The 57,671-nt window shown below is 43.3% G+C and carries 48 protein-coding genes and 1 other RNA gene (2 of these 49 running past the window's edge); 34 read left to right on the forward strand and 15 right to left on the reverse strand.

Going from position 1 to position 57,671, the window contains the following annotated elements; all coding sequences use genetic code 11:
* From AB4114_RS08500 to serS, 3 genes are all read left to right on the forward strand, one after another.
* On the forward strand, positions 1–97 hold the final stretch of the coding sequence (locus AB4114_RS08500; protein WP_441988151.1) for a tetraprenyl-beta-curcumene synthase family protein. It extends 929 nt beyond the left edge of the window; the window shows 97 of its 1,026 coding nt (coding positions 930–1,026); its start codon lies off the left edge, out of view; the stop codon is at positions 95–97.
* A 37-nt stretch (positions 98–134) separates the two neighbouring features.
* Positions 135–1,103, forward strand: coding sequence for a 6-phosphofructokinase (gene pfkA / locus AB4114_RS08505; protein ID WP_441988063.1), 969 nt, complete (start codon positions 135–137; stop codon positions 1,101–1,103).
* A 303-nt stretch (positions 1,104–1,406) separates the two neighbouring features.
* On the forward strand, positions 1,407–2,687 hold the full coding sequence (gene serS, locus AB4114_RS08510) for a serine--tRNA ligase (protein WP_441988064.1): 1,281 nt from the start codon (positions 1,407–1,409) through the stop codon (positions 2,685–2,687).
* A gap of 532 nt (positions 2,688–3,219) precedes the next feature.
* Here the strand turns inward: serS and AB4114_RS08515 are convergent.
* The 7 genes from AB4114_RS08515 to AB4114_RS08545 all read right to left on the reverse strand — a co-directional run bounded on the left by AB4114_RS08515 (position 3,220) and on the right by AB4114_RS08545 (position 8,623).
* Positions 3,220–4,176: a D-2-hydroxyacid dehydrogenase gene (locus tag AB4114_RS08515; protein ID WP_441988065.1), complete on the reverse strand. Its 957-nt coding sequence runs from the start codon at positions 4,174–4,176 to the stop codon at positions 3,220–3,222.
* A 135-nt stretch (positions 4,177–4,311) separates the two neighbouring features.
* Positions 4,312–5,505, reverse strand: coding sequence for a putative glycoside hydrolase (locus tag AB4114_RS08520; RefSeq protein WP_441988066.1), 1,194 nt, complete (start codon positions 5,503–5,505; stop codon positions 4,312–4,314).
* 186 nt (positions 5,506–5,691) lie between these two features.
* A complete protein-coding gene (locus AB4114_RS08525; protein WP_441988067.1) occupies positions 5,692–5,916 on the reverse strand; it encodes a Sec-independent protein translocase subunit TatA/TatB in 225 nt (74 codons plus the stop codon).
* A gap of 124 nt (positions 5,917–6,040) precedes the next feature.
* Complete coding sequence (locus AB4114_RS08530; protein ID WP_056616326.1) at positions 6,041–6,235, reverse strand: hypothetical protein; 195 nt, start codon at positions 6,233–6,235, stop codon at positions 6,041–6,043.
* A gap of 130 nt (positions 6,236–6,365) precedes the next feature.
* Complete coding sequence (locus AB4114_RS08535) at positions 6,366–7,187, reverse strand: YitT family protein (RefSeq protein WP_441988068.1); 822 nt, start codon at positions 7,185–7,187, stop codon at positions 6,366–6,368.
* A 149-nt stretch (positions 7,188–7,336) separates the two neighbouring features.
* A complete protein-coding gene (locus AB4114_RS08540) occupies positions 7,337–8,029 on the reverse strand; it encodes a DUF4247 domain-containing protein (protein ID WP_441988069.1) in 693 nt (230 codons plus the stop codon).
* 57 nt (positions 8,030–8,086) lie between these two features.
* On the reverse strand, positions 8,087–8,623 hold the full coding sequence (locus AB4114_RS08545) for a DUF4178 domain-containing protein (protein WP_441988070.1): 537 nt from the start codon (positions 8,621–8,623) through the stop codon (positions 8,087–8,089).
* A gap of 286 nt (positions 8,624–8,909) precedes the next feature.
* Here AB4114_RS08545 and AB4114_RS08550 point away from each other — a divergent pair, with 286 nt between their 5' ends.
* The 3 genes from AB4114_RS08550 to ssrS all read left to right on the forward strand — a co-directional run bounded on the left by AB4114_RS08550 (position 8,910) and on the right by ssrS (position 11,959).
* The gene (locus tag AB4114_RS08550; protein WP_173116464.1) at positions 8,910–10,535 is read left to right on the forward strand and encodes a DEAD/DEAH box helicase; all 1,626 of its coding nucleotides are present in this window, start codon (positions 8,910–8,912) and stop codon (positions 10,533–10,535) included.
* Between the two features lie 356 nt (positions 10,536–10,891).
* Positions 10,892–11,728 (forward strand): YesL family protein, encoded by an 837-nt coding sequence (locus AB4114_RS08555; protein ID WP_441988071.1) that lies wholly within the window; start codon positions 10,892–10,894, stop codon positions 11,726–11,728.
* 49 nt (positions 11,729–11,777) lie between these two features.
* A non-coding RNA gene (gene ssrS, locus AB4114_RS08560) (6S RNA) lies at positions 11,778–11,959 on the forward strand.
* 65 nt (positions 11,960–12,024) lie between these two features.
* On the opposite strand, the gene xylB is transcribed toward ssrS, so the two are convergent.
* Positions 12,025–13,557, reverse strand: a complete 1,533-nt coding sequence (xylB, locus tag AB4114_RS08565; RefSeq protein WP_441988072.1) for a xylulokinase — start codon at positions 13,555–13,557, stop codon at positions 12,025–12,027.
* Positions 13,558–13,902: 345 nt separating this feature from the next.
* Between xylB and AB4114_RS08570 the strand changes: the two genes are divergently transcribed.
* Positions 13,903–15,249 carry an Nramp family divalent metal transporter gene (locus AB4114_RS08570; RefSeq protein WP_441988073.1) on the forward strand — a complete coding sequence of 449 codons (1,347 nt, stop codon included), beginning with the start codon at positions 13,903–13,905 and terminating at the stop codon, positions 15,247–15,249.
* Positions 15,250–15,396: 147 nt separating this feature from the next.
* Positions 15,397–15,786, forward strand: coding sequence for a DUF1499 domain-containing protein (locus AB4114_RS08575; protein ID WP_056616306.1), 390 nt, complete (start codon positions 15,397–15,399; stop codon positions 15,784–15,786).
* Between the two features lie 69 nt (positions 15,787–15,855).
* Here the strand turns inward: AB4114_RS08575 and tpx are convergent, their stop codons facing one another.
* A complete protein-coding gene (gene tpx / locus AB4114_RS08580) occupies positions 15,856–16,374 on the reverse strand; it encodes a thiol peroxidase (RefSeq protein ID WP_056616303.1) in 519 nt (172 codons plus the stop codon).
* A 158-nt stretch (positions 16,375–16,532) separates the two neighbouring features.
* Between tpx and AB4114_RS08585 the strand changes: the two genes are divergently transcribed.
* On the forward strand, positions 16,533–17,417 hold the full coding sequence (locus tag AB4114_RS08585; RefSeq protein ID WP_171634030.1) for a LysR family transcriptional regulator: 885 nt from the start codon (positions 16,533–16,535) through the stop codon (positions 17,415–17,417).
* A 51-nt stretch (positions 17,418–17,468) separates the two neighbouring features.
* On the opposite strand, the gene AB4114_RS08590 is transcribed toward AB4114_RS08585, so the two are convergent.
* Positions 17,469–18,158 carry a zinc metallopeptidase gene (locus AB4114_RS08590; protein ID WP_441988074.1) on the reverse strand — a complete coding sequence of 230 codons (690 nt, stop codon included), beginning with the start codon at positions 18,156–18,158 and terminating at the stop codon, positions 17,469–17,471.
* Between the two features lie 22 nt (positions 18,159–18,180).
* Positions 18,181–18,621 (reverse strand): MerR family transcriptional regulator, encoded by a 441-nt coding sequence (locus AB4114_RS08595; RefSeq protein WP_171634032.1) that lies wholly within the window; start codon positions 18,619–18,621, stop codon positions 18,181–18,183.
* Between the two features lie 305 nt (positions 18,622–18,926).
* On the opposite strand from AB4114_RS08595, the gene AB4114_RS08600 reads away from it, so the two are divergent.
* Genes AB4114_RS08600 through AB4114_RS08610 form a run of 3 tightly spaced genes read left to right on the forward strand, consistent with a single transcriptional unit; the run spans position 18,927 to position 22,220 of the window.
* Entirely contained in the window at positions 18,927–20,312 is a 1,386-nt protein-coding gene (locus tag AB4114_RS08600; protein WP_441988075.1) for an ammonium transporter, read from the forward strand.
* A 39-nt stretch (positions 20,313–20,351) separates the two neighbouring features.
* Positions 20,352–21,434, forward strand: a complete 1,083-nt coding sequence (locus tag AB4114_RS08605; RefSeq protein WP_441988076.1) for a DUF294 nucleotidyltransferase-like domain-containing protein — start codon at positions 20,352–20,354, stop codon at positions 21,432–21,434.
* Positions 21,435–21,485: 51 nt separating this feature from the next.
* A complete protein-coding gene (locus AB4114_RS08610) occupies positions 21,486–22,220 on the forward strand; it encodes an exonuclease domain-containing protein (protein ID WP_441988077.1) in 735 nt (244 codons plus the stop codon).
* Here AB4114_RS08610 and AB4114_RS08615 read toward each other — a convergent pair.
* Positions 22,214–22,642, reverse strand: a complete 429-nt coding sequence (locus tag AB4114_RS08615) for a Mov34/MPN/PAD-1 family protein (protein WP_441988078.1) — start codon at positions 22,640–22,642, stop codon at positions 22,214–22,216. The genes AB4114_RS08610 and AB4114_RS08615 overlap by 7 nt on opposite strands.
* Before the next feature lie 42 nt (positions 22,643–22,684).
* Complete coding sequence (locus AB4114_RS08620) at positions 22,685–23,995, reverse strand: MFS transporter (RefSeq protein ID WP_441988079.1); 1,311 nt, start codon at positions 23,993–23,995, stop codon at positions 22,685–22,687.
* 129 nt (positions 23,996–24,124) lie between these two features.
* Here AB4114_RS08620 and AB4114_RS08625 point away from each other — a divergent pair, with 129 nt between their 5' ends.
* A complete protein-coding gene (locus AB4114_RS08625) occupies positions 24,125–24,661 on the forward strand; it encodes a TlpA family protein disulfide reductase (RefSeq protein ID WP_441988080.1) in 537 nt (178 codons plus the stop codon).
* Positions 24,662–24,715: 54 nt separating this feature from the next.
* On the opposite strand, the gene cimA is transcribed toward AB4114_RS08625, so the two are convergent.
* Positions 24,716–26,335 (reverse strand): citramalate synthase, encoded by a 1,620-nt coding sequence (gene cimA / locus AB4114_RS08630; RefSeq protein ID WP_171634037.1) that lies wholly within the window; start codon positions 26,333–26,335, stop codon positions 24,716–24,718.
* Between the two features lie 235 nt (positions 26,336–26,570).
* On the opposite strand from cimA, the gene AB4114_RS08635 reads away from it, so the two are divergent.
* The 15 genes from AB4114_RS08635 to AB4114_RS08705 all read left to right on the forward strand — a co-directional run bounded on the left by AB4114_RS08635 (position 26,571) and on the right by AB4114_RS08705 (position 44,857).
* Positions 26,571–27,872, forward strand: a complete 1,302-nt coding sequence (locus AB4114_RS08635) for a DNA polymerase IV (RefSeq protein WP_441988081.1) — start codon at positions 26,571–26,573, stop codon at positions 27,870–27,872.
* Positions 27,873–27,877: 5 nt separating this feature from the next.
* Positions 27,878–28,381, forward strand: a complete 504-nt coding sequence (gene mobB / locus AB4114_RS08640; RefSeq protein WP_441988082.1) for a molybdopterin-guanine dinucleotide biosynthesis protein B — start codon at positions 27,878–27,880, stop codon at positions 28,379–28,381.
* Positions 28,382–28,448: 67 nt separating this feature from the next.
* Positions 28,449–28,682, forward strand: coding sequence for a ferredoxin (locus tag AB4114_RS08645; protein WP_068662116.1), 234 nt, complete (start codon positions 28,449–28,451; stop codon positions 28,680–28,682).
* A 169-nt stretch (positions 28,683–28,851) separates the two neighbouring features.
* The gene (locus AB4114_RS08650; protein ID WP_441988083.1) at positions 28,852–30,702 is read left to right on the forward strand and encodes a CHASE2 domain-containing protein; all 1,851 of its coding nucleotides are present in this window, start codon (positions 28,852–28,854) and stop codon (positions 30,700–30,702) included.
* Between the two features lie 27 nt (positions 30,703–30,729).
* Positions 30,730–32,619, forward strand: coding sequence for a FecR family protein (locus AB4114_RS08655; RefSeq protein WP_441988152.1), 1,890 nt, complete (start codon positions 30,730–30,732; stop codon positions 32,617–32,619).
* A 114-nt stretch (positions 32,620–32,733) separates the two neighbouring features.
* On the forward strand, positions 32,734–34,287 hold the full coding sequence (locus tag AB4114_RS08660) for an NHL domain-containing protein (protein ID WP_441988084.1): 1,554 nt from the start codon (positions 32,734–32,736) through the stop codon (positions 34,285–34,287).
* Between the two features lie 238 nt (positions 34,288–34,525).
* Positions 34,526–35,959 carry a L,D-transpeptidase gene (locus AB4114_RS08665; RefSeq protein WP_441988153.1) on the forward strand — a complete coding sequence of 478 codons (1,434 nt, stop codon included), beginning with the start codon at positions 34,526–34,528 and terminating at the stop codon, positions 35,957–35,959.
* Positions 35,960–36,615: 656 nt separating this feature from the next.
* Positions 36,616–37,971, forward strand: a complete 1,356-nt coding sequence (locus tag AB4114_RS08670; protein WP_171634044.1) for an ABC transporter substrate-binding protein — start codon at positions 36,616–36,618, stop codon at positions 37,969–37,971.
* Between the two features lie 88 nt (positions 37,972–38,059).
* Entirely contained in the window at positions 38,060–38,965 is a 906-nt protein-coding gene (locus AB4114_RS08675) for a carbohydrate ABC transporter permease (protein WP_056616242.1), read from the forward strand.
* Positions 38,966–39,006: 41 nt separating this feature from the next.
* Complete coding sequence (locus AB4114_RS08680; protein WP_057310672.1) at positions 39,007–39,846, forward strand: carbohydrate ABC transporter permease; 840 nt, start codon at positions 39,007–39,009, stop codon at positions 39,844–39,846.
* Between the two features lie 146 nt (positions 39,847–39,992).
* A complete protein-coding gene (locus AB4114_RS08685) occupies positions 39,993–41,411 on the forward strand; it encodes a PTS transporter subunit EIIC (protein WP_441988154.1) in 1,419 nt (472 codons plus the stop codon).
* A 108-nt stretch (positions 41,412–41,519) separates the two neighbouring features.
* Positions 41,520–42,353 carry a PRD domain-containing protein gene (locus tag AB4114_RS08690; protein ID WP_171634046.1) on the forward strand — a complete coding sequence of 278 codons (834 nt, stop codon included), beginning with the start codon at positions 41,520–41,522 and terminating at the stop codon, positions 42,351–42,353.
* A 159-nt stretch (positions 42,354–42,512) separates the two neighbouring features.
* Positions 42,513–43,610 carry a quinone-dependent dihydroorotate dehydrogenase gene (locus tag AB4114_RS08695; RefSeq protein WP_441988085.1) on the forward strand — a complete coding sequence of 366 codons (1,098 nt, stop codon included), beginning with the start codon at positions 42,513–42,515 and terminating at the stop codon, positions 43,608–43,610.
* A 26-nt stretch (positions 43,611–43,636) separates the two neighbouring features.
* On the forward strand, positions 43,637–44,434 hold the full coding sequence (locus tag AB4114_RS08700; protein WP_171634048.1) for a GTP pyrophosphokinase: 798 nt from the start codon (positions 43,637–43,639) through the stop codon (positions 44,432–44,434).
* 3 nt (positions 44,435–44,437) lie between these two features.
* Positions 44,438–44,857: a DUF309 domain-containing protein gene (locus AB4114_RS08705; RefSeq protein ID WP_441988086.1), complete on the forward strand. Its 420-nt coding sequence runs from the start codon at positions 44,438–44,440 to the stop codon at positions 44,855–44,857.
* A gap of 63 nt (positions 44,858–44,920) precedes the next feature.
* On the opposite strand, the gene AB4114_RS08710 is transcribed toward AB4114_RS08705, so the two are convergent.
* On the reverse strand, positions 44,921–45,430 hold the full coding sequence (locus AB4114_RS08710) for a thioredoxin family protein (protein WP_056616221.1): 510 nt from the start codon (positions 45,428–45,430) through the stop codon (positions 44,921–44,923).
* A 183-nt stretch (positions 45,431–45,613) separates the two neighbouring features.
* Here AB4114_RS08710 and AB4114_RS08715 point away from each other — a divergent pair, with 183 nt between their 5' ends.
* From AB4114_RS08715 to AB4114_RS08740, 6 genes are all read left to right on the forward strand, one after another.
* Entirely contained in the window at positions 45,614–47,176 is a 1,563-nt protein-coding gene (locus tag AB4114_RS08715) for an RsmB/NOP family class I SAM-dependent RNA methyltransferase (RefSeq protein ID WP_441988087.1), read from the forward strand.
* Positions 47,177–47,182: 6 nt separating this feature from the next.
* Positions 47,183–47,935, forward strand: a complete 753-nt coding sequence (locus tag AB4114_RS08720) for a pseudouridine synthase (protein ID WP_441988088.1) — start codon at positions 47,183–47,185, stop codon at positions 47,933–47,935.
* A 203-nt stretch (positions 47,936–48,138) separates the two neighbouring features.
* Positions 48,139–49,350 (forward strand): S-layer homology domain-containing protein, encoded by a 1,212-nt coding sequence (locus AB4114_RS08725; RefSeq protein WP_441988089.1) that lies wholly within the window; start codon positions 48,139–48,141, stop codon positions 49,348–49,350.
* A 30-nt stretch (positions 49,351–49,380) separates the two neighbouring features.
* Positions 49,381–56,004, forward strand: a complete 6,624-nt coding sequence (locus tag AB4114_RS08730; protein WP_441988090.1) for a PKD domain-containing protein — start codon at positions 49,381–49,383, stop codon at positions 56,002–56,004.
* 106 nt (positions 56,005–56,110) lie between these two features.
* Positions 56,111–56,911, forward strand: a complete 801-nt coding sequence (locus tag AB4114_RS08735; RefSeq protein ID WP_441988091.1) for a Cof-type HAD-IIB family hydrolase — start codon at positions 56,111–56,113, stop codon at positions 56,909–56,911.
* Positions 56,912–57,030: 119 nt separating this feature from the next.
* On the forward strand, positions 57,031–57,671 hold the 5' end (the start) of the coding sequence (locus AB4114_RS08740; RefSeq protein ID WP_441988092.1) for a hypothetical protein. The gene runs 1,213 nt beyond the window's last position; the window shows 641 of its 1,854 coding nt (coding positions 1–641); it begins with the start codon at positions 57,031–57,033; its stop codon lies beyond the right edge, outside the window.

The raw sequence follows: 57,671 nt of genomic DNA on the forward strand, positions 1-57,671 counted from the left end.
TCAAGTGAAGAAAATCTCAAAGCGTCTGATGAAAAACAGTCCTTTAACCAGGCTATTTTTCTGGATAAATAGTATGTACATCCGTACGACATCATGAATGTCATTCACAAGAATTATGAAGGAGGAAATTTAATATGTCAGCAGTAAAATCAATTGCCGTTTTAACCAGTGGAGGAGATTCTCAAGGTATGAATGCAGCGGTTCGAGCGGTTGTTCGAAGTGCATTATACCATGGGCTCGAAGTGTATGCCGTTCAACGCGGATATCAAGGTCTTATTAATGATGATATTCGTAAAATGGACTTGCGTAGCGTAGGTGACATTATTCAGCGTGGGGGAACGATTCTCCAAACGGCTCGTTGTAAAGAATTTATGACACCTGAAGGACAGCAAATGGGTGCAGACAACTTGCGTAGACGCGGAATTGACGGCCTAGTTGTTATTGGTGGAGATGGTTCCTATCAAGGTGCGAACAAGCTTAGCAAATTGGGTATCAAAACGATGGGCCTTCCGGGGACAATCGACAACGATATCCCATTCACTGATTTTACAATTGGGTTCGATACAGCTGTAAGTATCGTTGTGGATGCCATTAATAAGCTGCGGGATACGATGACATCTCATGAACGTTCATCGGTTGTCGAAGTTATGGGACGTCATTGTGGTGAAATTGCCCTGTATGCGGGACTTGCCAGCGGTGCTGAAACCATTATTGTGCCAGAGGTGAACGTGGATGTTACCGAGGTTGCTAATCGGATGAAGGATAACTTCAACCATGGCAAACGTCACAGTATTATCCTTGTAGCTGAAGGAGCAGGAACTGGTGAAGGCATTGCGAAACAGATCACGGAAACGAATGGCATTGAGCCTCGTGTAACCGTTCTTGGTCATATTCAACGCGGTGGTGCGCCTACGCATAATGACCGTATCTTGGCAAGCCGTCTAGGTGATTTTGCTGTTCGCAAACTGATGGAGGGTGATTCTTCCAAAGCTTGCGGTATTATCAAAGGTGAGCTTGTGGCAACGGATATCGATCTTGTTGTCAACACGAAACGTAGCTTTAACATGGAACTTTATGAATTGGCTAGCCGTTTGTCTCAATAAGCCTAATTTTGTGAATAGGTGTTGATCTTCATTTGCATTTCGGCTATAATAGCGAACAACATATAAATTGACATCATGTCTATGAAGAGCATCCAACTCGGAGACGTTCATGATCGGAAGGATCGCCCCAAAGCCTTCTCTAAATAAACCGGCACCGCCCGTTATCGCGGAACCAAGCGGATGATGACTATTCATGTCATCATCAAGTTGGGTGGCACCGCGAGCAGAACGCTCCTCGTCCCAATCGGACTGAGGGCGTTTTTTGTCTTTTTCACCAATAAGAAAAGGAAGCGGTGACGGAACATGCTGGATATCAAATGGATTCGAAACAACCAAGATCAAGTGAAAGAAGCAGCGATTCGAAAAGGTGTAGAATGCCACGTTGAGGAACTGCTCGTAGTCGATGAGAAGAAAAGAGAATTGCTGGGCCAAGTTGATCTGCTGCGCGCAGATCGCAATCGTGCTTCGGAGCAAATCGCATCGTTAATGATGCATAGGAAAACCGCCGAGGCAGAAGGCTTGAAGGAGAAAGTCCGTGGCTGGAATCAGGGCTTAACCCTACTTGAAGCGGAATTGAACGAGTATGAACAGAGATTCAAGGAACTCATGCTGAAAATACCGAATCTAGCTTCGCCGGATACACCAATAGGTGAGAGCGATCAAGAGAATGTAGAGCTGAAGGTCATTGGAGATAAGCCAACTTTTAACTTTGAGATGAAAGATCACCTTCAGCTTGGTGAAGCGCTGAACATGATTGATGTTGCTCGGGGTGTGAAGATCGCAGGCAGCCGCAACTATTATCTCAAAGGGATGGGGCTTTATTTGCACAGGGCTGTCCAGCAGCTGGCCATAGACTTGCTAACGGATCGTGGATTCACCGTCATGGATGTACCGCTCATGGTACGGGAGGAAATACTGCTGAATGCGGCTTTCTTTCCAGCAGGCAAAGATCAAACGTATGAGCTTCCTGCGGACAACACATGGTTAGTCGGTACTTCGGAAGGTCCGTTGATTTCGTACTATGGAGGGGAGATCGTCGATCTATCGGAGGGGCCGATTCAGCTAGCTGCCGTATCGAACTGCTTCCGGAAGGAAGCGGGCTCAGCGGGAAGAGATGTACGAGGCTTATATCGAGTTCATCAATTCGCCAAAGTTGAGCAAGTGATTCTCTGCGAAAATAATACGGATGAGGCAGATCGCATGCTGCAGTTGATTACACAAAATGCCGAGGATTTACTTGCTTGTCTAGAACTGCCATACCGCATTGTAGCGGTGTGCTCGGGGGACATGGGGGCCAAAAACTACAAGCAATTCGATATTGAAACATGGATGCCTAGCCGAGGGGCATACGGTGAAACGCATTCATCGTCGAGCCTGCTGGATTTCCAAGCTAGGCGCAGTAATTTACGCTATCGGGATCCAGAAGGTGAGTTGCGTTATTGTTACACGTTGAATAATACCGCCGTTGCATCGCCGCGGATCCTTATTCCATTGCTTGAAAATCACCAACAGGCAGATGGCTCGATTTATATCCCACCTGCGTTGCGACCGTATATGCGAGGGCTGGAAGCCATTAGCGTTTAAAGAGAAAGCCCCTTATCCTAAGTGTTTCAGTAGGATAAGGGGCTTTTTGTTGAGAGCGGCGGATTTACTTTGGCTAGGATTTTCGGTGCTTACTGGCTTCCGAGCTTCTGAGCTCCCGACTACCAGAACCCCAGAACCCCAGAACCCCAGAACCCCAGAACCCCAGAACCCCAGAACCCCAGAACCCCAGAACCCCAGAACCCCAGAACCCCAGAACCCTTGAACACCAGAACACTTGAATACCTGAATACTTGAATACCTGAATACCTGAACTCCGTAAACTCCCAAATTCTTCTGCTCCAGCTCACCAACTTATCCGCTTACGGACATAGAGGACGCTATTTGGCTTAAATATGAACCTTAAAAACTCTAACGGTCACAGTGGATGCTATTCAGCAGAATTAGTTCTTTATTCGAGTTGAAATGGCACAATAACGACAATCATGTCCGTTAGATTAACAAACATCCTTTTTGTGTAGAAATAACGATCATCATGTCCGTTAGAGTTTGCAGGGGGAGCCTGACAACCAAATTAATAACCTTCTGCCAAGTCCACGACATTGATCATCTCTCCGCCATCCAGCATCGCACGTAAATTGTGATAGAAAATGGTGGAAACGCGATCCGTGTAATGCTCAGATGACCCAGCAATATGAGGGGTTAGGATGACATTCTTCATGCCCCACAGGGGGGAAGACGCAGGTAACGGCTCTTGCTCAAAAACATCTAACGCTGCGCCAGCAAGTTTGCCTTCCTGCATGGCTTGAATCAAAGCATGTTCGTCCAGCACATCACCGCGAGCTAAGTTAATGAAAAAGGCGCTCGGCTTCATAAGCGCTAGATGCTCTTTTTGCAAGAAGCCCCGTGTTTTCACTGTGCTTGGAAGCAGAACGACAATGAAATCGCTTTGTGATAGCAGCAGCTGAAGACCCTCTTCACCGTGAACGGTTGTATCGAGGGCAGCTTGTGGTGTCCCCGAACGATTCAGGCCGATGACCGACATATCGAACGCTTTGGCTTTGCGAGCAACAGCCTCACCGATGGCCCCAGCCCCGATTATCCCAATCGTTTTACCGTGCAATTCACCAAAGCGAACTTGATTGTCCCACACGTGCTGCTGCTGATTATCATGAAGTAAATTAGCTTTCCGAACCCATTGCAGCATGAGACTCAGCGCGAATTCACTCATTTGAATGGTGTGGACACCTCTAGCATTCGTGACAATCACTTGACGTTGATCTAGCTCCGCAAGAGGCAGTTTATCAACGCCTGCAGATAAGGTTTGCACCCACTTCAACTTCTGAGCTCGTCTGACGATGTCAGGGTGTAATCGACCTGCTGAGATGATCACATCAGCATCAGGGAGCAGATCGCCAGCATCCTTGGAAGAGGAAAACCAATGAAACTGGATGCGTTCTTTCAAGTCTTGAGGGACTTGCTCTTGCATTGAAGTTAGATTCATACCTGTTACAGCAACTATTTTCAGCATATCATCACATCCTTTTTAATTTTTGAAATGAATACTACCATGATAAATGAAATGGAAACCCAATGTAAACACGGACCGCAAGCAGAAATACCCCGAGAGCCTACATAGCTCTCGAGGTACTAACATAGTTGGCTATTAATAATTTACGTTAGCCGTGTAATTATTGTTGGCATTCCATAGTAAATACTCATTAACACCGTTTTCCTTCAAGGCTCGAATCTGCTCATCTAATTCATGCTTGCCGTATTTAATATAGCCTGGCACCCAAGAAGCAGTGAAGTCTTGTATCCAAGGGCGGATAACAGGTTTCCAGCCTTTCTTATCAATAGCTTCAAGCTTCTTATTGGTATCCTTTGAAGCACCATTAATTGTGGCATATGGTGCAGCATCAGGTACTTTGGAGCCAAACCAACCTGTGCTGTAATGACTTGGATAAATCATTGGAGCAATGACATCGACATTTTGTGAGATTTTCTCGAAATCTTGACCGATGCCTTCTGCTGCCGGAACAGACGCTGCATATCCGAAAATGTCAACAGAGACACGAACACCAAGTGGAGATAATTGCTCCCTCGCATATTTCACGAAGGAAGAGACCGCATCAATTCGTGAACGCTCATCTTTGGTATATTTGAGAATGTCTGCTCGTTTCTCGAAGCCTTCTGGGAAGCGAACGTAATCAAACTGAATTTCTTTGAAGCCTGCTTTGACAGCTTCTTTGGCAACAGCGATATTGTAGTCCCATACCTCTTTGCTGTACGGATTCACGAAGCTATCAGGAGGGTTTTTACCGTTCCCCCACAACGTGCCATCTGGATTAACGAAAGATAATTCAGGTTTCTTTTTAGCAAGAATCGTGTCTTTGAAGACAACAATACGAGCAATTGGATAAATGTTATGTTCTTGGAGTGTTGTCATGAGACCTGGCATATTGCCAATGATTTTCTGCGTGGTTCCCATTGCATCAAGCTCGGCATTCCCAGTCTCCCAAGTGATGTAGCCCCAGTCATCTTTCACATCGATAACCATCGCATTCAAATCGGTATCATCAAGTAATTTTACAAGCGTATTGAGTCGTGAACCGCCAGCACTGTGAGCAGTGGAGTAGATCCCTTTAACGACAGGAGCATCTTTCTGTGGATCTACCTTGTTGACAGGTGCGAGAGGATCCATAGCTTCCGAAGGTGTCGTAGGCGTGATGGGTTGAACGATAGCAACAGCGTTCTTCGCATCAAGCGAAGCTTGCACAAGCTGTTCAAAGCTTGCATCGGGGTTTGCGGCCGTAACATTACCCCAGATAAGGGCAAGTGAGGCGAGTAATATTTCCATGATGTATAAGTCCACTCCAATCCTTGTTTCTAGCTTTCATTATAAGCTAAGCGGGAAACTACGCACAGAGGAAATTTGTAGGCTTTTGTAGAAGCTTGTATGAGTCATTTGGCACATGAGGTACAGTCTTAAGTAGGATGGATTTAAACAAAAACACCTAGAAGCTTGGCCTCCAGGTGCTTGGACTTACTTATTCGATTCACTGTTCGATACTTCAGGGTTAATTTCTTTCCGTGCAATCGTAGGTGGATCATCCGTTGTTGAGTTGCTGCCGTTTCCATTTGTTGCATCTTTGAACTCACGGAACATTTTGCCAAAACCTCGACCAAGCTCAGGCAGTTTATTAGGCCCAAATAAAAGCAGGGCAACAATCGCAATTAGAATGATGTGCCAAGGAGATAAAGCTCCCATTCCAGACACCTCCAGTAAAATTTATCTTAGCTATATTATATCATGGTCTTATCATAACCCATATAGCCTATTTATTACAATTTTAATAACAGCATGGGCAAAAGGCATGCAAAAAAAGACACCCTCAATGGTACAGGGTGTCCTTATGATGTTCCGAAATGCTAAATTGAATAATTTCCATGACATCTTCCGCTGCGAGTGCCTCTATACCGAACCGTAGGACGATCTCGGATTCCAACTCATTGCTGGTTAAAGAGGGATACAACTCGGGCGTTAATTTCATTACAATCCTGGATAATTTGACTGTCTCCACAAGCATCACCCTTCCAATCAGAAGATTAGAATAAGAACTACGCCTGAACCTACCATCGATGAAAACCAGAACTATATGAAATTATATTCATTATAACACAATTCAAAATGGAATAAAGGGGCAGTTGGCTTATTTATCACTTGGGCTTTCGGAATTCCCCTACAACACCGACCGTTTCCACAATATTCACGAACGCTTTCGGGTCAATCTCTTTAATAATTCGCTTTAATTCCACGAGTTCATATCGCGTCGTAACCGTCATCAACATATCATGCTGCTGCTTCGTATAGGCACCTTCCGTTTTAATAAGTGTTACCCCTCTCGGGATCATGAGCAGCTTATTAATAATGGCATCCTTATGCTTCGTTACAATGAACGCGGTTACTTTAATATGGCGGATATGTATCATATCAACAGTTTTCCCGCTAATGAATATTGCTAACATTGAAAATAATGCAAGATCCCAATTATCTTTGAAATAGCCGAGAGCAACGATAACAATACCGTTCATCGAGGATAAAATGGTGCCAAGAGGGAAGTCATATTTCCGAGTTAAAATCAGTCCGACAATGTCAAACCCGCCGCTGGATCCCCCGATACGGAGCGTGATTCCGCTGCCAATACCAATAAGTACACCCCCAAAAACAGCTCCTAACATGGAATCTTTGGCTACGAAGTTCATAGGAATAATTTGCATCATCCATGTAGTAAAGACGACAGAGGCAACGCTGATCATGATGAAACGTTTACCAATGGAGACAAGTCCCCAAATCATGAGTGGCATGTTAAACAATAAGTAAAGAAATCCGATATTATAATCTGTAAAATAACCAATAATCATGGCAATACCTGAAACACCACCGCTAAGCAGCTGATGGGGAATGAGAAACATATTGAAGCCGACCGCGACAAGCAGTGCGCCAACTAGAATGATTAGAACATCTAGCGCCTTTTTCAAAACAAATCACCTCTAAAATAGTATGCAGCATATTGCAAGTATAATTCATTCTTATAAAACTGCAATCATTATTTAGACGGTGGACAATTAACTCGAATTACATAAAAAAAGCTGTGTCCAAAAGATGGACAGCAGCTTGTGAGTAAAATTTATCGGCGCTTGAAGGAGCCGGTTTTCTTGGTGGTACTTGGCTTGCTTGTACTCGGTTTACTTGTTGATGGCTTCGTTACTTTATTAGGAGTTGAACCATCATTCTTACGCGCCGTTGAGGAGCTCCCAGAGCTTGGATTTGCTGCACCGCTCGTGAATCCTCCCGTTCGATCTGACGTAGTAGGCTTCGTCTCCTTGGTGGAACCTGTAGTCGGTGTTGTTGCTTTGTAATTCGGCGTCTTCGTGTAGCCGCGGTAGTCATAAGAAGAGCCTCTATTGTTATTCCAGCCGCCACCGAATATAGATTGAAGCAGCGAGGCGGTTAAATAGCCTTGTAGGAAGGAGGAGTCATAATGGCTCTTGGCATATTCAATGCTATCGAGCTGGACTAATGTATTGTTGCTATCACTGGGATCTTTCTGGATATTGATAACCTTGTCCTTATACACAAGGAACATCTGATCCTCAGATTCCTTACTCTTCTCTTTGGGTGTTTCTTTGGCAGCCAATTCATTCGCGACTGTGGGTACATTCTTGCCTTCAACCGAGTAAACCTTAGACATCGTGGTTCCCTTGCCATCAACGCTTACTAACGGATATTCGTCCTTAATATAACGTCCAGCATCTGCGCCACATGCGGTAAGAAGAGCGATAATTAGTATGAAGGAAAGCCATGAAGTCCATCTCTTCATTTTCTGGTAGTCCTCCTTTCAGGTGTTTCCGAAACATGCTTTCATGATAACATATATCTAGGGCGTCGATTTCAAAAATTTAATTTGATTGCCGGGTGTGCGCTCGCCTTCTAGAGCAACGAATTTGCCATCCTGCCATTGAAGGAAGAAGAAGCGCTGATCCGGTCCGAAATATCGCCAGAAGATGATATCATCGCCGCTGCGGAAATCTGTGTTGCCTTCTGTCCGTGAGATGTCGTTGCGATGAAATTCCAAATCGAAAGTGACATCACCGTCTAACTCTAACCGGGTAGGCACATCATTGGGATCATCTAAAGCTCCTTCAATAAAACTGCATAAGAAGCAATCATAGGTTCTGCCTTTTTCCACAATCAAGCACTGAATATTTTTACCGCTTTGTAGATAATAAGCATAGCGATGTGGAGCAAATCCGCGGTCAAAATAAACGACTTTACCGGAGATGACATATTCCTCTAAGTCTACATTTACAATATCGCCAACACGCGCATCTTCAAGTGGATTGCCGACGGCTGCTGTTGTAGGTGGTTGCTTCTGACTGCGAAGAATGCTGCTAACACGTTTGAATATGGACATATGAAACTCTCCTCTGTACGATTCCGTTTTATTGTTCTCCCCTTTAATACGAGTTACTTATTCATTCGGTTTCGTTCGAATCGTTAAAAGTAGCCACTGGCAATCTGTGTATCACCTGTGCTATAATATTTTAGATGTTCTTAAGGGCGGCCAGTTGGATCATGGAAGATGACGAATCGAAAGTGTATTCCACCAAGAAACTATAGAGACGGATAGGAAGTCGTACTTAAGGGTAAAAAAGATACAAGGCATTAGCCTGCCCTGTACAAAAGGAGATTGAATTTATTTGAAAACATTTCAGGAGTTTGGTTTAGACGCATCGGTACTACGTGCGATTACGGAAATGGGCTTTGAAGAGTCCACACCAATTCAAGAGAAAACAATACCATTGGCCATGGAAGGCCGTGATTTGATCGGGCAAGCACAAACAGGAACTGGTAAAACGGCAGCATTCGGTATTCCATTAGTTAATAAAATCAATGTTAAAGAAGAGCGCATTTCGGCTTTAATCATGTGTCCAACACGGGAACTTGCCATTCAGGTTGCGGAAGAGATTGAAAAACTCGGTCGTTTCAAAGGCATTCGTTCTTTGCCAATTTACGGTGGACAGGATATCGTTAAACAAATCCGCGCTTTGAAAAAGAAACCACAAATCATTATCGGAACACCAGGACGTCTTCTTGACCATATTAACCGCAAAACAATCAAGCTTGATGATGTTCAAACGGTAATTTTGGATGAAGCAGATGAAATGCTTGATATGGGTTTCATGGATGATATCCAATCTATTCTTAAACTAGTTCCAGCAGAACGTCACACAATGTTGTTCTCTGCAACTATGCCGACTAACATTCAGAAATTGGCTCAACAATTCCTGACTAATCCAGAGCACGTTTCGGTAATCCCGAAACAAGTGAGCGCTCCTTTGATCGAGCAAGCTTACATTGAATTGCATGAGAAACAAAAGTTTGAAGCGCTTAGCCGTTTGATCGACATGGAAGCACCAGACCTAGCAATTATCTTCGGACGCACGAAGCGTCGGGTAGATGAGTTGGCAGAAGCTCTTCAAAAAAGAGGTTATGCTGCTGAGGGACTTCATGGTGACTTGTCCCAAAATCAACGTGATAACGTAATGAGAAAATTCCGTGATGGCAGTATTGATGTTCTTGTAGCAACTGACGTTGCTGCTCGTGGACTAGATGTATCAGGTGTTACTCATGTTATCAACTTTGACCTTCCGCAAGATCCAGAGAGCTACGTTCACCGTATCGGCCGTACAGGTCGTGCAGGTAAAGAAGGTACTGCTTGGACTTTTGTAACGCCACGAGAAATCGATCACCTTCACTTTATTGAGAAGGTTACACGCCATAAGATTAACAAAAAACCTTTGCCAAGCGTTGCAGAAGCGGTAGAAGGTAAACAAAAAATGACAGCTGAGCGTATTTTGGATATGCTTCAAAAAGAAGAGCATTCCGAATTTAAAGGCCTAGCTATTCAAATGCTTGAGCAATACGATTCCGTTAACTTGCTTGCAGCAGCGATGAAGCTTCTTACTGGAGACAAGAAAGATCTGAATATCGAATTGACACCAGAAGATCCGATTCGTGCAAGAAAGAAAAAATTCGATGTTCGCAGCTCAGGTAGACGTGTTGGCGGTGGATACGGTTCAGGATCAGGTTCAAGCGATCGTCGTCAAGGTGGCGGCGGTTACGGTGGATCAGGTTCAGGATCAGGCAACTCCTCAAGCGGTGGTTCACGTTACCCGCGTAAGGATAGCAGAGATTACGGTTCAAACAGAGAAGGCGGAAGCAGCTCAACTTCGAGAAATCGCGAATACGGAAGCAACAACTCCGGGAATCGTGATCGTTCCAGAGCGCCGCGCAAAAGTGAAGATACACTTGTAAACAAATAAGATGTCGCACGTAAAAGGCGGAGATCCTTAGGATCTCCGCTTTTTTTTACCATGTATATGGATTAAAGTACGAATGAGCTAGTGATGATAACTAACAAGATGAAAAGTACCAAAATAGCACCTGCGGATGTTCCAACTGGATGAGACATAATATCAACCTCCTGAAGAATGATTTGGGGGTGATGCGTCTAGACAATACTATATTATGTAAAAGTACCTATAACGACTAGACGGCTACCTATATGATGAAAAATAGGCTATAATTAAGTACATATACAAATAAGACATGCTATCGTCATGTCAGCAGTTAACAACGTAGAAAGTTTCCTGAAGGAAACGCTAAGGAGGAAGCAGTTTTGGAGTTTAAGGGAGTTATGGGAGGACTGTACAGAATATCGGAGTGGATTATGCGGTTATCCGTTATTAATTTACTTTGGATGCTTTGCTCGATTCCGGTATTCTTTTTCCTCTTTATGGGGTTAGTGAGTCAAACGCCGGACGCTTTGAAAGCTACGCTGCCGATTCTTGCAGTTTTGGCACCGTTTACTTTATTTCCTGCGACAACAGCTATGTTTGCAGTAGCTAGGAAATGGGTGACCGGAGAAGAAGATGTTCCTTTGTTAAAAACATTTTTCCGTGGATACAAAGAAAACTATATGCAAAGCATGCTTGGCGGTATTTTCTTTGTACTAATCTTCGTAATTATTGCTGTGAATTATTTCTTCTATTTGAAACAGGGCAGCTCGTTAAGGGTACTAGCCGTTCTCTTTATTGCTTTCACCGTAATCATGATTATTGCTTTGTTTAATTTCTTCTCTATTATCGTTCATTTGCACATGAAGATTTTTCAAATTGTCAAAAATTCAATTTTAATTACCATTGGTAATCCGATCAATTCGATTGTTTTGCTCATTTGTAATGGTGTTATTGTTTATATTTGCTTAACGAAGTTCAATTTCTTCTTAGTCGTATTCTTCATGGGTGCGATTGTTGCAACATTCTCCTTCTGGCAGTTTAACCGAAGCTTTACGAAACTTCAGACGAAACAACAGGAACTGGAAGAGAAGGAACAGCAGCGACTCGCAGAAGCCGAAGCGGCTGAAGAAGGCAATGATGAAGCGAGTGAGAGCGCAGTTAATGAATCTCCAATTAGCTTGCATAAAAAAGTTGAGAATGACAAGACTAAAGATTAATCCTTCCAGTTGATTATCAGCGTGGTAGGATCTATAATAAGAAAACAGAAGAAATCTGCGATGCCCGTAACGGTTTTAAGTTGTTTTAAACCAATGACTGTTTCTAGGGAGACCTATATTGAAGTGTGGCTGACATGCCCTCGAAAGGGGACCTCAAATACACGTCTGCGGACACCCACCTGCGAGAGCGGGTTTGAAGCACCGAAACCGGACGGCATAGGCGGGTTTCTTCGAACAAAAAAGAGGTTGAACAGGCATCATGCCTGCTCAACCTTTTTTTGCGTTCTTACCGGTTCTCATTGCTGCTCGGCAAGATCCGTTAACTGATGGAACGTGCTTTGAAGTGTCGGATATAAACTGCGGTAGATTTTATAATAAGCTTCATATTGAAGTTGGTTAGCCGCATTCGGTTCTACGCGATCTGTAATTTCAATCCAATCTTCGCATAATTGCGTAATATCGACTTTGAGAACGCCGGATGCAGCCATGATCGCTGCGCCATAGGCAGGACCATCCGTTGAATTGACAGTCACGACTGGAATTCCAAAGATGTCAGCGATCATTTGACGCCAGAAAGGACTTCTAGCTCCGCCTCCGTTAACACGAAGCTCCGTAACTTCGATTCCGGATTCTCGAATCAATTCCATAGAATCGCGAAGCCCGAAGGTGATACCTTCAAGTACAGCGCGGGTCAAATGGGCCTTCTCGTGTCTTAGGTTAAGCCCGATGAAAGCACCGCGTGCTTTCGGATCAGGATGTGGCGTACGTTCCCCAGATAAATAAGGAAGGAACAATAAACCTTCACTCCCAAGTGGTGCTGTAGCTGCTTCTGCTGTCAGTATTTCGTACACATCTTTGCCTTCTTGCTCAGCGCGTGCAAGCTCTTCACTGGCAAAGTGATTGCGCCACCACTGGAATGAGCCGCCAGCCGCGAGCATAACGCCCATGCGGTGCCATTTGCCTGGCACGCCGTGACAGAAGGAATGAAGCCGGTACGCTTCATCTACTTGATAAGTGTCGTCGTGGACGAAGACGACGCCGGAAGTGCCGAGCGCCACCGAGGCGATGCCTTGGCGGACGACGCCAACACCTACGGCGCCGCATGCTTGGTCGCCGCCGCCCACAACGATCGGCGTGCCTGGGGCTAAGCCAGTGAGCACTGCTGCCTCCGGCAGCAGGTGCCCGGCAATGTCGCCGGACTCATAGAGCGGCGGCAGCCACTCGAGCGGGATCTCTAACCGCTCAGCGACGGTTTGAGACCAGCTGCGATTGGCTACATCGAGCAGCAGCGTGCCGCTGGCGTCGGCCATGTCCATGCCGAACGCACCCGTCAGGCGCAGCCTGACGTAGTCCTTCGGCAGCAGCAGATGCCGAACGCAGGCGTAGTGCTCCGGCTCATACTGCCGGAGCCATAAGAGCTTGGGCGCGGTGAAGCCGGTCAGCGCCCGATTGCCTGTGAGGCGACCGAGCTCGGCTTCGCCGACGGTCGCTTCGATATAGGCGCACTGCTCCGCGGTGCGCTGATCGCACCAGAGCAGCGCAGGCCGGATGACCTGCTGCGCCTCGTCGAGGAAGACCGACCCGTGCATCTGACCGGAGAAGCCAACACCAGCTACAGCGTCGCCCGATATGCCAGTGCTAGATAGGAGTCCTTGTATGCCTGCAATCGTGGCATTCCACCAATCTTCAGGATGCTGCTCAGCCCAACCTGGATGTGGTTGTTGCAGCGGATATGGAGCAGAATGTGAGCCGATAACTGTACCGGCTTCATCCACTAGGATGCATTTAATGGCAGAAGTACCTAAATCTAAACCCATAAAATAAGCCATGAGATCACCCTTTTATAATGAATTATGGTTATTGCTTCGATACTCTTTGTTTGTTTATTGAATATACAAAGATAACTTATTCAATGTATTCGCCCACGCTTTCAAATATCCTTCTTTTCCAGTCGATTATTCCTATGAATTTTTGCGGAGAAGGGTATGCTTGAAAGAATAGATCATCCTCAGCTGTAAAAGTGGTAAAACATGTCTCAAAACTTTCCTCAGGGAAAAATAATTTCATTGGAACATAAATGTTTACCTGTAGCATAAGATGGGGTTATGTAGTATACTACATATAAATGTTTCCCTAGAACAACATTATTGGTCTTGTGAAAGAAGGGTTAAGCTATGGAAATTGCGAAAAAGGAACCAGTTCAAGATCCGATCGGATGGCGTAAGGATTCTTCAATGCCGAGTCTACCTGAAGTTCATCATAGTATGAAAGTGCCTAAAAAAGCTGGCTTTTTCAGAAAGCTGTTAGCTTTTGTGGGACCTGGCTATCTGGTAGCTGTCGGTTATATGGATCCAGGTAACTGGGCGACAGATTTGGCCGGGGGTTCCCAATTTGGATATACACTACTTTCAGTCATTTTAATTTCTAATCTAATGGCCATACTTTTGCAGGCTTTGTCTGGTCGATTAGGTATTGTAACAGGTCGAGATTTGGCGCAAGCGTGCCGTGATCATTATAGTAAGCCCGTTTCTTATGTGCTTTGGTTTCTATGTGAGCTTGCGATTGCTGCTTGTGATCTAGCTGAAGTAATCGGTGCCGCGATTGCTTTGCAGTTACTGTTCGGGTTGCCGCTCATCTATGGGGTGATTCTGACGGCCTTAGATGTCATTCTGGTGCTTATGCTGCAGAAGAAAGGCTTTCGCTATATTGAAGCGATGGTTATTAGCTTAATTGCCCTCATTATGGTTTGTTTTATTATGGAGCTTATTTTCTCCCGACCTGAATTTGCAGCTGTAGCTGCGGGCTTCATTCCAACAACTGAAATTGTAACGAATCCAGCCATGTTATATATTGCTCTAGGTATTCTAGGTGCGACGGTCATGCCGCATAATTTATACTTGCACTCATCCATCGTTCAGACGCGTAAAATTGAACCTACGATTGAAGCGAAACGCGAAGCGATCAAATTCTCAACCATTGATACAACAGTTGCCCTGATGCTAGCACTATTCGTAAACGCGGCCATTCTCATTCTTTCCGCGGCAGCTTTTCATTCAGCTGGGAAAGAAGTTGCTGAGATTCAAGATGCCTATCATCTCCTTGGGCCTATGTTGGGCACAGGGGCAGCAAGTATATTGTTTGCTGTAGCACTACTAGCATCGGGTCAGAATTCAACGCTTACCGGCACACTGGCCGGGCAGATTGTCATGGAAGGATTTCTGAACATTCGTCTAACACCATGGCTGCGCCGGTTGATCACTCGGTTAATTGCCATCATACCTGCGGTCATCGTGATTGGAATCTACGGAGAGAGCGGAGCGACGGATCTACTCATTCTCAGTCAGGTTATTTTGTCCTTGCAATTATCTTTTGCTGTGATACCGCTAGTTACTTTTACTTCAGATCGTAAAAAAATGGGTGTGCTCGTGATCCCAAAATGGATGGCGGTATTGAGTTGGTTTGTTGCCATTTTAATCGCGGCATTAAACGCATATTTGCTATATACGACATTTTTTGGATAATGGAATATATGCTTAACCAGAATCGGGGGAGAAATCCCTCGATTTTTCATTTACCTCTTTTTCTAAAGCCTAATCAATGGTATTATAGAGAATAGTGTTGAAATGGCAAGTGGTCTACATGCACTTCATTGAAGGGGGAAAGGGCTTTTGCTAAAGAGAACTTTAATCGGATTAGTACGTAGTCATGAAACGACAGGGGAAAAAGCTAGAGATCCTTTACTTAAAACTAGATATTTTAAGCTGCCGAAGGAGCAAGTTTGGGAAGAGGTAACGGCTGTATTGAAGAAAACTCCAGGGTACAAGCTATTACATGAGGTCCCGAACGTAGGAGAAATCCTTGCTGAGCGCAAAACGGTTACAGGAAGAACCCAGGACGTAACGTTGACCTTATTTGCCATTAATCCTGTGAAAACAGCTGTTGATATTTATTCGGCTTCACGTGGTTCGATGGGGGATCTTGGATCCAATTATCGTACGATATTAGATATTTATAAACAATTAGATCGTAAGCTTGCTTCATATAAAATTGATGGATAACAAAAACAGCAGGGAAGCTTGGCCTCCTTGCTGTTTTATTTTAAATATAGCCGTTTAGTTTAATATGGATTAAACTAATTTTTTAACAGCTTCTACAGCTGCTTCATAGTTCGGGTGAGCTGTCATTTCGCCAAGGTACTCAACGTATTGAACAGTGTCATTAGCATCGATTACGAAAATAGCGCGCATATCTAATTGAATTTCTTTGATCAATACGCCGTAAGCTTCGCCAAAGGATTTTGTTTTGTAATCGGATAATGTGATTACTTTGTCGATGCCTGCAGCGCCACACCAGCGAGCTTGAGCGAAAGGAAGATCAACGCTGATTGTAAGAACAGCAACATTGTCGCCTAGGCCAGCTGCTTCTTCATTGAAACGACGTGTTTGTGCATCGCAAACGCCTGTATCTAAGGAAGGAACTACGGAGATCAATTTCACCTTACCTGCGTAATCAGCAAGTGATACTTGCGTCATCAAATCTTTGTTAACTTTGAAATCAGGTGCTTTGTCACCTACTTTAATTTCGGGTCCTACCAAAGTGATAGGATTGCTTTTCAGGGTAGCAACACCAGTACGTTCTTGTGCCATTGAATGATTTCCTCCTTTATTATCCATGCTAAATAACAACTCACTTATTATAAGCTTTTTACAGATAAGTTGTCCAATCGTTGCTATCGAGCTATAATCGGATTCAAAGAAGGAGTTTTGTTTCTTCATCATGTAGTCAAGTCGGGGGATTTACTCAAGTGGAATTAAGACAATTGCAATATTTCGTGAAGGTTGCTAGGAAGCAGCACGTGACACAGGCAGCGGAAGAGCTGCATGTAGCACAGTCTGCGGTTAGCCGGCAAATTCATATGCTGGAAGAGGAACTTGGCGTTGATTTATTTGTTCAAAAGGGGCGCAATTTACATTTAACCTCGGTGGGACATTTATTTTTAAGTCGAGTAGAAGGTATTCTTACGGATTTAGAACGTGCGGTGGGGGAAATACATGAGTTTCTTGATCCAGAGGCTGGCGAGATTCGTATTGGCTTTCCACATAGTCTGGTTATCAATTTACTACCTGCTGTTGTTGCGGCATTTAAAAAAAATCATCCGAATGTGAAGTTTAGACTTCGTCAAGGTACATACACATCGTTAATTCGTGATGTTTCGAGAGGTGAGATTGATCTCGCTTTTATTTCACCCTTTCCGAAATCCCATGAGCATGTGACAGGTGAAATTTTATTGACAGAAGAACTGTATGCAATCATTCCTGCCAATCATATTTTGGCAGACTATACGTCAATTCGCCTTGAGCAGTTGAAGAATGAACCTTTCGTTATGTTTAGTGAAGAGTATACGCTTCGAACGATCGTGATGGATGCGTGCCAGAAGGCGGGCTTTGTTCCTAAGATTGAGTTTGAAGGTGAGGAGACGGATACGATTCGTGGGCTTGTTGCCGCGGGTATGGGTGTCAGCTTACTTCCGGCGATGGCATTATTGGAAAGTGGGCAAACACAGCCGGTCAAAATAAGAGTAACAGATCCTCAAGTTACAAGGACGGTTGGTTTGATTTGTCGGAAGGATGTAAAGCTGCCTCTGGTGGCTGAAGTGTTTCGGCGTTTCTTATATGATTATTTTAAATGAGAAAAGCTCTCCCAACAGGTCATGAACCTGTAAGGGAGAGCTTTTCTTTTATTAATCATCGTTATTGCGACCATTGAAAATCATCATGTACTTGAGAAGCTCAAGTACGGAGATCAAAGCAGCAGCTACATAAGTGAGTGCGGCAGCATTCAAAACCTTAGCCACTCCGCGTTCTTCTTCATTAGAGATGAACCCTTGAGCCACCATTTCATCGCGTGCTCTTGAGCTGGCGTTAAATTCAACAGGTAGCGTTACTAATTGAAAAGCTACGGCTGCTGCGAAGAAGATGATACCGACACCCAAGAGCCAGGGGATCTGCTGGAAGAAGAAACCCGCTAGGATCAGAATGGGAGCCACACCGGAAGCGAAGTTAACGACAGGGAACATCTTGTGTCTTGCGACGAGCATAGGGTAATGGACTTGGTGCTGAATAGCGTGACCTACTTCGTGACAGGCAACAGATACGGCTGAGATGGAGCTCTGGAAGTAAACAGGCTCCGACAGACGTACGGTTCGAGCCATTGGATCGTAGTGGTCTGTTAATGTCCCAGGTACAGCTTCAACGGGTACATCGTAAAGGCCATTAGCATCTAACATTCTTCTTGCGGCTTCGGCGCCAGTCATGCGTGAGTAGACAGGTACGCCCGACCATTTGTTAAAAGTTCCTCGCACTCGGAATGAGGCCCACATGGAAAGGCCGAATGCAATGATAATTAGGAAATCCATCGGGAAAAAAAACATAGGGCATTCCTCCGTATTTCAATTATGAGAACGGATTTTTACCTAAAAGGACAATAAGTGCTTCGATACACGCTGCGGTCGGTTGTGTCAGAATATGATACAGCTTTTTCAACTGCTTAGGCTTCAATTGCTGAACAAGTGGGCTGAGTTCTTTGGCTTCCTTCATTAATTGTTCGAGATGCAATTGAAGGGATGTGAGCTTATCTGTCACAGTGTCATCGGAGGTCACTTTACTCCATTGCTGTAAGTTTACTTTGATTTCCTCTAAGGTATATTTCTCGTTCTTCATTGTTTCAATACGCCTCAGTCGGTGCAAAGTTTCATCACTGTACAGACGATAGTTCGTATCGGATCTTCTTTCAGGTTCGATTAAGCTAAGCTTGGTGTAGTAATCAATGGTTCGAGGGCTGACATCAGCAAGCTTGGCGAGCTCTCCGATTTTATAAAGCTTCTCATTCCCCATGCTAAATTCACCTCTACTCCAATGGTTTGAATTTTTTTCTTCTATATATAAACATGATACCTGATATTAAACCGTACAGTCAAACGTGATGCTTCGGAAAGCTGACATTGGATAATCGCGTAAAAAGGTGTTTTGAGTACGCCTATGAGCCGAAACACGAATTATGCCTGTTTCATGTCAGGTTATTTTTCGCTTTTTTCAATATTTTAACGAAAATCCTATTGTCAAACCCAAATATCCTGTATATAATGACATTAAGAGTTTCATTACATGTTACTTAATCTAACATTAAAGGAAGTGGTCGTATGGTTAAGAAATTGTTGTTAGCTTTCGGCGTTATGTCATTACTGTTCCCTACACTCGCATTTGCAGCGGATGAGGCGACAGCACCACAACTACAGAGTGCAATTGATGCAGTATGGGTAATGTTAGCAGCAATCTTAGTCATCTTCATGCAAGCTGGTTTTGCACTTTTAGAAGCGGGGTCAACTAGAATGAAAAATGCCGGTCACGTAGCCGGTAAAACGATTTTAACTTTCGGATTATGTGCGATTGCATTCTGGGCTGTAGGATTTGGTTTCGCCTTCGGTGATGGTAATGCATTCTTCGGAACGACAGGGTTCTTCGTAACGGGCTTAGAAGATCAAGCGGCAGCAGCGTTCGGCTCTCTTTCCTTCTCTGACGTGCCAATCGGTATCAAATTCTTGTTCCAATTAGCATTCGCTGGTGTATCCCTCGCTATCGCATGGGGCGGTTTTGCAGAGAGAGCGAAGTTGCCGGTGTACTTCATCTTCGGAATTCTGTTTACAGTTGTTATCTATCCAATCGTAGCGCACTGGGTATGGGGCGGCGGCTGGTTGAGCAAATTGGGTATGCAAGATTTCGCGGGTTCTACCGTTGTTCACTTACAAGGTGCAACTGCAGCGTTAGTAGCAACAATCTTGCTTAAACCGCGTATTGGCAAATATAATAAAGATAAAACACCTAATTTAATTCCAGGTCATAACCAAGTATTATCTGTTCTTGGTGTAATCATCCTATGGATCGGTTGGTTCGGTTTCAATCCAGGTAGTACGCTTAGTGCTATGGGTGACGGATTCTTCGGTTATATCGCATTGACAACGAATATGGCTGCTGCTGCAGGTGCTGTAGCTGCATTGATTATCTCTTGGATGTACTTCGGTAAAGCGGATATTCCTAGCATGTTGAATGGTGTTCTGGCAGCGCTTGTTGCCATCACTGCGGCATGTGCGTTCGTAGACGCTTGGGCGGCAATCGTTATTGGTGCAGTAGCGGGTATCGTGACATTCTTCACAGCACAATGGTTTGAAAGAGCTGGAATCGACGATCCAATCTATGCATTCTCTGTACACGGTATCGCTGGTATCTGGGGAACACTTTCCACTGGTTTATTCGCAACGCCTGAGCTTTCAGCGAAGGTTGGTATCGGTGGTGCAGGTTTATTCTACGGCGGTGGCTTCCACCAATTAGGTATTCAAGCGCTTGGTCTTGCTGGGGCTTTGGCATTCGTACTTGTTCTTTCCTTCATTATCCTAGGTATTCTTAAAGCTACAATTGGTCTTCGTGTTACGGAAGAAGAAGAAATCATTGGTCTGGATCTTTCCGAGCATGGTTCATACGGATATCCTGAACAAATGAAAAAAGCAGCTCAAAACGGCGTGTCCGTTTAACAACACTTATACTTTCTACTAGAGCAAAGGGGATGCAACATGAATCATCTCTCAATGGAACGGATCCTGGAACGCATACATCAGTCGGAGCAATTCGAGGAGATGCGAATCACCAGAGATCAGGTGCATGAGATGTTTCGGGAGCATCTCCTTTTTCCTTATACATCTGAATTGGGGCAGCGAATCAATCAAGTGCATGATGCGTTGATTCAAAGAACGACTCAGATTGCTGAACATTTGCTTGAGGATGAAGGATACGGTAAACCGCCTGTTGCATATGCTTTTATCTTATTAGGCAGTGGTGGCAGGAGAGAACAGACGCTGTGGAGTGATCAGGACAACGGACTCATTTATAGTGATAGTGAAACGCATACGAAAGATGAATTAGATCTTTATTTCGATAAACTTGCCTCGTATATCATTCGTGGTTTGGATGTGTTGGGTTATCCTCCTTGTGAAGGGGATGTCATATCCAGTAATCCGCAATGGCGTAAGTCACTGCAAGAATACACGGAGATGATGATCGGCTGGTTCGTGGAACCGGATTGGGAAAATGTACGCTACCTGCTCATTTTGGCAGATATGCGTTGTATTTATGGTTCAGAGCTATTAGTGACGAAGTTGAAACGATCGTTTCTTGACTATGTTCAGGAACATCCGGAACTATTGAAATATTTGTTATCGAACACATTGCATCACAAAATTTCGTTAGGTATATTTAGTCATTTAATTACAGAGCGTTATGGTGAAGATGCAGGTGGTTTTGATATCAAATATGGTGCTTATATTCCGATTGTAAATGGGATTCGGCTGCTTGCTATTCAAGCGGGAATTTTGGCCACTTCTACCATTGAACGAATTAAGCAGTTAAAGGTGAAGGGTGTTGTATCCGAGCAACTAGCCAATGATTGGGAAATGGCTTTTTCGATTGCTTTAAAGCTAAGAGATAGCACACCTTTTCAGTTAGATGAAGAGAAATATACGACAAGAGGTAAACTTACGGCAGATCAACTTAACAAAGAGATTCGCCTGCAATTAAAACAATGTCTACGAACGGGAATTCAGTTGCAGAAGTATGTCGGTAAGTCCATAAATTCACACATAGAGAGAGAAAAAGGTTAGAACGATCGGATTCGGAAATCACGTTTCATTGTGTAGGGAGAGGTGACTCGCGTGAAAGATATGCGTCCAGCAGGTCGTATGTGGCATTTATATAAGATGGGTGGTTTAACGCCAGCGTTAACCTCGATGTTTGATGCGCAAAGTGCGCAACAAATGGCCTTTATTCGGTCGATGCTGAAAGAGCAAAGAAAAGATTCTTTGTTTGAAATTCCTCTGCACGCGATGGAGATCGTGGTGTTTGATCTTGAAACGACGGGCTTCTCTCCATATAATGGTGACGAAATTATCTCGTTCGGCGCTGTCTCTGTTATTGGTGGTGAAGTGCAGACACAAGATACCTTCTATAAAATGGTGAACCCCAAACGCAAAATTCCAGATGAAATCGTTAAATTAACGGGTATTACGAACGAAATGGCTGGCGATGCACCTGATTTAATCGCTGTTTTAAGTGACTTTTTAGAATTTGTTCAGCAGAAAATTTTAGTGGCTCATGCCATAGGACATGATAAAAGTTTTTTGAACTCGGCCTTGTGGCGTACGTCCAAAGTTAGCTTATCCCATCGGGTTTTAGATATTATGATGATTGCGAAATGGCTCATGCCCAAACGAAAAAATCTGGGTTTAGATTCACTTCTGCATGCTTATGACATCCCGGTTACCGTGAGACATCATGCTCTGGAAGATGCACTTATGACAGCGCAATTATGGTCCAGATTTATGGAAGAAATAAGAGCGAGAAATGTAGACACATTAGGTGATTTATATGCGTTATTAAGCCATCATTGACCGATGACAAACGAAAGTTTGTGATATGCGGTAGTGGTGGTTTTTTTTAGGGAATAGACTTGGAGGTCAGGTTTATCTTCATGTTGCAGGGAAAGGATCCAATGAGTTGGAATGGTGTGCCAGAGCGTTGCGAGGTCCTCGGCAGAAGGGGTTGATACGGCAGTGGGGTGGGAATGAAAAATTCCGACGATCGTACGACGTTGATCCGTTAGGTAAGGAATCATGTCGATGGGATGGATGACGAATTGCTGTGTTGGATGCGCCGCGTGATTAGGAAGAGGGATAAATGTGTGGATGTGTAACTCATGTGTCGATGAGAAAGGAGCTTCCTGTATAAGGATGCCACATGCTTCGTTGGGAAGCGAGCGCCTACTGTGTGAGATCATTTCGTCATATAATTTTCTAGATAAACGTATGCTCACTTGCTCTCGCTCCTCACATGGCATGGACATGAGGTTAGTATATCATGTTTGTTTTTGCAATTCTGCTTTGGGTTTGATGAAGAAGAATACCAAAGCTAACATGATAACAGATAATGAAGCGACCGTGATAAAGAGTGTCTTATGTGAGATGCTCATGAGCCAACCGAACAACGGAGGGCCGAAGGCGACACCAATAAAACGTAAGCTATTATAGAGGGAAGTAATCATACCGCGTTGCTCTCGTTCTACCGATCCGGTAATGAGCGTGTTTAGGCATGGAAGCAGAAGTCCTGTTCCTATCCCACTGAGCGACAATAAGCCGATGAAGATATACAGGTTCCCGTTTAGAAATGTAGCCAAGGCAAGGGATACAACCATGGTTACAAGTCCGATATTCATGAGCCATCGCATGAGTTTGCCATTTTGTTTGATTTTCGCCCCTGTGGTATAAGAGGTAATGACGAGACAGAGCAAAGGGATTGCTAGGATAAGACCTTTGCGTACGCCTTCGATGTTGTAGGGCTTCTCTTCAAGAATCTGTGAGAGGTAGAATAGCACGCCGAATAGTATAAATAAGGTGATTGCACCAGCTATGAAGGCGGGAATTAGCCAATGGCCTTTGCTTCTCAGGATGGTTTTAATTTGCTTCAAATAGAGCTTAAGGGGTTCAGCTTCTTTCTCTTTAGCAGGTTCTTTGATCATGAATATAACAGCGAGTAGAGCGAGTAAACAAAAAAGTGGAAAAGCAAAAAATGGCGCAAACCAAATAATTAGCGCTAAAAGAGAACCGAGAATGGGACTCACGACTTTGCCTATTCCGTTGGAGGCTTCGATGAGTCCGAGGGCTTTGCTGGCCTTGGGTCCCTTATAAATATCGCCAACAAGTGCCATGGCAATAGGGGCTGTACCTGCGGCTCCAAGGCCTTGTATGGCTCTAGAAGCTATAAGTATAGGATAGGAATTCCAAACGGCGCCAAGCCCTGCTAGGATCCCTGCAGCACCGTACACGATGAGCGAGGGAATGATAACAGCTTTCCGCGTGAAGCGATCAGATAGATAACCGGATATCGGAATGATGAGGCCAGCTGTCAGTGAAAATAAAGTGATGATGAGTGAACTTTGGAAGCGTGAGATGTTCATTTTCTCTTGCAAATCTGGCAGAATCGGGACAAGCATTGAATTGCCAAGGACAAGCACCAAAGGGATGGAGGCAAGTGCGAGGTACTGCCAAACGCTTCCTTTCTCGTTTGTGTTTGTTTTTTTACTATTGGATGCGCCATCTTCTTCATGCTCATAAATTCTCATTTTATCGAGCGGATTCTTACTTCTTGTTTTCGCGGCAGCTTGTTTCATTTCACCGGTTCCTTTCATCGCAAAGAGTAGCTTTACTTTTCCCTAATGGGGTGAAAGCATACTTCAGGATTGTGATGTTGGAATTTTCGGTAATTTGGAGATAATATAGAGGGAGTGGAGGTTGATACTGTGAAGAAGAATCTCATCGTGATCGCTTTCGTCGTTCTATTGGCGGGCTTTGCGATTTATCAAAATGTACGGAATGAAGATAAACAAACCCTGATGCCAAGTGAGCAAGCGGCAAAAGTGAATTTCTTAGCGCCTTCATTTACCTTACAAGGGTTGGATGGGAAGGACTATTCCGTAGGCGGACCTCGTGAAAAGCCGATGTTCGTGAACTTCTGGGCATCCTGGTGTGGTCCTTGTGAGGGAGAAGCGCCTGATTTGGTGAATTTGTATAAGAAATATGAGGGGAAATTTGATCTCTATGCGGTGAATGTGACGCCTGGTGATAAAATGGACAATATCAAAAAATTCGTGGATACCTATCAGTATCCGTTCCCTGTGCTGCTCGATAAACAAGGGGCGAATGCCGATACCTATAACGTTATCGCTATTCCTACAAGTTTTCTTATTGATAAAAATGGCGTAATCAGGGAAATTATTCATGTTCTTTCCCCGAAAGAACTCGACAAGAAGATGGCAAGTCTTCTGAAGGAAGAATGACAAAAAAAGCTGCAAGAGAGCGATTTGCGCTCTTGCAGCTTTTTCGTATAAGGATTAATGGTTCACTAGGCCTAATCGTTCTTGTTGCTCTTTGTTTGCTGGCTCTACGCGTTTTCTGCTGATGAGGGCATAACGTAAGCTGTCAACAAGTGCATACCAACTAGCTTCTATAATGTTGCTAGAAACACCGAGTGTGTTCCATGTTGTGTTAAAATCGGTGGATTCCATAAGCACGCGAACCTTGCCGGCTGTTGCATCTTTCTCGTCCAATACACGTACCTTATAATCCGAAAGGTGAACATTCTTAATGTCCGGATAGTATTGAATAAGTGCTTTCCGTAAGGCGTTATCAAGTGCATTGACAGGACCATTGCCTTCCGCCGCGGTATAGATCGTTTCGCCATGTACTTTCACCTTGACGATAGCTTCTGAAACAACAGAATGATTGGCTGTTTTCTCTACGAGCATTTTAAAAGATTCTAAGGTGAAAATTTCTTCGAGACCCTCAAAGGCTTCACGCAACAAGAGTTCGAGCGTAGCATCAGCGCCTTCGAATTGATAGCCTTGGTGTTCCATATCTTTGATTTTCTCGATGATCTCTTTGGTCTTCTGGTGTTCTTTGTTGAAATCCAAGTTAAGCTCCTGAGCCTTGACTAATACGTTGCTTTGGCCAGCAAGCTCGGAAACGAGCACACGTTGTTTGTTTCCAACATACTCAGGTTTCGTATGCTCATACGTACTTGCATCCTTGAGAATCGCAGAGACGTGGATGCCGCCTTTGTGTGCGAAAGCCGCGTTGCCAACATAGGGCTGGTTAACAGGCATATGCATATTGGCGATTTCACTGATATATCTCGAAACGGATGTAAGTGACTTCAATTGATCCGTAGAGATGACATCATAACCTAGTTTCAATTGTAAGTTAGGAATAATTGAGCTTAGGTTAGCATTTCCGCAACGCTCTCCGTAGCCATTGATAGTTCCTTGTACTTGTCTAGCACCAGCTTGTACGGCGGCTAAGGAGTTCGCAACGCCTAATTCGCAATCATTATGAGCGTGTATGCCTACTGGTGTGGAGACATGTTGCGTAACTGTCGTCACGATAGCCGTAATTTCGTTAGGTAAGGATCCGCCATTCGTATCACAAAGCGTAATCCAATCTGCGCCAGCATCTTGTGCCTTCTTAATTGTTTGCAGTGCATATTCTGGATTATTCTTGTAACCATCGAAGAAATGCTCGGCATCATAAATAACTTCCAACCCACTGCTTTTCAAAAAGAGAACGGAGTCATAAATCATGTTCAAATTCTCTTCAAGCGTTGTTTGAATAGCTGTCGTTACATGAAAGTCCCATGACTTGCCGAAAATTGTGGCGACTTGCGCGCCGGATTCCACGAGTCTATTCAAGTTAATGTCATCCGAAGCAAGAGAATCTTTCCGTCTTGTGCTTCCAAAAGCAGTAATTTTGGCATTCGTAAAAGTCATCGTACGTGCCCGCTCAAAGAATTCAATATCTTTGCTGTTGCTGCCCGGCCATCCGCCTTCAATATAATGAACCCCGAGCTCATCGAGCTTACGGGCAATTTTGATTTTATCCTCAACGGATAGGGAGATACCTTCTCCTTGGGTTCCGTCTCGTAGGGTAGTGTCGAAGATTTTGACTGATGTTGGCATGGGTTCCTCCTTCAAAAGCTAGCAAAGTGACTTCGGTGCATGGAATTGTGAGTTTCGCTTGCTTTAAAGCGCTAATGTATAATTTACGATTATAACATAAATGTTCAGGTAAAGACATCATAACGTAAATTTGCGTTATCTTGAATGATTATTTTTTTGACATCTCAGGATGGTTGTGTTTCACTCGAATAGACGGCTCTGAAATCTGATTCAATCCTACTAGGAGGTAATGAATATGGTGTCCGTAGAGCATCATTATCCCAAGCAAGGCAGAGTCATTTTACATATTGATATGAATGCATTCTACTGTTCCGTTCATGAAGCCGTAGAGCCTGACTTATATAAGGGAAAGCCGCTTGCTGTTGCTGGCAGTGTGGAACTGCGTAAAGGGATTGTTGTTACTTCATCATATGCAGCGCGCAAGCTAGGGATCAAGACGGGCATGCAAGTTAGGCAAGCGTTGAAAATATGTCCAGATCTCATTCTAATCAAACCTGACTTTGATCTCTATCGAAATTTCTCGAGGCGGTTTATGCAGATAGTCTATGGATATTCACCGATGGTAGAATCTATGTCTATTGATGAATGTTTTGTAGATATCACAGGTTCCAAACAGTTCGGCACGCCACTAGACATCGCAAATAGTATTCAAAAAAGAATTCTGCAAGAGTTGAAATTACCATGTTCCATTGGTGTCGCGCCGAATAAGCTGCTAGCCAAGATGGGATCTGATATGAAGAAACCTAATGGGATTACGGTATTGCGGCTTCGTGATGTGCCGGCCGTTTTCTGGGATAAGCCGTGTCAGTATTTATATGGAATTGGGAAAAAAACAGCGGAAAAGCTTACGAGGCTTGGTATCCTAACGTTAGGGCAATTGGCGATTGCGGATGAGGCACTGTTAAGCAAGCACTTCGGAGTCATGGGTGCGCACTTAAAGCGCTCAGCCAACGGCATTGATCCTTCGGTTGTGAATCCGGAGCAGGAGCAAAGCAAGTCCATAGGACATACAACGACTTTGCCGCGTGATTATACGGATCGTATCGAAATTCATCGTGTCCTGCTTAATTTAGCCGATCAAGTAGCGAGAAGGCTTCGTAAGCAGGAGCTCATGACTTCGACAATTCAGATTACGATCCGGGATCCTGAAATGAGGACGATTACTAGATCACTTACTTTGCAAACTCCGACTGAGCATATGGATGATATTTATCGAACTTCCTGTCAATTGTATGATCATCAATGGGAAGATGGCAATCCGGTTCGGCTCCTGGGAATCACTTTGCAGAATCTGATTGCGAAGGAGGAATCCTACGTACAACTTGATTTATTCGATTACGAGAAACAACCCCGCAGGGAGAATCTGAACCGCGTGATGGATGGTCTGCGTGATAAGTTTGGAGAAGGTGTGATTCTTACAGCAGGGATGATGAGTGATGATCCATCTGCCTTAATTCGAAATCACAAAGTAAGAGGGACGTCCTTGCAAATGGATCATTTGCGAAATAATCCTCTTCATAAAGACGGAGGAGAGTGAGGAGCATGGCTCATTGTTTGGGCTTCGCGGGATTTTCCAATAGCGGGAAAACGACGTTGATAGCTAAGCTTGTCGTTGAAATGAAACATCGTGGCCATCGGATTGCAGTAATGAAACATGATGCTCATGGACATTATAAGGAAGCGCAAGGTGCGGACTCCACCGTATTTGTTGAAACAGGTGCCGATGTTGTGGTTACACTTTCTCCAAATGGGGTACACATTTATGAGAAGACAGAAACGCCGAGTTTGGAAGAGGAGTTAGCAGCCTATGCCCATCTTGATTATATTTTTATTGAAGGGTTCAAGAAGGAAAAGCATCCAAAGATTGGAGTATACCGTACTATAGAACAAAGAGAGTTACTAAAAGGAGTGGCGGCAAGCCTGCTTGCAGTTGCGACAGATCTAAGTATTCTCGGGGATGATTTCGCACTTCCGCAGTTCAATTTGGATGATATCCGTGGAATTGCAGACTTTATTGAGCAGTATTTCATGAATTGTCAATTTTAAGGTTTGAACTTTGTCCGTATTTATATTATATTTTACAATGAGGATAATTAGAGGAGGAGTAGAAAACATGGCTAAGTATACATTTGTTGATAAAGATACGTGCATCGCTTGCGGCGCTTGCGGAGCTACAGCTCCAGATATCTATGATTATGATGATGAAGGTTTGGCGGAAGTGATTTTTGAAGGTGATGGAAACAAAGGGGTTACTGAAATTCCTGATGATCTATTTGATGACCTACAAGATGCTCAAGATGGCTGCCCAACTGACTCCATTAAAGTTGCGGATTCACCTTTTAGCTAATCATAATTACAAAATCATTTTGTGGAGATACCGCGGAATGTCGAAAGAGCTCGTTTCCTAAGAGGGAACGAGCTCTTTTTTTGTTGGATAAATGTGAAATTTGTAACAATTTATTGCCAATTCACAGCTAGCATCTTACAATGAAACTAGTAAACTCGGGGAGGATTATATGGGTAAGAAGAAATGGCTTAAGACTTTAGTAGTAGGACTCTTGTTAATGGTATTTTCGACATATTTCTACACGGTGAACTCCAGCGGTTTATTTTATTTTGTCGAGGGTCCTCTCCAAGATATTTTGCGTGGCGCAAAGTCGGTGGATGAGCGTCAACCGGATGATCGGATTAAGATTGTTAAAATTGATGAAAAATCCCTTTCTGCCATCGGGAAGTTTCCGTGGGATCGAAGTACATATGCCCAAGTCATAGAGAAGTTAGAACAATCAGGTGCAGCTGCGATTGGGATCGACGTTGTGCTTGCTGAGCCATCGAAGAATCCCGCAGACGATAAAGCTTTAGCTGACGTGCTAGCGAAGTATTCCAATATTATTTTGCCAGTACAAATTAACTATCCCTCCAAACAACAGTCAGCAGGCGAACTAGTTCCTGAGCGAATTGATTATCCCTCCTCAACCCTAACGACCAAAAGAGATCAAATGGCCCATATCAATGTATTTGTTGATAAGGATGGCAAAGCTCGTAAACTTCCCGTCGGTTTGCCTGATGAGAAAGGTGCTTACATACCCGCATTCAGTGTGGCTCTTGCGAATTTAGTTTTAGATGAAAATGAAAAGGTAAAGCGCGATTCAGCTACTGGAGAGTGGAAACGCGGGAATGAAGTCGTACCAACGAACGAAAGAAATCAAGTAACAACAGAGTTCTTCACACAGCCGAGACAAAAGGTTGATGCGACGACAGGTTATGAGTTGCTGTCTTTTGTAGATGTACTGAATAGTACAAAAGCATTGCCGCTGAAGGGTAGCATTGTGCTTGTGGGTCCATTTGTTACGGCCATGCAGGATGAATACCCAACACCGATCTCCTCGGTCAAGATGTTTGGGATTGAAATTCATGCCAATATGATTCAAACCCTATTAGAAAGTACTTTCTTCAAAGATGCTTCGAAATCGGCTGGTATTGCGATTATTCTACTTATTTCCTTGTTGGCTATATTTTTATTTGAAAAGTTCAATGGGAAGACAGCGCTGTTTATTTTCCTAGGCATCTTCGTGGTTTATGGTCTTGTATGGTTAGGATTCTATAGTATTGGTTCTATGTTCTTACCGTTGGTGTATCCACAATTTGCACTCGTAACGATCTATGTTTGGTCATTGGTTAGCCATTATTTAGAAGAACGAAAAGAACGGAATCGGGTTACTGGTATTTTCGGTCGATTCGTTTCCAAAACCGTTGTGGACGAACTATTACAGTCAGGTGAAGATGTGAAGCTTGGCGGAAGCCGTAAGGATATTTCATTGATATTTGTGGATATTCGCGGATTTACACCGATGTCGGAACGATTAGAGCCAGAGCAAGTTATTCAAGTGTTAAATGAATATCTAGATGTCTGTACGAAAGCGATCTTTAAGTTCAATGGTACGTTAGATAAATTCATTGGTGATGGCGTTATGGCGATGTTTGGTGCACCGATTGAATATGAGAATCATCCTGAAATGGCCGTTCGTGCTGCGATTGAGATGAAGTCTCAAGCAGATATTCTTGAGCAGAAATTGATTAAGAATTATGGTATCGGTGTGAAATTCGGATTAGGTATTAATAGTGGTCCTGCGGTCGTTGGTAACATCGGTTCTGAAGATCTGAGGTTGGATTATACAGCCATTGGAGACACAGTTAACTTATCAGCACGACTAGAATCTAATGCTAAGCCAGGGCAGATTTTGATTAGTGAACAGACGTATGAACGTGTCAAAGGTCTATTTGAGATCGAATCCATTGGTGAAATTAAAGTAAAAGGGAAAGAAAAACCCGTTGCTGTTTATGAAGTTATGGGGCATTTGAAATAGAATTGCTGGGAGGCGTGTGGAGTGGGAATGACAAAGAAATCATTTGTATCAGTGTTGTTAAGTTTTAGCTTAGTGTTTAGTTTAGTTTCTGTGCTGTTGGTGAAACCCGTGGATGCGAAAACGGTCCGGGTTGCCATTATTTCAGTATTGTCTGGAGACGTCACGATTAAAAAAGGCGGCGGCTCCAAAACGTATGATGCGTATGAGAGCATGAGCTTAAACCAAGGCGATACCGTTTATACAGGAGATAGCTCCTCGGTAACACTAAACTTAGCAAGTGGAGACGCTGATGTTACATTAGGTGACAATGCGGAACTCAACGTATCAGACCTCAACTCTGCGAATGGAAATAAGAAGTCCAAGCTGAAAGTTTGGGCGGGTTCGATGTGGGTCAAAGTTAAATCATTGGCTGGCGCAGATGATGAATTTGAAGTTGAAACACCAACGGCGGTAATGGGGGTACGCGGAACGCAATTCTACGTTTCCGTTGATCCTGTTTCTGGAAAAACCAAAATGGCTGTTGGATCAGGAAGAGTATCCGCTTCGACAGTAACGTCCAATTCGGATGAGACACAAACCACAACGATTACATACGTGAACCCAACACAAGAAATTTCCTTGGATTCAAGAGATGAAACCAATGATCTGGATTTGAAAGTGGAATTTTTCGACTTAGAGGATTTTATTAAAAATGCTTCGCCTGAAATTATTAAAGAATTAATCCTCAATAAAGCAGAAATAGATAAAGAAAACGATGAGTTTATTGCGAAAAAGCAAAAGGAAATTGCAGATGGAACGTTTACGGGTGATAAAAATTCTTTGAGTATTAAAAACCAGTCTGACCTCGATAAAGTGAAACAAAACTTAGAAAATCTAATCGGTAACGTAGCTAAACAAGCTATTGCTGATAAGAAGCTAGATCAAAAAACGGTAGACGCGATTATTGCTGAAGTCAATAAAAAAATCGATTCAACGGATAAGAAGCTGGATTTATCCAAAGTTAAGCCGCTGGATAAAACGGCAGGTGTGGATCCTGAATTAGAGAAGAAGAAGCAAGAAGAGCTTAAGAAGCTTGAAGAAGCAAAGTTGAAAGCGAAGTTGGAAAACGATAAAAAAGCTGAAGAAGCTAAGCTGAAGCTTGCTGCGGCATTGAAAAAGCTAGAAGAAGAAAAGAAAAAAATTGCAGAAGAAAAGTTAGCTGCGGAAGCTAAGGCGAAAGCTGATGCGGAAGCGAAGTTAAAGGCTACTTTATCAGAGCAAGAGAAGAAGGCGTTCGAAACAGCAAAAGAGGAAGCGAATAAAGGTACTAGTACGACCCCGCCAACGCAACCGGCTTCAGGTGACAATAATAATGGCAATGATAACAGTGGTGGTGACACAGGGACACCCGCACCAACGCCAGTTGTAAGTATGGAAGTTGTAGATAAAGTTGATATACCAATTGGAGAGGTTGCAACCCGTACTAGTTTTAATTTGAATATCAATTTGACTGATTTCATCGATACATATGGTAAAGACATTTATGGTGTAGAAGTCCATTTACTGTACGGTTTCAATGCGCATTATAATTATTATTCAGAGGTTCCGTTTAGCGCCAATTCAGCTATTTTCAATGATCCACTTAAAAGTGCGGATTATATCAAAGCCTATGAATCACAAGGTACACAAAACGAACTTATATATGCTGTAACCAATTTTGGAAGTGCGGCGAATATTTCGGTTACTGGAAAGAAAAAGCTAGTCAGTATTCCGATGGAAACTTTTGGTGCTACTGACATCAGTGTTGGTAAAATTGTGATTGTTCGCAAGAAGGCGAATGGTGGAGTTGAAACTATTGATATTCCACTAACAAGTATTCAATCAAAGTCGGTAGGTACTGGGACACCTATGCCAAATATTGGTCTGCCACCTGTATAGTATTCTAACTTATCAAGTTTATCAGTTGAATTAAAGGAGACTCCAATGAAACCCTTAAAACACATATTTGTTTCAAGTATAATTGCTGCTACGTTGATAGGAGGATCGTCTGCTTTGGCCGCTGGCTTAGAAGCGGACGGTTTGAAATCTAGCACTGGACAAATTCTATCGGATATATCGACCCTAGCAGGCATCGGCGATTTTGAAGATCGTGATGGGGATGCGCTGCAAGCAGCATTTCGTGCCCCAAGCAGCGTGCTGCAGCTTCCAGATGGCAGCTTGCTCATCGCCGATACACGCAACCATGTGATTCGTAAAGTGAAGGATGGCCAAGTCTCCACTTTCGCTGGTCCTGCTCTTGCTGTTACGAAAAATGCGCAAGGCTTCCCGACAGGAGGTCTTCTTGACGGAAAAGCTTCAGAAGCTTTCTTTAATGAGCCGACAGGACTAGCGCTTGATGCTAAAGGCAATGTCTATGTGGCAGATGCTGGAAATCATGCCATTCGTAAAATTGACGTTAATGGGACTGTCTCCACAGTTGCGGGGAATGGCGTGCCAGGAAATAAAGACGGTAAGGGTTCGGAAGCTACTTTTAATCACCCAAGTGATATTGCTATTAGTGCTGACGGTACCGTATATGTGGCGGACTCACTTAATCATACCATTCGTAAAATCGCAACTGATGGTCGCGTTACGACGCTCTCTGCGCCTGTCACACGTGTGATTCAGGTTCGTCCAGGCGAAGCTTCCTTCGCGGGCGAATATCACGACGGTAGCCTTTCTACTGCGACATTTAATGAGCCTTCTGGACTTGCATTGGATGGCAAAGGGAATCTTTACGTTAGTGATACAGGGAACCAACGTATCCGTTATATTGATTTTGCATCAGGAAGTGTATCGACAATAGCTGGATCTACGCCAACTGTTGGTGGTTCGACGATCTATGGGAAGAATGAGTTGTATGCAGCAGGTGATTATGCAGATGGAGAAGCTTTGAAAGCGAAGTTTGACTTCCCGAAGGGTCTGACTGTGACCTCTGAGGGTGGGCTTCTTATCGCGGATAGCTTGAATCATTCGGTTCGATATCTGTTGAATGGCCAAGTCACTACGGTAACAGGTACGCCTCAAACGGGGGAGGCAGACGGCGTTGAGCAATCTGCAGCGTTCTATAATCCTTCCGATGTACTGGTAACAACACAAGGTAATGTGATTGTAGCGGATGCATCGAATAACAAAGTCCGCAAAATTACACCTTATCAATTGCCAGGAGCTGTTTCGAATGATGGACAAGTGAAGGTAGTTAGCGGTAACAAACTCATTTCCTTTGATGCGCAACCTGAAATTCAAGATGGGCGCACCATGGTGCCAGTTCGTGCGATTAGTGAAACGTTTGGGTATAAGGTGACTTATGCTGAACGGGCTGGAAAATCAATTGTACAGCTCTCCAAAGGTGATTTGACCGTAGAGTTAACCATTGGTGAAACGGGGATTACTCGTAAGCAAACTGGTCTGCCAGATTTGAAAGTAGATACAGATGTTGCGCCTTATGTGAAGCAAGATCGTACTTATGTGCCTATTCGCTTCTTCGCTGAACAGATTGGATTGGACGTGCAGTGGCATGCGGCAGTACAAACAGCCATTTTACGTGTGAAAACATTTGTGAAATAGATTTGTAGTTTGAAAAGGTTTGGAATGGGAGATCCCCTGACCAAGCCTTTTTCTTTTTGGACTTCAGCTTTGTGCCTCGATTGCCGATAAAAACGGAGAATAGTGGAAAGTGGACTGGAGGCATGAACGCTTGAAGCCGAATAATCGAAACGATCAATTGACGAAATTCTTCCAACATAATCCGATCGAGGATCCTCAGTATCTCAAGAAATATGTCAAAGAGCATCCGGACCATAAAATGGCGTGGTATTTATTAGGCAGAGAGTATACGGCTCAGGGGAAAGCAGGTAAGGCGGCTTACTGTTTTGCACAGGCTGGGGAAATATATGAAGCTTTTGAGCAACAAAAGATTGTGTTGGACGAGCCGTTGCCTCCCAACTTGACGGTACCGGGGCAAATCAAAGAAGGGGATGCAGCTGGAGATCGTCAAGCCCGATCACGTGGTAAACGGAAATGGTTGCCATATCTTGTGATGTTAATTTTACTAGCGCTCCCTGCAGGGATGGATCTGGCTCAATCGGATGGGGTGGAGCGTGTAGTCGATGCAACAGAGCAGTCTGAGGTGTTGGGCTCGGTTGCAGCGCAAACCGACATTCAGGTGGATAATCCCAGATTAAAGCTGTATTTCTCTGATGGGGATTGGGGCAAGAAGCTGCAACAGATCTTACAACCTCCTATCAGGGGGACGGGAGAATCTGTCATCATGGATGCGCCTCCAAGTCAAGATGGCAAATGGAAAGAATGGCATCGATCGGTAAGTCCCTTACTTAGCGTTGAACATGTGGGGACGAGTGGAAATCAAGCGGTGTTAAAGTATTATCAGGCACAAATTTGCTCTTGCCAGGTAGTAGACAGCTCGAAGCTAGTGCCCGTCATTCAAGCTTGGATGCATGATCGTGAAGAAGCGATTATTTTGCAAAGTGCGATTCAGGCCTATCAAAAAAAGACGGGTGGTTTACCTGATAAGCCACAACAGTTAACGAAGCCGTATCCAGATAATTTATTGCCAGGACTTACACCGCAAATGAAGGAGTCTTTTCCTGTTGCCCTACAAAAGGTCGCTGAACTTACGAGTGGAAAAGCAGCTCAGGCGCTTAATCTAACAGCGGGGACTGCTACTGGAGGGCAATCTCCGCAATCGAATGAAGAGAAGGCATTGGCGGCGAGCAGTTCGCAGCCTGTGGCCTCACCAGAACCATTTACAGAGCCTCTTAGGATTATCATTGATACCGAACAGCATCAACTGGCAGTTGTGAGTGGAGATTTCATCCTGAGGCGTTATCCTGTAGGACTTGGTGGAGATAAGACGCCGCAAGGTGAGTTTATGATCAGTGAAAAAGTACGTAACCCGAATGGCAGATCGAATGGTGAGTTCGGCAGCCGCGGCATGACGTTGTCTAATACGCTTTATGCGATTCATGGGACGAATAAACCAGCGAGTATAGGCAAAGATGAGTCTCATGGTTGTATTCGTATGCTGCAGCAGGATGTGGAAGAATTATATAACATGGTTCCAGGACAAACGAAAGTGACGATTGGGAAGGGCGTGTTGCCTCTTTCTGAGGCTGGAGAAGGAATAGGCGCTGGTGGAGGAATACCTCAGCAAGCGATCGGTTTGCCTTTGGAGACGAAAGATAATAATCCAAATAAGGTCTATAAATGGCTGGATTGAAAAAAAGGAGGTGCAAGTTTGAAGCTTGCACCTCCTTTTTCGGGTTAACACGCAATAAATTTTCAGTATGTAGTTGCTGCAAGTTTCTTCTTGACAATCATTCAGAAAGCGATTACAATTCAAAATGTGAAGTTTTCAATCACTTTAATGAATTCATTTGTTCAAAATGAGCAGTAAAGTCATTAGTACTATGACAACTAAGAAAATCGATCCTGTCCAGTAAATCGCTTTCATATTAACTTCGTTTTTCTGTCTCCGCGAAGCGGTTACTGGTTTGCGTTTGGCCATAAGAATCACCTTTTCCATTAGGATTAAACGAGATGATTCTATCATATCATAAGTAAGCGCATTCAACGAATAAGAAAAAATGAGCAATTTTATAAAAAGAGTATTGACGTTCATGTCATTATATTGTAAGATTCAATCACACGGAATACCTGAAACAATTGAATATGTCAGTTTTAATAACATGTTACCGCAAGGGCATTAGTTATTAGAAGAAATGCAAGTCTTCTTCTATAACTATGCCCTTTTTATTTTGCCAATTTTGAATCATGAAAGGGGTTGATTGTGCAAACTAATACGAAGTTTAACTATCGGGTACACGCTTCACCAATAAATTATTAGATGAATTAAAAAAGGGAGAAGATGATCACATGAACATGAAAAAATGGTCAACAATTGGTTTGGCAACGTCAATGGCACTCGTAGCTGCAGGTTGCGGTAAATCCACGCCGGTAGAAACAACAAAACCAGCAGCATCTGTGGCTCCAACAGCTGCAGCATCCGCAGCTCCTACTGCAGCAGCTTCAACTAAACTTACTGGTGATTTTGAAATCCAATACTTTGTTGGCGGATACGGCGACAAATGGTGGAAAAAAGTTATCGCTGATTTCCAAGCGAAAAACCCTGATTTGAAAATTAAAGAAAGTGCGGGACCAAAAATCAACGAGCAAATGAAACCCCGTTGGATCGCTGGTAACCCACCTGATTTCGTATACATCGATGGACCTGAGTTGTTCGACCGCCAAATGGTTACAGACGGACAACTGGAAGATTTGACGGACTGGATCAAAGACGCTAAAAACGTGGATGGCGAGAAAATCATTGATTTGCTTGCACAAAAGCCACAACAATTTGACGGTAAAACGTACAACATTCCTTTCGTAATGAGCTCATGGGGTATTTTCTATGATAAAGCTCTTTTCAAAGACAAAGGTTGGGCTGAGCCAAAAGATTTCGAAGAGTTCTTGGCTGTAAGTGAGAAAATTAAAGGTGCTGGCATTAATCCATTCATCCACACTGGTAAATATCCGTACTACATCAACGGTGGCGTATTGCTTCCAGCGATCGTATCTGCGAACAACAATGACTACAAATTGCTGCAAGATATGTCCACAAACAATCTTGAGGCTTGGAAAAACCCTGCAATCATCAAAGGTCTAAACAAAATCGTTCAAATGCGTGATAAAGGCTACATCGACAAAGCATCCGTACAAATCAACCACACGGATTCCCAATCCTTGTTCCTACAACATAAAGACGCATTCATCCCGAACGGTCTATGGTTACCAAACGAAATGGCGAAAGACGTTCCAGGCGGCTTTGACTTCGGATTCATTCCATCCATTACGCAAGATAAAGGTGGAAAAGTTGTAGCTAACACGTCCACAGCTACTTTCGGTATCGCGAAAAAAGCGAAAAACAAAGATGCTGCAAAAGCATTTATGCAATTCGTATTCTCCAAAACACAAGCTTCCCAATGGGCTGAGCTAAGTGGTGCTCCTTCCAACGTTAAAGGTGATATTTCTTCTTCCAAAGCTCCTAACTTCGTTAAGGATGCTGCGAAATTCTTGTCATCCCCTGATACTGTAGTTGTACCAACCGTTTCCTTTGCTGCTGACGTAGACAAAGCTATGCAAGATGCAACAGTTGCTTTGACAATCGGAACAATTACACCTGAACAATGGGTAACTCGTGTATCTGATGTTGTTGCAAAACAAAAGAAATAGGAACTGAATGAAGCAGTGCGGGGAACAACAAAGGCATAGCTGCCTAAGGCGTTCTCCGCCATTTTAATGATAGGACGGTGACGATAGAATGAAGACCAACGCGAAAAAGCTGAAACGGAATTTATTCATCGCTTCATTCATCATTCCGACTTTTCTATTCTTCTGCGTATTTACGATATATCCCGTTATACAGGCGTTACAGAAGTCTTTCTATGATTGGTCAGGAATGTCTGAAAATAGCGAGTTTATTGGTTTTGATAACTTCGTTGAGCTTTTCAAAGATCCGATTGTACTTAGAGCCATTGGAAATGACTATTTCCTAGTTGTGGGTAAAGTAATTGGAATTATGATTCTGGCGACTTTCTTCGCTGTAGCGTTAACAAGATTTAACCTGAAGGGTTCTGGTTTCTTCCGAGCCATCTTCTTTATCCCGAATGTCATTTCAGTCGTTGTAATCGGCGTACTTTGGAATTTCATTTACAATCCGCAAATCGGTTTCTTGAATGCTTTCTTGTCTCTCTTTACTGAGAAAAAAGTTGATATTACTTGGCTAGGATTTCCTCAGCACACGATCTGGATGCTTCTACCCCCAACCATTTGGGCAGGTATCGGCTTCTACATGATCCTAATGATTGCTGCAATCGTGAATATTCCTGCTTCCTATTATGAGGCAGCTAATATAGACGGAGCTGGTCAAGGGGCGCAATTCCGCCATATCACCATGCCGCTCATCTGGGAGCAGATTAAGGTTTCCATCGTTAACATCGTTATTACTACACTCAACGGCTCCTTCGTAATTGTTCAGCTAATGACCAATGGCGGGCAGCCCGATAATACAACGCAAGTTATGGGTTCTTATCTGTATCGGATGGCTTTTCAACAGTATCATTTCGGTTATGGAGCAGCCATTGGTGTCATGATTCTGATCGTGTCACTTATCACAACACTGATCTTGCAACGTATCATGCGCCAAGAAACGATCGAAATGCACTAAAGTCATCATAGACAAAGATACTGAGGGAGGGAAACCATCGTATGGCTATCAAAAATCCATTAGCGAAAATGTTAGTCTGGATCATTCTGATCATATGGAGTGTAGCCGTGCTCTATCCACTTGTGTGGACATTGCTCGATGCGCTCAAAAATAATGAACAATTTTTCTTAAATGCACCATGGGCATTGCCTAAATTCCCATTACTCTGGTCCAACTTCTCGTATGTATGGAGTAAATACAATTTCAGTACATACTTCCTGAACTCCATTGTGGTGACGGTAGGAAGTACGCTACTGGGGATGATCCTTGCAGCGATGACGGCTTATATTTTGGCGAGATACGATTTTAAAGGGAATAAATTTCTTCTTACGATCTATATCTCTTCCATGATGATTCCGTTCGCACTTGCTTTGATCCCCTTGTTCTTCTTGTTGAATGATTTGCACCTTATTAATACGTGGCTGGGGTTAATCCTCGTCTACGCGGCACTGAACTTGCCTTTCGGGATCTTCTTGCTTGTTGGGTTCTACAAATCGCTGCCCAAAGAAATTGAAGAAGCTGCGATTATTGATGGGACTTCACACTATGGCACGTTCTTCCGGGTTATGTTACCATTGTCACAGCCAGGTCTGATTACGGTGATGATTACGAACATGCTGAATAACTGGAATGAATACTTCCTAGGGGTTGTTCTTACGAATGAGCCTACGAAGTACACGCTTCCAATTGGATTGGCTGTTATGCAAGCTGAAATGCAATATCGAGTAGAATGGGGTCCATTATTCGCCGGATTGCTGATCACAACATTACCGACTTTAATCGTATATATGATATATCAACGCCAGATTGCAAGTGGGATTACGGCAGGAGCTGTGAAATAACTGTATATGGCAATGCATAGAAAAAACACCTTAACCTAGAGGAATTTATCCTTTCGGGGGGGTGTTCTTTCTACTATAATGGGGATAGGTAAAAGCAAACAAGAAACGGCCAAACTTGTGGGCTATAGGTGAATCTGATGAGTGTAATGTATGCATTTCAGAAGATGGGGAGATCGTTGATGATCCCTATTGCGGTGCTGCCGGCAGCATCCATTCTTCTTCGAATTGGTAAAATGTCTTTTAATGATCCTTTCCTTGTTCATGTGGCTCAAATATTCGAGCTAGGTGGCAGCGCAATTTTTGATAATTTGCCACTTATTTTCGCAATAGGAATTGCGATTGGCTTAACATCTGGAGAAGGCATTGCTGCTTTAGCAGCTGCGGTTGGATATTTGGTCTTTGATAACGTCCTTAAACATTTTCAAATAGTTTCAGGCAGTTCAGAGCCATTGGATACAGGTGTGCTCGGTGGGATGATGGTGGGGATGCTTTCTGCTACATTCTTCAATCGATTTAGTCATATTCAATTGCCTAAGTCGCTTGGATTCTTCGGCGGAAAACGGTTTGTTCCAATCGTGACATCCCTAGTTATGGTTTTCCTTGGTGTAGTCGTTGGGCTCATCTGGCCACCCGTACAGCGAGGGATAAGTGAAGTAGGATTATGGATTGTAGATAACGGAAACATTGGGGTTTTCATTTACGGTGTCATGAATCGCTTGCTCATTCCAACTGGTCTTCATCATGTCATTAATAATATCGCTTGGTTTCAAATAGGGGATTTCGTTACACCAGCAGGCAAAATGGTACATGGGGATATTTCACGCTTTTTCGCAGGGGATCCTTCAGCCGGCATGTTTATGACAGGTTTTTATCCCGTTATTATGTTTGGCTTACCAGCAGCCGCGCTTGCTGTCGTTAGAAGCACTTCTTCTTCTACAAGGAAATTTGTAGCTCCAGTCATGTTGACTGCAGCGCTGACGAGTTTTCTAACAGGCATTACAGAGCCAATCGAATTTGCGTTTATGTTCGTAGCCCCTGGTCTTTATGTGATTCATGCAGTTCTTACAGGTTTCTCCATGCTCATTATGAATATCCTTCAAGTGAAAATGGGGTTTGGTTTCTCTGCCGGCTTTATTGATTTCGTGTTGAACTGGCACTTGGCGACGAATCCCTACTGGATTTTACTCATTGGAGCCGTTTACTTCATTTTATATTTTATAACCTTTCGAGCTTATCTACACTTCTTTCCGATGAAAGTAACAAGTAAGGATGACGACCAGCAATATGTTGAGGTAGAAGCTGCTGAAGAGAAACCTTCTCTGGTAGATCGCCCAACACGTATTCTAAATCATATTGGCGGAGCTTCTAATATTATCTCCATTGATGCTTGTATTACACGACTGCGCCTTCTGGTTAAAGAAGAAGTACTCGTGCAAGATAACGAGCTCAAGGAATTAGGTGCCATCGGTGTCATCCGGTTAGGAAAAGGCAACGTTCACGTTGTTTTTGGGACAGAATCAGAACAAATTCGTGAAAGCATTAAACCTTTGCTAGGTACAAAATGAGAAATAATCAGGACAAGCCTAAATATACCCCACAAAGTGACGTATGCCTTCGAAGTCTATTCCGATTACTTTGCGGGGACCCCGAAACTATAAATTGGGAGGTGTCTTATGATTGAACGGACGATCATACATGTTCTATCCCATAACGTGGTGATGGCGCATTTAAGCTCAGGGAAAAATTCCATTGCATTTGGTAAGGGGATCGGATTCAAGAAAACACCTGGTATGCTAATTGGTGAAGGTGAAATTACACAAGAGTTCCTTTTACATACATCGGAAGTACTGAAAAACTATGAACAAATCCTAAATGCCGTCGATGTGAAAATCATCGGGATCACCGAAGAGGTGATTGCCTACGCACAAAGCATGCTGGAAGGCGATTTCTCTGAAACGATCCATGCCTCGCTCGTAGATCATATTAACTTTGCGGTTGAGCGGCAGAAGCGCGGAATCTTCATTACGAATCCATTTGCCTATGAAATTGGATACATGTACCCTGAGGAATATAAGGTTGCTAAGAAAGCTGTTGAATTCCTGAATGAACATCTAGATGTGAAATTGCCTGAGGATGAGGTTGCTTTCTTGACGATGCATTTCAACAGTGCGCGTAAGAAAGAGCAAGCATCCGATTCTCTAGCTGTTGTCAGAGTGGTCTCTCAAACGATCGAATCTGCGAAGGAACTTGGATTTAATTTCGATGATTCGTTCTCAACACTTCGCTTTATCTCCCATTTAAAAGGTGTAATTGAACGGGTTAAGTCAAAGAAAACGCTTCAAAACTCACTCCTTTCCAAAATTAAAGAAGAATACGGCGACACTTACGTGAAGGCCAAGGTTCTATCGTTAATGTTAAGTGATTCCCTGCAATTAGAAGTACCTGATGATGAGACGGGATACTTAACGATGCATTTGGAGCGATTGCTGCAACGCACAGAAGTGTAGGTGGAAATAAATATAAGCTAAAGCATTCCCTTGCAACCTTTGTGGAGCAGGGATTTTTTGTGTGAATACAAGGTTTAAGGTCTTAAGTGGATTGCATATTTCTACATTGTCAGCTAAACTGACTGTTAGAGTACTTAGAGAGAACGGAGTGCATAGGACATGCTGTATAAGAAATTAGCCAAGCCTTTTTTGTTCCGAATGGATCCGGAAAAAGCGCATCATTTAACGATTGACGGTCTGAGTGTTGTTGGGAATTTACCAGGAGGCAAGCAGTTGCTTAAATCCATGTATGGGGTACCAGAATCACTGCAACTAACTCAGGACCTATGGGGATTACACTTCGGTAACCCAGTCGGCCTTGCTGCAGGGCTTGATAAAAACGCAAAAGCGGTCAAAGGATTTTCACAATTGGGTTTTGGATTTATGGAAGTTGGTACGATTACACCTAAACCACAACCTGGTAATGAGCTGCCTCGTTTGTTCCGTCTTCCAGAAGACAGAGCACTGATTAACCGGATGGGTTTTAATAATGTAGGTACAGCTGAGATGGCACATAACTTAGAGAAAACAGGAAAACGTGTGATTCCAGTTGCCGTAAACATAGGAAAAAATAAAGCAACGCCTAACGAGCAGGCTGAAGAAGATTATCGAGCTTGTATTATAGCGTTATATACATATGGAGATTTCTTTGTTGTTAACATAAGCTCACCAAACACACCTGATTTGCGTAATTTACAACATGGCGATGATTTGAAACGCTTGTTGTCTACGGTGCGGGATGAAATGCAAGTGCAACATAAGAAGCATGGTGGCGCGGCGAAACCAGTACTTGTCAAAATTGCTCCTGATCTAACGGATGATGAGCTTGATCTCACTGTACAGATCATTAAGGAAAGCGGAATTTCTGGGATCATTGCAACGAATACCACGCTAAGCAGAGATGGCTTACGTCATGCTAATCGCGAGCAAGCGGGCGGGTTGAGTGGATTGCCATTAACAAAGCGCTCAACAGATGTTATTCGACGCGTGTATCAATTAACAGATGGCAAGCTGCCGATTATTGGGGCTGGCGGGATTTTCACTGCACAAGATGCGTATGACAAAATCCGGGCTGGAGCAAGTCTTATTGAAGTATATACTGCTTTAATTTATGAGGGACCAGTTCTGCTTGGGCGTATAAATAAAGGGCTTCAAGAGCTGTTAAAGAAAGATGGTTTCACACATATTTCCCAGGCAATAGGCGTAGATTCGCACTAACTTCATTCAGAATGGAGGATACATGGATGGATGGACGAGACTGGAAGAAATTTCTACTGCCCTATGAACAAGCGGTAGAGGAATTGAAAGTAAAGTTCAAAACATTACGTGGCGAACTTAAAAGTCGTGAAGAGTACGCACCTATCGAATTTGTAACAGGACGTGTCAAAAAAATATCAAGCGTGTTAGAGAAAGCGAAGCGTTTGAGCGTACCGATGGATCAGTTAGAGTCAGGCATAGAAGATATCGCTGGCATTCGCATCATGTGCCAATTCGTAGAAGATACCGAAGTGCTTGCTGAACTTATCCGCAGCAGACAAGATATGAGTGTTGTGTATGAGAAGGATTATATTACGAATAAAAAGCCGAGCGGATACCGAAGTTTTCATATTATTATTGAATATCCCGTTCAAACAGCTCTCGGTATGAAGAAAATATTAGCAGAAGTGCAAATTCGGACCCTGGCAATGAACTTCTGGGCGACGATTGAGCATTCCTTGAATTATAAATATAAAGAGCAGTTACCTGATGTGGTTCGGGCGCGATTGAGTAAAGCGGCTGAAGCGGCTTATCTACTGGATCAGGAAATGTCGAGTATTCGAGGCGAGATTATGGCCTCCCAACGGATGTTTGAAGATAACTCTAATTTAATTAATCGTGTGTTGAATAATATTCAAGAGTTGTATTTCTATCATCGCGTACGAGAAGCTGCTCAGTTCCAATTGCGGTTCAATGAGATTTGGGAAACAGAAGAAGGACTTAGTGATTTATCTGCTGATATCGAGGCTGCCATCTCGCGAGCCAAAAAAGGAGATAATAGCTAACCCATGAGCGAATATGACCGATTGTATGTCGCTTTTCTGTACTATTTTAACGATCAGCGGGATTATTTCGAATGTCATGAAGTAATGGAGGAGCTTTGGCTGGAAGAAGGCCGAAATCCGCTATATCAAGGTCTGCTGCAAATTGCAGTAGGCCTTTATCATCATTTGAATGGCAATCCAAGCGGTTCTATTAAACTGTTTAGTGCGGGGTTGGACAAGTTGGCACCTTATCCTGTTCATACGCTGGGGATTGATCTAGGTTTATTAGTGAAGGATAGCAAGGTTTATCTGGAGAAGCTGCTGAAATTGAAAGAGGAACCGTTTCTTCCCTATGATTTGGATATTAAGATTTTGGATCAAGAGCTTGAGGATCTTGTGGAAGATTTGAGATTGGACCCACCGGTAGGTAGTGAGCATCATTGAAAAGAAAGGACTTCTCACCAATGGGTGAAGAAGTCCTTTTGTAGGTTTCGATATTTAATGGCGTTAACCTTTATATTTTTGGAAGAAGGATTTGAATACTTCAGGCGTATTGCCGACTGTTGATCCAGCCTCAGGAACCCCGCCAACAATGCGATCTACTTCTACCCCGTTTTTGTAATAAACTAAGGTAGGTGTTGATTCAATCTTGTACTTGTTCCATCCATCTTTGAACTCTTCCAAATTGAATTGCTTAACATCAAGATTAAGCTCTTTCTGTATGGGAACTAGAACCGGCGTTGTCACTTTGCAATGAGGGCAAGTTGACGCATAATAGTACTGGAAGAATGTCTCTTTGTTCTTCAATCTTGCATCTAAATCTGCTGGTAAAATTAAGTTCTGGTAGTTCGGATCGTTTAACTGTTTCACAGTCTCTGGATTGAGCTTGGATGCGGCAACTCCGTAAGGATTACCAGCATTCGCTTTATCCGAAGATTTGGTAGATTGCTGATTAACGAAGTATAAACCACCGAATAAAATAACAACTATGCCTAAATAAATAAGCAACTTCTTCATGTATGCACCTCTTTAAAATGTTTACTTTCTACTATCTTCTATAAAAAGTATAGCATATCCTGTAGGATTTCGTAAAAATATTGGCTGTTTCGTGACAACTCAGCTATAATACCGTTACACTGTACCATGGAAACACAAATTGTCGGATCAAATGGGATTTTATATAGAAAGCGAAGATGTCGAATGGCGAAGCAGCTACCACCCCTTTTTAGGGAGAAAATGATTGATTTATTAGGTAAAGAGGAGTTTGAGCAGTTTCTTGCTTCCTATGATGAACCACGCGTTTATGGATTGCGGGTAAATACGGGGAAGGTGGAGCGTGCTGAATTTTTGGAGAAGAGTCCATTTCATTTGACGCCTATACCTTGGGTTTCGGATGGTTTTTATTATCAAGAAGGGGAACGCCCAGGTAAGCATCCGTATTACCATGCTGGACTTTACTATATCCAAGAGCCGAGTGCGATGGCACCTGTGGAGCTGTTAGAGATAAAACCAGGGGAGCGGGTTCTGGATTTATGCGCAGCCCCAGGTGGGAAATCGACGCAAATTGCCGCGAAGCTACAAGGTGAAGGTGTGCTAGTTGTGAACGATATTCATTCAGATCGGGTCAAAGCCTTGGTTAAAAATTTAGAGCTGCTCGGTGTCCGAAATGCCGTAGTTTTGAATGAAAAACCAGAGCGGATGTTGATTGCTTTCCAGGGGTATTTTGATAAAATTTTGATTGATGCGCCCTGTTCAGGTGAAGGGATGTTCCGCAAGGAAGAAGAAATGATGGGACAATGGGAGCGTCATTCTGTTCAGGAATTTGCTGCGATGCAGAGAGAACTTTTGGCGCAAGCTGCGGTGATGTTGGCACCTGAAGGCAGGATCGTGTACTCGACCTGTACGTTCTCACCGGAAGAGAATGAGGCTCAGATTGCGGAGTTTCTGGACAAGCATTCTGCGTTTGATGTCGTGCCTATTGATGGATTCAGTCCTGGGCGGTCGGATTGGTTGAGGGAACCGTGGTGTGAGGCGGATGCGTATAGTGCAAGGGCAAGGGATGCTGTGGCAGGGACGGCGAGGTTGTGGCCGCATAAGTTGCGGGGTGAGGGGCATTTTTTGGCGGTTTTGGGTTTGGGTGTTGAGGAAAGAGTGAGTGCGGGAGCGAGTGCAAGTGAGAGTGCGAGTGAGAGTGCGAGTGCGAGTGCGAGGGAAAGTGCGGGGGCTGCCGGCTTTGTGGCGGCAGCGGGGAAGCGTAGCGGCCGTCCCGCGCTACGCGGGAAGGGCCGTGCTGAGGCACCGCCTAGCACGGGGGTGAGCTTGGAGCCGCTAGAGGCGTTCTCCGGTGAGCTGCTGCGCAGCGAGCCTTTCGCCCTGAGGCGGCTGGTCTGTTACGGCGAGCACGCGTATGCGTCGCCGGCGGGCTTGCCTGAGCTGCACGGACTGAAAGTCGTGCGGCCTGGCTGGTACATCGGCGCGCTGCACCGCGGCCGATTTGAACCGTCCCATGCGCTAGCCATGGGACTGCGTTTGCGCGAGGCCAAGCGAGCTCTGAGCTTGGCTTCGAGCGACGAGCGAGCCCTTCGATACCTGAAGGGCGAGACGCTCGAAGTCGCGGAGAGCGAGATACTCCGCGATCCGGAAGAGACCAAGGCAGCCAAAGGCTACTGCCTAGTCTGCATTGACGACCATCCCGTCGGCTGGGGCAAATGGCTCAACGGGATGTTGAAGAACGAATATCCGCCCGGCTGGAGGTGGACCTAAACGGTCATGAAACAAACACAACGACTCGATAAAATACTCGCCCATGTGGGCATTGGCACCCGTTCTGAACTTAAGCGCCTCGCCAAAGAAGGTGCAATTTACGTCAACGGTGTGAAGGTCAAAGACAGTGGTATGCAAGTAAATCCTGATAAGGACACCATTACCGTGAATGGAGAGCTCGTCACTTATCGCGAGTTTGTTTATCTTATGATGAACAAACCGCAGGGGGTGGTCTCGGCAACGGAAGATAATCGGGATCGCACGGTTGTGGATCTTTTGGACGAAGAATATGCTCCGTTCGAGGTGTTCCCAGTAGGCCGATTGGACAAGGACACAGAGGGCTTCCTTTTGCTCACAAACGATGGCAAACTGGCACATAACCTGCTCTCACCTCGCAAGCACGTTCCGAAAACCTACTACGCTAAAGTTGAGTGGGAGGTTAACGAAGCGGATCGGAAAGCTTTTAGCCATGGAGTAACTTTAGATGATGGTTATGAGACGTTGCCTGGTGATTTGAAGATTTTACAGACCGGAAATGAAGCCGCTGGAATCCCTTCAGAAATCGAGCTTACGATTATGGAAGGTAAGTTCCATCAGGTGAAACGCATGTTCCAAGCTGTTGGCAAACAAGTCGTTTTTCTGAAAAGGATGTCGATGGGCCCGCTAGCACTTGATCCTGAGTTGGCCTTGGGTCAAGTCAGAGAATTAAGTATAGAAGAGCTCTCGGCTCTACGAAATGCCAACGAGAATCAAAATTAACTATACAAAAATACTAGAATATGGTATTTTCATGGTAGTGAAATTGATTTGTGCGGAAGAACCGCCTAGTTATTGCTGCTTTGTAGCAATGCTAGGCGGTTTTGCTGTTTTTAGTGGAAATATGTCGAAAATAGGTAGACATTTACAATTATGAAATGAGATACTACCAATAATTGGGTATATTCAAACAGGGGGAGATCTATTTGAAAAAATCTTTTATTCTACTTTCAACTGTATTATTATTCACGGCTTGTCAATCCTCGACCTCAGCCGCTGATTCACCATTACCAACTCCGAGTGCAGTCACTGCGATAAAACTAAAAGACGTTTCTGACCACTGGGCTATGTCTGCCATAGAAGGCGCTGTGAAAAAAGGGTATGTCGACGGATATGAAGACTCCACATTTAAGCCTGAAAATAATGTTTCCCGTGCTGAGTTTGTGAAAATGGTCATAACGGCGATAAAGGAGCCTGTGAAAAGCGTTTCATCAGGGTCGGATTGGTCTTCTCCCTACATTGCTGCCGCTATAAACAAAGGTATTCTGAGAGAATCGGATTTCTCGATAGATAACGTCAATGATCCGATTTCTCGCTTAGAGATGTCTCGTATTTCATTACGTGCAATAGACGTGACGTTACAGAACAAAGCAATTCAAATAGATAATGATTCAGTCATGTATAACGCAGCCAAAACAGGACTTATTCAAGGCATGGCAAAAGGGGCATTAGAGCCAAAGAGCTCGACTACACGAGCTCAATCAGTAACAATAATTGAGCGTATTCTCAAAGTGAATCAAGGAGGTACGTTAGAAATTGATAAGTATGCCGTTGGGAATGCTGAACTAGAATTGAAACATACTAATATATTTACGGTAATGCCACATATTTTCGGAGGGGAACAGATTGAAAAATGGAATCCGGAAAATCTTACTCTTGAAACCGGTGATGGATTGTATAAGGGAACGATGGATCAAATCGTTGCTATAGATTTAGAAGATCCGAACGATCCCAATTTAGGGCTTTTAGGAGATATAAGTGAGCTCAAATGGCATAACGGCATGACTGTTAAGACTAGTAAGTTTGTAAAAGATGGATACATGAATAGCTATGTTCTTTATTTTAAGGGGCATGTAGATTACAACAATGATACTACTATATATAAAAACACATCTACGCTCCCCAAATTTGGGTTATATGGTTTTGAAAATGGTGATCCTCAAGCGATGATAGATGGAGAACTAAATACTCCTACACATTTGTTTATTAATAAATTAGGGGACGTGCCCGCAATCATTATCTCTAAAAATAAGAGTGTTCTGAGTTCCTATGCAGGTATATCAATTAGCGCCCCTGCAATACCACCAACACCTAACTACAACAAAAAAATATTTTACAGTTTAATTCCCAAAAAATAAGACGCTCACTAGAAACGGAGGCGATCTCTGTTGCCGGCTAAAATAAAGCATATTAGTATTTGTCTAATTATAATAATCGCAATGCAAATTATACCTCTTAATTATCTGGAATTTAGTTGGCCATTTGCAAACGCTTCTGCTGCTAATGAAACAAGAAATATGACATACACTGGAAATTCTCAAGCTGGCTATCAGGCTATATATAGTGATGCAAAAAGTACAACTACAAACCCTTTTTCTGTAACTGCACCTGTCGGAAAAGTAATCAAGGAAATTGGTTTTTATATGAACGGGGACACACAACCTGTTATGAAAATTGATTCTGCTGTAGGTTTATCTAGTTGGGGTACAGTAGGGATAAATTTAACAGGAGACCCTGTCGTTGTCGAGTCCATCGGCAATGATTCAGCACAAGGATATTTCGCTTGGTATCGCTATGCTCCTGGCACTTCAGGTAAAACCCTGGACTGGTATCAAGATGGTGCACTTGGCTGTTCAGATCACTCAGGGCGAGACTACACTGAAAATGTTAATGGATCTATGATGCCTAAAAGTCCAAATTGCGTGGGGGCAGGTTTATCTCTAACAGCGAATAGGCAAGTAGGTTACACGACAGTTAGTGGAACTCCTATACCTTCATCAGTGGTCAATGCATCTGATATAACTGCAACAGCACAAATCTTTACAGACGCAAGTGTTTCTGGACCAGCAGGTGTTGATGACGGTGTAACTGTTGCAGCTAAAACACATTATATTGAAACAAAAGGTATTACTTCAGACAGATACGAAGTATTTTATACTCAAGATTTAAACTATGAATCGGACTATGATAAGCAACTCGGACTTCCCGGCGCAAAAGTAATGGTTTACTACACCGCTTTCAAAGTTAATCTCAAATCCAAAACCTACACTTACCCAGACCACATTAAAATCACTTATCAAACTGCAACAGGCCCACCTAACTTGGGCAATATTGTTTTAGATGAAGATGGACAATGTATTGAGACAAACAAATCAACAAACTTCCATTTCTCCTTTACAAATACAGGTGGAACCGATGTTTCAACTTCCTTCAACGTAAAAGTCTTAATCGATGGAACAGCGTTCCAGACTTTTAACTACACAGGTATCAACGCAGGCGAGAAAAAGACGGGTACCTTCACCAAATCCTTCTCAGGAACTTCCCCCTATGGAATCTCTATTCTCATTGACCCTATGACAGGTGAATCGAACACCTCCGACAACACCAAAACCATAACAATCACTCCCCAAACTACCTGCTCCATATCACCCTCAACAGAAGTAATTACAGCCAATTTTAAAATCGAAAAACCCTCAATTGAATTCGGGAGTTACAACGGTATTATAGCCGAAGGCATTTCTATTACTGGTGGCAACGGTTGTGGAATTCAACAGGTTGCTTATACGGTCTCACAAAATGGAAACTCAAAGGTTTATTCTAATTCCAGTGCTTTTTCGTTCAATGTTGGTGGACTACCGCCAGACCCAGGCTGGATGACAATTGGGACTGTCAGTGTCTCACTTAAAGTCACGTCCACATGTGGTGGAGAAGCCAGTGCTGGGCCAAAAACATTTCAAGTTGTTTCGCCAGCATCTTGTGTAGGCTCTAATAATCCACCAGTCGTACATGTTGGTTGGTTCCATGCCTATGACGGTGGAAGTATTACTCCCGAGAATTTGTTCGCTGTAGATGAACGTGTTTGGCTGCGAGTCATTCAAAAACCAGCTATCTTTCCGGGCGATCACGATGAGCCTTATGACCCTGACGGAGATCCATATTTTTTAACTTGGGATTTCGATGGTAGCTCTAGTGCATGGGTTAGACAGCTTAAAACCGATTATGGTTTATGGGATCACGAGCCTGACGGTTGGACTATAAATTTTCTAGCTAATGTACTAGGAACGCATAGTATCAAGGTAACAGCAACGGATAAATGCGGTAATCAGTCACAAACTTCGGCAACCATGAGTGTTGTGCCTCCAAACCCAGTCCCTATCATTACTTTACCCTCAAAGGTAGTTGAAGGCAGATCGTATACACCAGATATTAGCTGTACCAATAGCTACAGTCCGTATAAATCTAGGACAATATCAAATTGTGACTGGCACGGAACTAAGCTGCCAATATATCCATCTTTCGGTGATTACGACATTCAACTGGACGTAACAGATAGCGCGGGACTGCGGTCCCTTAATACAGTGCATTCTACTTTGAACGCCTTAGAAGACTTACCACCTGTCGCACAACTAGATTACAATGATATCGGGGTACGAAATGTTTCCATGTCTTTTCAAGACAAGTCCTTTAGCCCAGACAGTGACCCAATATCGGAGCATACAGTTACTTTAGCTTGCGACAAAAATAATAATGGATCATTGGCAGATGATACAGTCATTACTATTACACCTGATGCAAATGGAAACTTTACCTATACACCTACTCAAGTAGTGAAGAAATGTAATGTTCATATTCATCTAAAAGAAGGACTCGGTCTGAAGAAATCAACGGAAAAGGATTTTTCATTTGAAGTGGTCAACCAAATGCCCGAAGTTGATTTCTCAGCTTTTGGTGTTCAACCTGAACCCGCCAACATAACGACTGTTACACCAACGGCCAATACAATCGTTAATTCGGCAAATTGGACTGCCTCTTCTTCAACAAGTGTTTCAGCACCAAAACTATATAATTATAATGCAGGCGAAAACTCTGTTAGTACGAGGAATGTAACGAATTACGAGCCGTACAAATCAATTACTAGCTCCAATGTGGTAACAAAATGGTTTTCGACGGAAAAAAGTTATTGTGGCGATTGTGGTAATACAGGTAAATTAGAGGGTTATTATGCTAGTTTTAGCAAAGAAAACAGATTTGCTAAGCATCTCTGGAGATCAGGCCAGAATGCTAGCGATGCCAATTACTTTTATAATGAAGACAATCCTTCAATTGCTTATGGATCGACGTTCGCTAACGGACCGAATTTTTCAAACAATGGCGGTTGGGGAGAGGAAGTAATACCAAAATTAAATTATTCAAACAAGATGGAATTTAATTCTGATATGATTTTTCAAAGACAAGGAGGTTATAACTCCTATTGGCAAAATAGTACTTATAATGAGCTTATGACCAGAATTACTGACATCTTGAATTTTACTAAAAACCCTAACAACCAGTTGGTAACTCCCGCATATACGGGTACCAAAACATTAACATGTGGATCTGCGTGGTCTGATTCTCTTACTTGTCCACCACCAGAACCAACTACATATCCAGCAATGTTTACTGGTCCAAACCCTAAAGTTACAGAGGGGGTACTGATGGACTCGGTGAATTGGGGTTATGATTGGGACGGTTATGTTATTCAGCGTGGAACCACTCAGTTTAGTTCGACTTTCAATAAGGATTCAAGTGGTAACATCTACAAGAATAAGTGTTACTGGGGCTATTATGACAATTACGCTCATTCGTGTAGCCTAGTTAAATATAACAGCGGTGGATCTGTAATGTGGGAATATTCGCCTTCCCCAGCTTCTTGGGCATATAATCGGACAGGTATCAGCATAGATTACTTCTCCGATAATGAGTCTAAGATTGTTATTAAATACGGTGCCGTAAGAATAGTTTTAAATGCAAATACGGGTGCAGTTTTGCTAGACCTAATAGGTGGTGGGAATGCCTCCGATCCCCATAATAATTTAATTTACTACTTAGGTGTATTTAATAATCGTATCGCTTATATCAAACAGACGGTAGAAAACGGTTATTACACCACTATTGGTAAGAATGGTTTTTGGGATTTGATGTTCTACGATCTAGGAACAGATCAAACTACGACAGTAGATCGAGTGAAAACATACGGATATTTAGTGCAATATTGGCCAGATGATGGCGACATCTCATATAGAAGTCCTATTCCAAAAGCTACAATATCCGCAGACGGAAAATTAATTATAGGTAACGGTGAAACGAACATTTTGGTCTATAATATGAGTACAGGTTTGAAAGAAGTGGATATACCAACAGGATTGGCTTTTACGAATTTCTCCGATTCAGGAAATGGTACTAACACACAGGGTATAAAAAGCATTAACTTGACAGAGGATGGCACAATAAAAGTCGTGTATCAAGGAATATCGGATTACGGAAGCTATCAGTCAAGGCGAGAATGGATACTATCTGTGAAAACAGATGTAAACAACTCAACTGGAAATGCTAGTTACGGTTTTCTATCTAACAATGATGCCAGTTTTTATAATGGTGATATCAGTGTTAAAACCAAATTTAATCTTAATACGTATAGTGATAGCGTCACAGCAGGCATCGGTTTTAGAGTACAAAATAACAAAAACATGTACAGAGTAGAAATGACACCGAATCTCATCAAGTTGACCAAAATTGTTAATGGTATTTCATCTACGATTATGAGCAAAACTTATAATTCGAAGCTCGGGGTGTACACAGATATCAAAGCCAAAGTAAGAGCTAATCACATTATTATCTACGCAGCAGGAATTCCAATCATTGATGCTTATGATGATACATTTGCGGTTGCAGGATCTTATGGCCTTTTCTCAGAATCCCCGTATGTAGAGCTTCAAGGTTTCAATGCCATGATTTACGAAAGTGGTGATACAGCAGTTGCCAATCAAGCGATTGTAAATATGCCAATTACGTATAGCACTAGTTATCTTGATCCAGAGAACGATCCTGCTATTCCTAATAAAGCAACGTGGAAATTTACGAATATGGAACCTTATAAATTCCTAAATGCTGGGGATGGTGCTTCCGATCCTATAGGAACTAACAGCTATAATGGCGTCGTTATTCAATCGCCAAGTCCTAGTATTTCAAAGGTAGGGGTATTCAAGGTTGAATTCCAAGAACCGGACGACCCTGCGCCAGCTGGATTCAAGTATCCATCACCTGTCTTTGCCATGTTTCAGAAAATGTCAGACCCTGCCACTCATTCAATTCTGGTTCATAGAAGGCCCATAGCACAATTCACGATTGCAGAGAATCCAGATCATACAATTCAATGGACAGAAACAGGCTACGACCCGGATCGATGGCTAAGCGCGGCAAACTATTCAACTGAAGCGACGGAGAAAAATTATCAGAGCACGAGAGGTATTTTTAACAACAGATACAGCTATACAACGCCAAGTGGCGTAACTCAGCTCGGAAAGCTCACACGGCCTAATGAAACTGGTACGTATACGGTTAGAGCAGCAGTCGCTGACGAATATGGTGCATGGTCCGATTGGGTAGAACAAACAATTCAGATTACGATTCCGTTGCCAAATCAACCACCGACAGCCGTACTTACATTTCCGATAGGAACACAAACAAGTCCTAGTTATGTGAATACACGTCAACCTACAATTACTTGGAATCAAGCCGATCCGGATGCAGGAACAACCTTTGCGGCTTTCCAAGTTGTGCTAAAAGATGAGTCTGGAAATGTCGTTGTTGACAGTGGTATCAAACCACAAGGAACATCTGCAACTACACAAGAATGGATAACAACAATAGTACTTTCACAAGGTCAAAAGTACCAAGTTCAAGTAAGGGTTTTTGATGGAATTGCTTGGTCAGTATGGTCGAACATAGGGTGGCTAATTACTAACCGTCAACCAACAGCAACAATGATAGAACCGGGTGGCACACAAGCTTCACCAACACGATTCAGTACCTTGCGGCCAACGCTAAAATGGAATCAAGCAGACCCGGATCCAGGTACAACATTTACGTATTTTCAAATTCAAATCACAAATGAAGCAAACGATACAATGATTCTGGATTCAGGTCAGTATTATCAAGGCTCTTCTTCATTAATCGGCAGTTGGTCAGTAAACACCGATCTACCGGCTGGTCAAAAATTAAGAGTTCGCGTTAGGGTGTTCGATGGCGTTATCTGGTCAGATTACTCACCACAAACTTGGTTATATATCAATCAACCTCCTGTTGCCAATTTCGACTGGACTCCTAAGCCTGTATGGGAGGGAGATGAGGTACGGAGCACCAATACTTCAACTGATCCTGATGGCGATGTGCTTTCATACTTATGGACCGTTCAGGGACCAGATGGGGTTACTACGTCTTTTACATCTACAAATTTCACGCAAAAGTTCACTGAACCCGGTAATTACTTAGTTACACTATCCGCGATGGATGGGTTTCTAACATCGATTGCAGTTAAATCGATCACTGCTATGCCATTAACGATAAGATCTGTTGTGACTTACACGGACAATTGGTTGATTTTGCATAATCAGAAAGGGCACCAAATACAAGTAAATCCTAAACAATTTTATTCTGGTGAAATATTTGTTGTGAAAAGTCAGAGCGCAGCTACCTCGGTTGACGAAGTCATCGCTTGGATTGACACGATTGGTTTGGATGGTCAGACCTTATATGTTTCTGAAAAGCTAACACCACAGTTAAATGATGGTACTATGTTTAGTGGCGAATTATTTGATGTGAAATTCCAATCGCTAACGGAGGGACTGACTCGAGGCGCACAGACGATTCATTTTCAGATTAGGTACAGTAATGGTGTTGTGAGAAAGGAAGATATTCCTATCGAAATCATTGGGAATGCCCAGCAATCGGTCGGTGTTCATCGGGTTCAATAACGAAGTAGAGATCTTGAGAAGACGTTGTTTTTATTGTAAAATCGTGAACTGAAATTGCACCTATGGTACAATTAGTCGATATGAAGAGAGCGAGGGAGAGGATACCTTGAACTATCGATTAATCGCACTGGATGTTGATGGCACACTGCTTAACGATAATCACGAATTAACGGATCAAACGATTGAAACTATACAAGAGGTTCATGATCAAGGCTGTCATATTGTGCTATGCACGGGGAGAGCGCCGGCTAGTACGTTACCGATCCTAGAGCAACTGGGGTTGGAAGGAACGATGATCACTCATAATGGAGCGGTAACCGTTCATGCCGATGAGCGAGGGCAGTCGCTGGTGAATGAGTTTTCTTTTGAAATTAGCGAAATCGAAAGTATGTTGGCTTATGCTCGTCGTGAAGGGATTCACTTCGATGTGTGTACAGCATTTAATATGTATATCGAACGTGTCGGTGAGTATGAGAGGAAGATGTATCAGAAATTTCTCATCAATCCTAAACTTGTTACGTCTGTTTCAGAGCTTGGCGTGCCGATCGTTAAATTTACGCTTTTTGCTCAACCGGATGTGTTGGATCGTGTTCAACTGGAGTGGGAAGATCAGAAGCTATATGGTAATTTGAGGATGATTCGCAGTGGAGATTTGTTCATTGATGTGATGAATCCGACTGCGAATAAGGGGAACGCATTGAAAGCTTTGGCAGCTACTTTAGAGATTGAAGCCCAAGAAATTATGGCGATTGGCAATTACTATAATGATTTGGAAATGATGAGTTTTGCTGGTTTGGGGATTGCAGTAGAGAATTCGCCGAATGATGTGAAAGAGGCAGCAGATGCTGTGACATCCTCGAATAATAATGAAGGCGTTCATGAAGCCATTCGAAAGTACTGTTTCTAAATAGAAATCGGTCAGAAACCTCGTTTTTCGAGGTTTTTTGTCGTTTATGGGGTTTTTAGTGCATATTTCGTATGATAGAATGAGAGAAAGACTAATAGATGATGGTGGTGTGATATTAATTGGAAAAACCAGGCAAGCCTTATTCTAAGAAAGAGAAAACTGCCGCGATTATGGTTAGTGCTGCTTTAATAAGTGCCCCCTTTATCATGGATGTTTCAAATGTTGCCTATGCAGACCCTGCCCCCAAGCCAGATACTTACTTCATTGATGAGATTGGCAATTTAATCGTTCCTTTGCATGGGACAATTCCAGTTCGTAATTTGAAAGCTATTTATGGTGCATATATTAATGATTTCGAAGTAACGAGTGTGAATAGTTATGGTAGTGGGGATCTTTTTGCTTATAACGAACCAGGATACAGCGCTGAAGGTTTATTGAAAATTCACCCTTACAGGGAAGGGACTGCGACTTTCACCGTTTCATGGAATAATAACACTAGTCAGGATACTTTTGATGTGACAGTTGTTAATGATCCGTCGATTACGAATGAAAGAAATTTTGATATTAGTGATGCAGCTACAAAAGCTATACATAGTTCGTCCCCAAATGAAGTAGAAGGTTTACTTAGCGGAATTGGGCCAGCAAACTCCACAGGTAATGTGGAAGGAAATAATCCGCCTACCTTGAATCCCCAAAATCAATACAATCCGTTTCAGAATGGTAGTTTAGAACTTGGTTCCTTTTTTTATTTATCCACACA

It is taken from the genome of Paenibacillus sp. 2RAB27 (genome assembly GCF_052115445.1).
Taxonomy (GTDB): Bacteria; Bacillota; Bacilli; order Paenibacillales; family NBRC-103111; genus Paenibacillus_E.

Bases quoted from the DNA above. Each gene is read 5' to 3' on its own strand.
- AB4114_RS08705 (WP_441988086.1), top strand. From the start codon at position 44,438: ATGAGCGAATATGACCGATTGTATGTCGCTTTTCTGTACTATTTTAAC.
- AB4114_RS08605 (WP_441988076.1), top strand. From the start codon at position 20,352: ATGAATCATCTCTCAATGGAACGGATCCTGGAACGCATACATCAGTCG.
- AB4114_RS08540 (WP_441988069.1), bottom strand. From the start codon at position 8,029: ATGAAGAGATGGACTTCATGGCTTTCCTTCATACTAATTATCGCTCTT.
- AB4114_RS08655 (WP_441988152.1), top strand. From the start codon at position 30,730: ATGACAAAGAAATCATTTGTATCAGTGTTGTTAAGTTTTAGCTTAGTG.
- xylB (WP_441988072.1), bottom strand. From the start codon at position 13,557: ATGGCTTATTTTATGGGTTTAGATTTAGGTACTTCTGCCATTAAATGC.
- AB4114_RS08520 (WP_441988066.1), bottom strand. From the start codon at position 5,505: ATGGAAATATTACTCGCCTCACTTGCCCTTATCTGGGGTAATGTTACG.
- pfkA (WP_441988063.1), top strand. From the start codon at position 135: ATGTCAGCAGTAAAATCAATTGCCGTTTTAACCAGTGGAGGAGATTCT.
- AB4114_RS08680 (WP_057310672.1), top strand. From the start codon at position 39,007: ATGGCTATCAAAAATCCATTAGCGAAAATGTTAGTCTGGATCATTCTG.
- AB4114_RS08675 (WP_056616242.1), top strand. From the start codon at position 38,060: ATGAAGACCAACGCGAAAAAGCTGAAACGGAATTTATTCATCGCTTCA.
- AB4114_RS08595 (WP_171634032.1), bottom strand. From the start codon at position 18,621: ATGGGGAATGAGAAGCTTTATAAAATCGGAGAGCTCGCCAAGCTTGCT.
- AB4114_RS08720 (WP_441988088.1), top strand. From the start codon at position 47,183: ATGAAACAAACACAACGACTCGATAAAATACTCGCCCATGTGGGCATT.
- AB4114_RS08650 (WP_441988083.1), top strand. From the start codon at position 28,852: ATGGGTAAGAAGAAATGGCTTAAGACTTTAGTAGTAGGACTCTTGTTA.
- AB4114_RS08590 (WP_441988074.1), bottom strand. From the start codon at position 18,158: ATGTTTTTTTTCCCGATGGATTTCCTAATTATCATTGCATTCGGCCTT.
- AB4114_RS08685 (WP_441988154.1), top strand. From the start codon at position 39,993: ATGTATGCATTTCAGAAGATGGGGAGATCGTTGATGATCCCTATTGCG.
- AB4114_RS08695 (WP_441988085.1), top strand. From the start codon at position 42,513: ATGCTGTATAAGAAATTAGCCAAGCCTTTTTTGTTCCGAATGGATCCG.
- AB4114_RS08645 (WP_068662116.1), top strand. From the start codon at position 28,449: ATGGCTAAGTATACATTTGTTGATAAAGATACGTGCATCGCTTGCGGC.
- AB4114_RS08525 (WP_441988067.1), bottom strand. From the start codon at position 5,916: ATGGGAGCTTTATCTCCTTGGCACATCATTCTAATTGCGATTGTTGCC.
- mobB (WP_441988082.1), top strand. From the start codon at position 27,878: ATGGCTCATTGTTTGGGCTTCGCGGGATTTTCCAATAGCGGGAAAACG.
- tpx (WP_056616303.1), bottom strand. From the start codon at position 16,374: ATGGCACAAGAACGTACTGGTGTTGCTACCCTGAAAAGCAATCCTATC.
- AB4114_RS08530 (WP_056616326.1), bottom strand. From the start codon at position 6,235: ATGCTTGTGGAGACAGTCAAATTATCCAGGATTGTAATGAAATTAACG.
- AB4114_RS08620 (WP_441988079.1), bottom strand. From the start codon at position 23,995: ATGAAACAAGCTGCCGCGAAAACAAGAAGTAAGAATCCGCTCGATAAA.
- cimA (WP_171634037.1), bottom strand. From the start codon at position 26,335: ATGCCAACATCAGTCAAAATCTTCGACACTACCCTACGAGACGGAACC.
- AB4114_RS08545 (WP_441988070.1), bottom strand. From the start codon at position 8,623: ATGTCCATATTCAAACGTGTTAGCAGCATTCTTCGCAGTCAGAAGCAA.
- serS (WP_441988064.1), top strand. From the start codon at position 1,407: ATGCTGGATATCAAATGGATTCGAAACAACCAAGATCAAGTGAAAGAA.
- AB4114_RS08600 (WP_441988075.1), top strand. From the start codon at position 18,927: ATGGTTAAGAAATTGTTGTTAGCTTTCGGCGTTATGTCATTACTGTTC.
- AB4114_RS08570 (WP_441988073.1), top strand. From the start codon at position 13,903: ATGGAAATTGCGAAAAAGGAACCAGTTCAAGATCCGATCGGATGGCGT.
- AB4114_RS08710 (WP_056616221.1), bottom strand. From the start codon at position 45,430: ATGAAGAAGTTGCTTATTTATTTAGGCATAGTTGTTATTTTATTCGGT.
- AB4114_RS08665 (WP_441988153.1), top strand. From the start codon at position 34,526: ATGGCGTGGTATTTATTAGGCAGAGAGTATACGGCTCAGGGGAAAGCA.
- AB4114_RS08635 (WP_441988081.1), top strand. From the start codon at position 26,571: ATGGTGTCCGTAGAGCATCATTATCCCAAGCAAGGCAGAGTCATTTTA.
- AB4114_RS08700 (WP_171634048.1), top strand. From the start codon at position 43,637: ATGGATGGACGAGACTGGAAGAAATTTCTACTGCCCTATGAACAAGCG.
- AB4114_RS08715 (WP_441988087.1), top strand. From the start codon at position 45,614: ATGGCGAAGCAGCTACCACCCCTTTTTAGGGAGAAAATGATTGATTTA.
- AB4114_RS08670 (WP_171634044.1), top strand. From the start codon at position 36,616: ATGAACATGAAAAAATGGTCAACAATTGGTTTGGCAACGTCAATGGCA.
- AB4114_RS08515 (WP_441988065.1), bottom strand. From the start codon at position 4,176: ATGCTGAAAATAGTTGCTGTAACAGGTATGAATCTAACTTCAATGCAA.
- AB4114_RS08690 (WP_171634046.1), top strand. From the start codon at position 41,520: ATGATTGAACGGACGATCATACATGTTCTATCCCATAACGTGGTGATG.